The organism is Scytonema sp. NUACC21 (genome assembly GCF_054684315.1).
The window spans coordinates 57,672-115,342 of record NZ_BAAFZH010000082.1; the positions used below are offsets into that span (position 1 = coordinate 57,672).

The 57,671-nt window shown below is 41.8% G+C and carries 44 protein-coding genes and 6 pseudogenes (2 of these 50 cut by a window edge); 29 read left to right on the forward strand and 21 right to left on the reverse strand.

Going from position 1 to position 57,671, the window contains the following annotated elements:
* Positions 1–1,786, forward strand: partial view of an Hsp70 family protein gene (locus ACYRY3_RS19020; protein WP_460203169.1) — the 3' portion only. It extends 176 nt beyond the left edge of the window; only the last 1,786 of its 1,962 coding nucleotides appear in the window; the start codon falls outside the window, past its left edge; the stop codon is at positions 1,784–1,786.
* A gap of 284 nt (positions 1,787–2,070) precedes the next feature.
* Entirely contained in the window at positions 2,071–2,940 is an 870-nt protein-coding gene (locus tag ACYRY3_RS19025; protein WP_460203170.1) for a DUF72 domain-containing protein, read from the forward strand.
* Positions 2,941–3,030: 90 nt separating this feature from the next.
* On the opposite strand, the gene ACYRY3_RS19030 is transcribed toward ACYRY3_RS19025, so the two are convergent.
* Complete coding sequence (locus ACYRY3_RS19030) at positions 3,031–3,534, reverse strand: hypothetical protein (protein WP_460203171.1); 504 nt, start codon at positions 3,532–3,534, stop codon at positions 3,031–3,033.
* A 482-nt stretch (positions 3,535–4,016) separates the two neighbouring features.
* On the opposite strand from ACYRY3_RS19030, the gene ACYRY3_RS19035 reads away from it, so the two are divergent.
* The gene (locus ACYRY3_RS19035; RefSeq protein WP_460203172.1) at positions 4,017–4,415 is read left to right on the forward strand and encodes a hypothetical protein; all 399 of its coding nucleotides are present in this window, start codon (positions 4,017–4,019) and stop codon (positions 4,413–4,415) included.
* A 227-nt stretch (positions 4,416–4,642) separates the two neighbouring features.
* Here ACYRY3_RS19035 and ACYRY3_RS19040 read toward each other — a convergent pair whose 3' ends face one another.
* Positions 4,643–4,873 carry a hypothetical protein gene (locus ACYRY3_RS19040; protein WP_460203173.1) on the reverse strand — a complete coding sequence of 77 codons (231 nt, stop codon included), beginning with the start codon at positions 4,871–4,873 and terminating at the stop codon, positions 4,643–4,645.
* Between the two features lie 37 nt (positions 4,874–4,910).
* Between ACYRY3_RS19040 and ACYRY3_RS19045 the strand changes: the two genes are divergently transcribed.
* Positions 4,911–5,048, forward strand: a complete 138-nt coding sequence (locus ACYRY3_RS19045) for a hypothetical protein (RefSeq protein ID WP_460203174.1) — start codon at positions 4,911–4,913, stop codon at positions 5,046–5,048.
* Positions 5,049–5,266: 218 nt separating this feature from the next.
* Positions 5,267–5,698: an Hsp20/alpha crystallin family protein gene (locus tag ACYRY3_RS19050; RefSeq protein ID WP_460203176.1), complete on the forward strand. Its 432-nt coding sequence runs from the start codon at positions 5,267–5,269 to the stop codon at positions 5,696–5,698.
* Between the two features lie 280 nt (positions 5,699–5,978).
* Here the strand turns inward: ACYRY3_RS19050 and ACYRY3_RS19055 are convergent.
* Positions 5,979–6,194: pseudogene (locus ACYRY3_RS19055) on the reverse strand (helix-turn-helix domain-containing protein); the annotation flags it as partial.
* Here ACYRY3_RS19055 and petH point away from each other — a divergent pair.
* The 7 genes and pseudogenes from petH to ACYRY3_RS19090 form a co-directional block, all read left to right on the forward strand.
* Positions 6,194–7,381, forward strand: a pseudogene (gene petH, locus ACYRY3_RS19060) (ferredoxin--NADP reductase); the annotation flags it as partial. The pseudogenes ACYRY3_RS19055 and petH sit on opposite strands and share 1 nt — an antisense overlap.
* Positions 7,382–7,528: 147 nt before the next feature.
* A complete protein-coding gene (locus tag ACYRY3_RS19065) occupies positions 7,529–8,830 on the forward strand; it encodes a homoserine dehydrogenase (RefSeq protein ID WP_460203177.1) in 1,302 nt (433 codons plus the stop codon).
* A gap of 193 nt (positions 8,831–9,023) precedes the next feature.
* On the forward strand, positions 9,024–9,428 hold the full coding sequence (locus tag ACYRY3_RS19070) for a DUF4112 domain-containing protein (RefSeq protein ID WP_460203179.1): 405 nt from the start codon (positions 9,024–9,026) through the stop codon (positions 9,426–9,428).
* 361 nt (positions 9,429–9,789) lie between these two features.
* Entirely contained in the window at positions 9,790–11,370 is a 1,581-nt protein-coding gene (serA, locus tag ACYRY3_RS19075) for a phosphoglycerate dehydrogenase (protein ID WP_460203180.1), read from the forward strand.
* Between the two features lie 76 nt (positions 11,371–11,446).
* Positions 11,447–12,367 (forward strand): 50S ribosomal protein L11 methyltransferase, encoded by a 921-nt coding sequence (prmA, locus tag ACYRY3_RS19080; RefSeq protein ID WP_460203181.1) that lies wholly within the window; start codon positions 11,447–11,449, stop codon positions 12,365–12,367.
* 49 nt (positions 12,368–12,416) lie between these two features.
* A complete protein-coding gene (locus ACYRY3_RS19085) occupies positions 12,417–12,635 on the forward strand; it encodes a type II toxin-antitoxin system HicB family antitoxin (RefSeq protein ID WP_460203182.1) in 219 nt (72 codons plus the stop codon).
* On the forward strand, positions 12,635–12,862 hold the full coding sequence (locus ACYRY3_RS19090; RefSeq protein WP_460203183.1) for a type II toxin-antitoxin system HicA family toxin: 228 nt from the start codon (positions 12,635–12,637) through the stop codon (positions 12,860–12,862). Before ACYRY3_RS19085 ends, ACYRY3_RS19090 begins: the two co-directional genes overlap by 1 nt.
* A 1,070-nt stretch (positions 12,863–13,932) precedes the next feature.
* Here the strand turns inward: ACYRY3_RS19090 and ACYRY3_RS19095 are convergent.
* Together ACYRY3_RS19095 and trxA are read right to left on the reverse strand one after the other, a co-directional pair.
* On the reverse strand, positions 13,933–14,790 hold the full coding sequence (locus ACYRY3_RS19095; RefSeq protein WP_460203184.1) for a phytanoyl-CoA dioxygenase family protein: 858 nt from the start codon (positions 14,788–14,790) through the stop codon (positions 13,933–13,935).
* Positions 14,791–15,231: 441 nt separating this feature from the next.
* A complete protein-coding gene (gene trxA, locus ACYRY3_RS19100; RefSeq protein WP_460203186.1) occupies positions 15,232–15,549 on the reverse strand; it encodes a thioredoxin in 318 nt (105 codons plus the stop codon).
* A gap of 145 nt (positions 15,550–15,694) precedes the next feature.
* On the opposite strand from trxA, the gene fabG reads away from it, so the two are divergent.
* A complete protein-coding gene (gene fabG / locus ACYRY3_RS19105; protein ID WP_460203187.1) occupies positions 15,695–16,456 on the forward strand; it encodes a 3-oxoacyl-[acyl-carrier-protein] reductase in 762 nt (253 codons plus the stop codon).
* 79 nt (positions 16,457–16,535) lie between these two features.
* Here fabG and ACYRY3_RS19110 read toward each other — a convergent pair whose 3' ends face one another.
* On the reverse strand, positions 16,536–17,615 hold the full coding sequence (locus ACYRY3_RS19110; RefSeq protein ID WP_460203188.1) for an MraY family glycosyltransferase: 1,080 nt from the start codon (positions 17,613–17,615) through the stop codon (positions 16,536–16,538).
* Positions 17,616–17,867: 252 nt separating this feature from the next.
* Here ACYRY3_RS19110 and groL point away from each other — a divergent pair.
* The 4 genes and pseudogenes from groL to ACYRY3_RS19130 all read left to right on the forward strand — a co-directional run.
* Positions 17,868–19,067: pseudogene (gene groL, locus ACYRY3_RS19115) on the forward strand (chaperonin GroEL); the annotation flags it as partial.
* Positions 19,068–19,653: 586 nt separating this feature from the next.
* Positions 19,654–19,863 carry a hypothetical protein gene (locus ACYRY3_RS19120; RefSeq protein ID WP_460203189.1) on the forward strand — a complete coding sequence of 70 codons (210 nt, stop codon included), beginning with the start codon at positions 19,654–19,656 and terminating at the stop codon, positions 19,861–19,863.
* A gap of 411 nt (positions 19,864–20,274) precedes the next feature.
* On the forward strand, positions 20,275–21,129 hold the full coding sequence (locus ACYRY3_RS19125; protein WP_460203190.1) for a cyanophycinase: 855 nt from the start codon (positions 20,275–20,277) through the stop codon (positions 21,127–21,129).
* A 368-nt stretch (positions 21,130–21,497) separates the two neighbouring features.
* Positions 21,498–23,198 carry an alpha-amylase family glycosyl hydrolase gene (locus ACYRY3_RS19130; protein ID WP_460203191.1) on the forward strand — a complete coding sequence of 567 codons (1,701 nt, stop codon included), beginning with the start codon at positions 21,498–21,500 and terminating at the stop codon, positions 23,196–23,198.
* Between the two features lie 50 nt (positions 23,199–23,248).
* Here the strand turns inward: ACYRY3_RS19130 and ACYRY3_RS19135 are convergent, their stop codons facing one another.
* The 5 genes from ACYRY3_RS19135 to ACYRY3_RS19155 form a co-directional block, all read right to left on the reverse strand.
* Entirely contained in the window at positions 23,249–23,536 is a 288-nt protein-coding gene (locus ACYRY3_RS19135) for a Mo-dependent nitrogenase C-terminal domain-containing protein (protein WP_460203192.1), read from the reverse strand.
* Between the two features lie 138 nt (positions 23,537–23,674).
* Entirely contained in the window at positions 23,675–24,124 is a 450-nt protein-coding gene (locus tag ACYRY3_RS19140) for a hypothetical protein (protein WP_460203193.1), read from the reverse strand.
* Positions 24,125–24,316: 192 nt separating this feature from the next.
* Complete coding sequence (locus ACYRY3_RS19145) at positions 24,317–24,694, reverse strand: response regulator (RefSeq protein ID WP_460203194.1); 378 nt, start codon at positions 24,692–24,694, stop codon at positions 24,317–24,319.
* Positions 24,666–27,881 (reverse strand): response regulator, encoded by a 3,216-nt coding sequence (locus ACYRY3_RS19150; RefSeq protein WP_460203195.1) that lies wholly within the window; start codon positions 27,879–27,881, stop codon positions 24,666–24,668. The genes ACYRY3_RS19145 and ACYRY3_RS19150 overlap by 29 nt, the downstream gene beginning before the upstream one ends.
* A 161-nt stretch (positions 27,882–28,042) precedes the next feature.
* On the reverse strand, positions 28,043–30,505 hold the full coding sequence (locus ACYRY3_RS19155) for a response regulator (protein WP_460203196.1): 2,463 nt from the start codon (positions 30,503–30,505) through the stop codon (positions 28,043–28,045).
* A gap of 308 nt (positions 30,506–30,813) precedes the next feature.
* On the opposite strand from ACYRY3_RS19155, the gene rpsO reads away from it, so the two are divergent.
* From rpsO to ACYRY3_RS19175, 4 genes and pseudogenes are all read left to right on the forward strand, one after another.
* Positions 30,814–31,083, forward strand: coding sequence for a 30S ribosomal protein S15 (gene rpsO, locus ACYRY3_RS19160; RefSeq protein WP_460203197.1), 270 nt, complete (start codon positions 30,814–30,816; stop codon positions 31,081–31,083).
* Between the two features lie 12 nt (positions 31,084–31,095).
* Positions 31,096–31,560, forward strand: coding sequence for a photosystem II biosynthesis protein (locus ACYRY3_RS19165; RefSeq protein ID WP_460203198.1), 465 nt, complete (start codon positions 31,096–31,098; stop codon positions 31,558–31,560).
* A 395-nt stretch (positions 31,561–31,955) separates the two neighbouring features.
* Positions 31,956–32,265 (forward strand): annotated as a pseudogene (locus ACYRY3_RS19170) (IS4 family transposase); the annotation flags it as partial.
* A gap of 521 nt (positions 32,266–32,786) precedes the next feature.
* The gene (locus tag ACYRY3_RS19175; RefSeq protein ID WP_460203199.1) at positions 32,787–33,260 is read left to right on the forward strand and encodes a hypothetical protein; all 474 of its coding nucleotides are present in this window, start codon (positions 32,787–32,789) and stop codon (positions 33,258–33,260) included.
* 561 nt (positions 33,261–33,821) lie between these two features.
* Here the strand turns inward: ACYRY3_RS19175 and ACYRY3_RS19180 are convergent.
* Positions 33,822–33,971: a hypothetical protein gene (locus ACYRY3_RS19180; RefSeq protein ID WP_460203200.1), complete on the reverse strand. Its 150-nt coding sequence runs from the start codon at positions 33,969–33,971 to the stop codon at positions 33,822–33,824.
* Positions 33,972–34,178: 207 nt separating this feature from the next.
* Between ACYRY3_RS19180 and ACYRY3_RS19185 the strand changes: the two genes are divergently transcribed.
* Both ACYRY3_RS19185 and ACYRY3_RS19190 read left to right on the forward strand, forming a co-directional pair.
* Positions 34,179–36,431, forward strand: a complete 2,253-nt coding sequence (locus ACYRY3_RS19185; protein ID WP_460203201.1) for a DEAD/DEAH box helicase — start codon at positions 34,179–34,181, stop codon at positions 36,429–36,431.
* On the forward strand, positions 36,418–37,209 hold the full coding sequence (locus ACYRY3_RS19190; protein ID WP_460203202.1) for a DUF2290 domain-containing protein: 792 nt from the start codon (positions 36,418–36,420) through the stop codon (positions 37,207–37,209). The genes ACYRY3_RS19185 and ACYRY3_RS19190 overlap by 14 nt, the downstream gene beginning before the upstream one ends.
* 54 nt (positions 37,210–37,263) lie before the next feature.
* On the opposite strand, the gene ACYRY3_RS19195 is transcribed toward ACYRY3_RS19190, so the two are convergent.
* Positions 37,264–37,446, reverse strand: coding sequence for a hypothetical protein (locus tag ACYRY3_RS19195; RefSeq protein ID WP_460203203.1), 183 nt, complete (start codon positions 37,444–37,446; stop codon positions 37,264–37,266).
* A gap of 524 nt (positions 37,447–37,970) precedes the next feature.
* Between ACYRY3_RS19195 and ACYRY3_RS19200 the strand changes: the two genes are divergently transcribed.
* Positions 37,971–38,663, forward strand: a complete 693-nt coding sequence (locus ACYRY3_RS19200; RefSeq protein WP_460203204.1) for a hypothetical protein — start codon at positions 37,971–37,973, stop codon at positions 38,661–38,663.
* Positions 38,664–39,373: 710 nt separating this feature from the next.
* Here the strand turns inward: ACYRY3_RS19200 and ACYRY3_RS19205 are convergent.
* Positions 39,374–39,793, reverse strand: coding sequence for a restriction endonuclease subunit S (locus ACYRY3_RS19205; RefSeq protein ID WP_460203227.1), 420 nt, complete (start codon positions 39,791–39,793; stop codon positions 39,374–39,376).
* A 15-nt stretch (positions 39,794–39,808) separates the two neighbouring features.
* On the reverse strand, positions 39,809–40,300 hold the full coding sequence (gene ruvC, locus ACYRY3_RS19210) for a crossover junction endodeoxyribonuclease RuvC (protein WP_460203206.1): 492 nt from the start codon (positions 40,298–40,300) through the stop codon (positions 39,809–39,811).
* Positions 40,301–40,477: 177 nt separating this feature from the next.
* Here ruvC and ACYRY3_RS19215 point away from each other — a divergent pair, with 177 nt between their 5' ends.
* Both ACYRY3_RS19215 and tsaE read left to right on the forward strand, forming a co-directional pair.
* On the forward strand, positions 40,478–41,836 hold the full coding sequence (locus ACYRY3_RS19215) for a gluconeogenesis factor YvcK family protein (RefSeq protein WP_460203228.1): 1,359 nt from the start codon (positions 40,478–40,480) through the stop codon (positions 41,834–41,836).
* Between the two features lie 101 nt (positions 41,837–41,937).
* Positions 41,938–42,405, forward strand: a complete 468-nt coding sequence (tsaE, locus tag ACYRY3_RS19220) for a tRNA (adenosine(37)-N6)-threonylcarbamoyltransferase complex ATPase subunit type 1 TsaE (protein WP_460203229.1) — start codon at positions 41,938–41,940, stop codon at positions 42,403–42,405.
* 94 nt (positions 42,406–42,499) lie between these two features.
* On the opposite strand, the gene ACYRY3_RS19225 is transcribed toward tsaE, so the two are convergent.
* Positions 42,500–42,631 carry a hypothetical protein gene (locus tag ACYRY3_RS19225; protein WP_460203207.1) on the reverse strand — a complete coding sequence of 44 codons (132 nt, stop codon included), beginning with the start codon at positions 42,629–42,631 and terminating at the stop codon, positions 42,500–42,502.
* Positions 42,632–43,155: 524 nt separating this feature from the next.
* Positions 43,156–44,478, reverse strand: a complete 1,323-nt coding sequence (locus ACYRY3_RS19230; protein WP_460203208.1) for a dihydroorotase — start codon at positions 44,476–44,478, stop codon at positions 43,156–43,158.
* Positions 44,479–44,861: 383 nt separating this feature from the next.
* On the opposite strand from ACYRY3_RS19230, the pseudogene ACYRY3_RS19235 reads away from it, so the two are divergent.
* The 3 genes and pseudogenes from ACYRY3_RS19235 to ACYRY3_RS19245 all read left to right on the forward strand — a co-directional run.
* Positions 44,862–45,410, forward strand: a pseudogene (locus ACYRY3_RS19235) (Hsp70 family protein); the annotation flags it as partial.
* Between the two features lie 297 nt (positions 45,411–45,707).
* On the forward strand, positions 45,708–46,823 hold the full coding sequence (locus tag ACYRY3_RS19240) for a hypothetical protein (RefSeq protein ID WP_460203209.1): 1,116 nt from the start codon (positions 45,708–45,710) through the stop codon (positions 46,821–46,823).
* Positions 46,824–46,996: 173 nt separating this feature from the next.
* Entirely contained in the window at positions 46,997–47,656 is a 660-nt protein-coding gene (locus ACYRY3_RS19245) for an acetoacetate decarboxylase family protein (protein ID WP_460203210.1), read from the forward strand.
* A 203-nt stretch (positions 47,657–47,859) separates the two neighbouring features.
* On the opposite strand, the gene ACYRY3_RS19250 is transcribed toward ACYRY3_RS19245, so the two are convergent.
* The 4 genes and pseudogenes from ACYRY3_RS19250 to ACYRY3_RS19265 form a co-directional block, all read right to left on the reverse strand.
* On the reverse strand, positions 47,860–48,906 hold the full coding sequence (locus ACYRY3_RS19250) for a glycosyltransferase family 4 protein (RefSeq protein WP_460203211.1): 1,047 nt from the start codon (positions 48,904–48,906) through the stop codon (positions 47,860–47,862).
* A 36-nt stretch (positions 48,907–48,942) separates the two neighbouring features.
* Positions 48,943–52,182, reverse strand: a complete 3,240-nt coding sequence (locus ACYRY3_RS19255; RefSeq protein ID WP_460203212.1) for a N,N-dimethylformamidase beta subunit family domain-containing protein — start codon at positions 52,180–52,182, stop codon at positions 48,943–48,945.
* A 121-nt stretch (positions 52,183–52,303) separates the two neighbouring features.
* Positions 52,304–56,845 carry a DUF4082 domain-containing protein gene (locus ACYRY3_RS19260; RefSeq protein WP_460203213.1) on the reverse strand — a complete coding sequence of 1,514 codons (4,542 nt, stop codon included), beginning with the start codon at positions 56,843–56,845 and terminating at the stop codon, positions 52,304–52,306.
* Positions 56,846–57,463: 618 nt separating this feature from the next.
* Positions 57,464–57,671: pseudogene (locus ACYRY3_RS19265) on the reverse strand (LbetaH domain-containing protein) (its annotated part continues 122 nt past the right edge of the window); the annotation flags it as partial.

Genomic DNA, 57,671 nt, shown 5'->3' on the forward strand with positions numbered 1-57,671 from the left:
TGAAATGGCGTGTCAAATGTCAGATGCAACTATCTTTGAAATTGCTTTTAAAGGTAGAAAATTCCATGTTGAAAAAAATAGAAAGAGCATACAAGAATTTGTTAGTGCTATCTACCAGCATCTGATTGATACAAAACAAATTCAGGTGGGCGATCGCAACAACTTTTTCATAGGTTGCCCATCGGGATGGTGGCAAGAAGAAATTGAAACTTACAAGCAAATTCTGTCTGAAGACAGTTTGCCCAATGTCACTATTGTGAAAGAGTCACGCGCAGCCTTAATGCATGCTAAAGAAAGTGGCATATTCACTATCAAAGAATTACAAAAGTCAGTGTTGGTTATCGATATGGGTTCATCTACAACAGACTACACCCTTGTGAAAGGAATGTCTGACACCCCAATAGATTTCGGACATGACTTGGGAGCATCCCTGATTGAAAAAGAAATTCTCAAGATAACTCTAGAGTGTCACAGACAATATAGGGAGGGAAATGAAAAAATTTTACGGCTGGGAGAAATTCTCAGAGATGAGGAAATTTTGCAACTAGAAGAGATTTCGCAACTCGAACAAATCCTCGAGCAAAATCCACTATACAGAAATCGCTGCGAACTCCGGTGTCGAAAAGCAAAAGAAGAATATTTTACCTACGAAGAGTCTTATAGAGAAAATCTAGTCAATGTAGGTGTTGAGGATATTCAAAGAAAATTCAAGTTTTTGCCGATAGTTAATGGCAAAATTATGAATACCATACTCAACAAACCTCTGCCAGAGCTTGACAACAAAAGTTGGCGCGATGCTTTCCGAGACCAATTGCTAGCAGTCAAACAAAAGTTAGAGCACATAAGCATTCAACCCAGCGCTATTCTCCTCACAGGTAGTGCTTCCAAAATGGGATTTGTTGTGGAAATATGCCAGGAGGTATTTCCCGATTTAGCTTGTAAGCGAGATGGAGAACCAGAACTTTGTATTGCCAGAGGGCTTGCACGTTGGGGACGGGTTTACATTCGCACAGCAGGGTTTTTGGAAGAAATTAATCACTTTCTTGATAGTGAATTGACGGGTATTGTAGGAAATCACATACCTGGCTTCTTGGAAAAATTAGCAGAGGAATTGGCTGAGGGACTGGTAGACAAGGTTATCAAGCCCAGTATTCAATCTTGGCGCGATCGCCGCATTATCAAGCTATCATCTCTGGAATCAGAAATACAACAGCAAGCCAAAACTTGGTTAACGGGAAGTGATGCCAATGACAAAATGGCTGCTTGTTTAGTTCAATGGCTGCTAAAAATTCAAAACGAGGTAAGAGAAAAGACAGATTCAATTTGCATCAAATATGGTTTGCCATTGGGCACATTTGATAGTAAAAAAATTGATTTAGCCGATCACACTGGAAAAGTTCCCACATCCATCTCATTTGAGGATTTTACTGGGCTTTCCGTGTTTGTTGGGCATATTGTTGCTATCATCGTAGGCGTTATCTTAGCTGGCTTATTTCATATCCTGTTTTTTACCGGAATCATTGCACCAATTGCTGGAATACTAGCTTACTTTGCAGGCGAGTCTTTGGTTAAAGATACAGATATACCTAGTTGGATACGTAATTTTGTATCGGATAAAAGAATTGACGACTTATCCCGACAAAAGAAACCAGAGTTGCAGCAAAAAATACAACAAACTTTAGTCCAAGATCCAACAATTGCCGTCAAACTGGGTAAAGCCATCAGCGAATGGCTAAAAGAAAGTGTTCAAGAGCAAGCAGAGAAAGCCAGAATGCTCATTGCCTAAAATCGTGGTACGGGCGTCCCCGCCCGTCTCATACAAGTGGCTCTTCAGAGCATTGGTACAGAAATCATACAAAACCTATTTTTTGTAGAGACGCGCTGTTTGAAGCGTCTCTACATGATGACGCGTCCCTACATTATGGCGCGTCTCTACATGATGACGCGTCTCTACATTCACGAAATATCAAAGGTTACAGCAGAAAGAAAACATGTTTTTTGCTCCCATTTTGACTACAGTACCGACACTCTAGTTACTATGGATGGAAAAAGACCTCAAGAATAAGGATTGTGCTTCTTTCTCATTCCCCCTTTTTTATCGGTTGTGCTGTTTGGGCGTATAAAGGTTGGGTAGGTGAACTCTACCCCCAAAGCACGCGTCCTGCTGACTTTTTGCATCTTTATAGCAGACGTTTCACCACCGTTGAAGGAAATACCACCTTCTACGCCGTACCCAACGCAGAAACTGTCACCCGTTGGGCTGCGGAAACTCCTCCTGGTTTTGAGTTTTGCCTAAAATTGCCACGGGATGTCACCCACAAAGGACGGTTACAACCCCATATTCCCAACGCCTTAAAATTTTTGGAGCAAATGAGTCCTTTAGGTAAACGCCTTGGTCCTATCTTTGCCCAATTACCCCCAAGTTACTCACCTGCATTAATGGATGACCTGACAACCTTTCTTGAAGCTTGGCAACAAACAGGATATCGTTTAGCGTTAGAAGTTAGACATCAAGAATGGTTTACAGAACCAGCAGCTAGTCGTTTAACCGCACTCCTAGAAAAGCTTGGTGTTGGAAGAGTACTGCTGGATTCGCGTCCTATCTACACTGGAGATGATGACCCTCAATTACAATCGGAAAGGCGCAAACCCAAGCTACCCGTGCAATTTAGCGTGACAGCACCTTTTAGCTTGATTCGGTTTATTTCCCATCCCACCCTATCTGTGAATCAGCCGTTTATGGAAGAGTGGGTGATTCAGATTCAACAGTGGTTACAACAAGGAACACAAACTTATTTTTTTGTTCATTGTCCAGTAGAAGAGAAGTCACCAAGCACGGCGCGTCATTTCCAAAAGTTACTGGAACAAAACCATGCAGCAGTTCCTCCTTTACCTTGGAATCTTTTGGACAATCCTCCCAATCAATTAAGTTTGTGGTAATCGTGCTGTTAAGTAGTTCAACCTAAAAAAATATAAAACCTTCGTAGTTGCAATGCACGCGCTTGCATCGCAACTACGAACCTAAATGAATTAGTGCGTTTTTCCATTTCTTACTGGGCTAATGGGAATAATAGCAGTAGCATCCACATTGAAATTGAAAGCAGATATTAACCAACGACCTGCTCGTTTGTAAACTGTAAAATCCCAAAAAACTATACTTCTTTCATGTAAGGATTCAATATAAACTACTTGAGTTTTTTCTGTTAGAAATATAGTATCAATCACCGAATAGCTTATACATTTACCCAGGTATGTTTTAAATATGTTATCATGTTCATTACTAAATTCAATTATGCTATTTTTGAGAAAAAAACTACTGTGGCTTGCCCATATATTATATGGGTCTTTAGTACTATTAGAGCAAAACACTTCAAATCCTTCAATAACACCAGATGAAGCATTTGAATTCACTTGGCTTTGACTCATTTTGTTTGTTTCTACAAGCTTTGTAGGTTTTTGAGCATAACTAACAGTCCCTATACTGGTAAAAATTATTGTAGCTATTAAACTGACAAAAATTGAACTTATTTTCATTTAAAAAATCTCCTTTAGCATTATCAATTTTAAACCCAAACTTACTGAAAGTTTATATACAAAGATCGACTTTAATCGTCAATTGTTTTTTAGTAGACACTTTATATTCCTTAAGTAATATCTCAATATAAGTGGCTATATATATATCAAGCTTCAACTCAAAACTTTATGTAAAATATCTATTCCTGTTTACAAATCTACACGTTATACCAATTCTGTATGACGATGCGCCGAATTATATAACGAACCGCGATAGCGTTCGCGGAGCGTGCGCTTTGCGCTTAGCGTGCGTGCCAGCGCATAGGGCGCAAAGGACACAAAGAAAGAGATGTAAAGAATAATGTGATGGCTCATAAATCTTATGCCTTGCTACTGATAAGTAAATAGAGAGTTGAGCGAGCGTTTTGACTATTTGATGAAACTAGAATCATTAGTCTTGAGTTAAAATGTCAACTTTCCTTGAATTAGTAGGAGACAGAAGAATGTTACGGCAATTATGGCAACGTTTATATCCACGTTTATATGAGGAAAAACCAGATAAGAAACAGATAGTTGAAGTCAGAGGATTCCGTGGACAACTCAAAACCTTAATCTTCTTTTCTATCATTGAGTACTACTACTTTCTAGTATTCAGTACCATGATTACTGTACCTGTTTTATTAAATGCCAACAAGCCCAACGAAGAAAATTCTCTCAAATCAATATCTGTAGAATCAGTACAAACAGGATTATTAATGGATTTTGCTCTTGGTGTTGTTTCCTTTGCAGCGGCTTACTATCATACTCATAGGCATTGTAAAAACTTAGCCTGTCAACGTTGGTTTTTTAAGTACAAAGCTCCAACCGATAAAAGTCAATACGAGATAAATATCCAGCTTTGAACTGCTTGTACTTGTCATTACTATTTTGAGAAACCTTTGTCAGAGTAGAAGTTAATACATGAAAGCAATTGAGTTAAATCCAAGTTTTGCGAGTGCTCACCGCAATCTGGAGGAAATTAAGCAAATGATTCATGACAGCAAATAATTAGATATACTCAGATCTTGCATCATCGCCTTTTACGCCGACTTATACTAGAGTGTAGGTACAATTGTTCTTCCCAACTCACCTATGTCTGACCAACAAAAACGAGGGAAATTTCCACTAACCTAACAGGGCTTGAAATATCACTGCGCGTCGCAATCAATTGAATTGAGTGAATGTTCTGAACCTGAATTCTGATTGGAGTTGGTAGAAGGAAAGTTTTTGGTAGGTTCAGTTTGCCAGAATCAACAGAGCGATCTGCCGAAGGCAACAGCGAAGCTATCGCAAACAATAAACCGCTTTGACATTGTGCCAAAGCGGTCTGCTTAATATAGTTATTCTCGGTATAAAATATGAACCTGAATCATGGGGTTGCTTTCACCAATATGTTCTTAACCATGTCAGACTCAATTACTATAATGCAACATTCCAAACGCGATCGCCGTGTGGTGAACTCTACATTATATGTAGTGGTTTCTCAACCCAATTGATTGTGTTTGTCGAACAACAGGATTTTTATTTGTTGTCACTCTTGTAAAATCTAGAAAAAATATTCGGTTTACCACACTTTTTCTAGAACCCTCAATGACGGTACGGTCATCATGAATTGGATGGTAGTTAAAGCCGAAATTCCAAAAACTTTTCCAGCAATATTATAAGAATTGAAGCTAAGCAAACCACAGATAATTCCAGAAATTAAGAGAAACCTATGGCATTAATTCGTTATAATCCCTGGCAAGAAATTAACGCAATCCAACGCTTATTTGAAGAGACAAGAGTCCCCTTTGAAAGAGAATTCATTAAAGTTCCGGCGGCGGAACTGACCCAAACAGATGATGCGGTGTACCTGAAGTTGGAACTTCCAGGAATGGATGCCAAAGATTTAGATATCCAAGTGACAGAAAACGCTGTTTCCATTAGTGGAGAGCGCAAATCTGAAACTAAAACCTCAGACAAAGGCACGACAAGGACTGAGTTCCACTACGGTAAGTTTCAGCGTGTGATTCCATTGCAAGTAAAAATTCAAAATACTAATGTCAAGGCAGAATACAAAGATGGTATTTTGAATCTGACTCTGCCGAAGAAAGAGGAAGAGAAGAACAAAGTTGTCAAAGTGAACTTAGAACAGCCAGCAGCTTAATTGGTCGCTTGGGTTATGATATCCCATTGCCACCATTAAGTTAGGAGGAGATTACTAATTTACAAGAATGCCCGGTCTAATGACTGGGCTTTTTTCTCTTATACCAATTTTTTATGAAGCCGCAAGCGATTTTTACCCCTCCTAACCTCCCCTGAGTAAGGGGAGGTGCCGTAGGCGGTAGGGTTCTTTCTATGCATCTTTATATAGAAACGGTATTAGGTAAGAGATGATAGTTTGAGAAAATTATAATTGAAGACGCAAGCCGACCACACGGAGAATATCAAATCTCTAGTGAACAGTTTATAGCGAACTCCAATGTTCGGGCGATTCGTTTTCGTTCAATATCCTTCATGGGTGGGGCACCAAATAAGCGGGAATATTCACGACTGAACTGTGAAGGACTCTCATAACCAACCTGATAAGCCGCCTGGGTTGCATCAGCGTTTTCAGCCAGCATCAGACGACGTGCTTCCAATAATCTCAACTGTTTTTGATGATAAAACAAACTACCCAATTCGTAAGAGTGGCAGTGTATTCATCAGAGTGCCTTACAACCGCATGAATCAAGAAATGCGGCGTATCACTCGCCTAGGCGGTAAAATTGTTAGCATCCAGCCCATGAGCGCTTTGCAGCAACTCAATGGACATACTCCCACTAACAACGCCACATCTGGTGAGACTGCTGGCATTGAAGCAAATGGTAAAGCCACACCTGTAGCTGAGAAACAGCCCAAGAGTAAGGACAATGAAGGCAACACCATGACTCAAGCGAAAGCCAAGAAAGACGCCCACGCTGACGTTCCCGTAAACATTTACCGTCCCAACGCTCCTTTTGTCGGTAAGTGCATTTCTAATGAAGCGTTAGTTCAAGAAGGTGGTATTGGTCTTGTTCAGCACCTGAAATTTGATATTTCCGCTGGCGACTTGCGATACATCGAAGGTCAAAGTATCGGTATTATCCCCCCTGGTGTAGACAAGAACGGTAAGCCTGAAAAACTCAGACTGTACTCAATTGCTTCAACCCGTCATGGTGACGACGTTGATGACAAAACAGTATCGCTCTGTGTACGCCAATTGGAGTACAAGCACCCAGAAACTGGCGAAACAGTTTACGGTGTTTGCTCTACATACCTATGTCACCTCAAGCCAGGAGATGACGTAAAAATCACCGGTCCAGTGGGTAAAGAAATGCTTTTACCCTCAGATACCGACGCTAACGTTATTATGATGGCGACAGGAACAGGTATCGCGCCCATGCGTGCTTATCTGTGGCGGATGTTCAAAGATAAGGAAAGAGCAGCTAACCCGGACTACCAATTTAACGGTTTTTCCTGGTTGATTTTTGGTGTTCCCACAACTCCCAACATCCTTTACAAGGAAGAGCTGGAAGAAATTCAGCAAACCTATCCTGATAACTTCCGCTTAACTTACGCTATCAGCCGCGAACAGAAAAACCCCCAAGGCGGAAGGATGTATATCCAAGACCGCGTAGCAGAACACGCTGATGAGCTTTGGCAATTGATTAAAAATGAAAAAACCCATACCTACATCTGCGGCTTGCGGGGTATGGAAGATGGTATCGATGCAGCACTCAGTGCTGCAGCTGCCAAAGAAGGCGTAACTTGGAGTGACTACCAAAAGCAACTCAAGAAAGCCGGTCGCTGGCACGTTGAAACATACTAATTGTACAGACCAGCCATGCTTAGTCTCTACTTTTGACAAAAGGCTGTAGACTAGATAAGAAAAATAATCAGTAGGTAGGGCATATGCTCTACCTACAGTTGTTTGTGTATTTAAAAACAATCTAAAATCTATAATTGGTAACAACTTGTGGGTGTAAAACTCGGAATACTGGGATTGGGTACTGTGGGGACAGGTACGGTGCAGTTGCTTCAGGATGGTGCTGGACGTCACCCACTCTTGCAGGAAATCGAAATATATAAAGTGGGAGTTCGATCGCTTGACAAATCTCGTTCGGTCAAACTATCCGACTCCATATTGACAACAGATTTGGAGGCGATTGTCAGCGATCCAAAGGTAGATATTGTCGTTGAGGTGATAGGGGGATTAGAACCAGCGCGATCGCTTATTCTAAAAGCTATCAAAAATGGCAAACACATTGTGACGGCGAATAAAGCAGTCATATCGCGGTTTGGTGAGGAAATCTTTACGAATGCCAATCAAGCCGGGGTATACGTCATGCTAGAAGCTGCCGTAGGTGGAGGGATTCCCGTGATTCAACCCCTCAAGCAATCACTCAGCGTTAACCGCATTCAAAGCGTCACTGGTATAGTCAACGGCACCACTAACTATATCCTGACTCGAATGCAAACGGAAGGCAGTAATTTTAGTGATGTTTTAGCTGATGCCCAAAGATTGGGTTACGCTGAAGCAGACCCTACAGCGGATGTGGATGGGCTGGATGCTGCTGATAAAATTGCTATCCTTGCCTCCCTCGCCTTTGATGGGAGAATCAGACTAGAAGATGTTTACTGTGAGGGTATTAAACAAGTCAGCAAAACAGATATCACTTATGCTGACAAACTGGGATTTGTCATTAAACTACTCGCGATCGCCAAAACAGTCATCCCCCCCTCTGCCTCTTCTACTCCCCCCATATCGCTCAGAGTCCATCCAACCCTGGTTCCAAAAGCTCATCCCCTAGCCAGCATCAACGGTGTAAATAACGCCATTTTTATTGAAGGCGAACCCATAGGAAAAGTCATGTTGTACGGACCTGGGGCTGGGGCTGGGGCAACAGCTAGCTCTGTAGCATCTGATATCTTGAACCTAGTAGCATCACTGAAAACAAGCACGGTACTATCCAACCCACTGCTAGCTTGTAGACATCAGAACTACTGCGAAATTATGCCAATGACAGAACTCGTCACGCGGTTTTATGCAAGATTTCTCACAAAAGATGAATCAGGAGTGATTGGTAAAATAGGAACGTGCTTTGGCGATCGCGGAGTCAGTTTAGAGTCAGTTGTCCAAACAGGATTTCACGGAGAACTTGCAGAGATTGTTGTTGTTACCCATGATGTTCGGGAAGGAGATTTCCGACAAGCACTGACAGAAATACACAACCTTCCTGCGATAGATAGTATCCCCAGCTTGTTGCGAGTCCTCTAAATAAAGGATAAAGGGAAGGATAAAGGATAAAGGGTAAAGGGTAAAGGATAAAGGATAAAGGATAAAAATTTATACTTCATACTTCATACTTTATACTTCATACTTCATCCTTCATACTTTATACTTCATCCTTCATATTTTATTTCCATTGATATAAGACAAATGCGGAACAGGAGTGCGACCATACAAAATTATGGATACTGTAAAGCGTATAGCAACTCTCAACCGCATTCGTAGACTTAGCCGCCTGATGGATACGTCTTTACGTATCCCCGGTACTGGCTTTCGCATCGGACTCGATCCGATTATTGGTTTAATTCCTGGTGCTGGTGATTTAATCAGTACGGGTTTTTCAGCGTACATCATCTTTTTAGCAACTCGCTTTGGCTTACCACCGAAAACCATAAGCCAAATGATTTTTAATATTGCTTTAGAAGGAGTCGTGGGGACAATACCTTTGGTAGGTGATTTATTTGATGCCTACTACAAGTCCAATATCCGCAATTTGGCAATTTTAGAGAGCCATCTTACAGCAGTTGAACCAGAATTGCAAAAAGTTGCCTCTGAGTTGGAATCGACTCAGGGCACTCAAGTATAAGAAATATACACAGCTTGAATTTGGGGCATACTATTAATTGCCTGACTGTTTAATGCCCCGACAAATTAATATTGAACTGGACTAAGAAATTTTCATAAATATATAGGTTTTAGATATAGGTTTTCCCACGATTGATGGTTTATATTACCGAGTGAGTGGTAAAAAAGCCAGTCATCTTTTAAGGCGGGAGGAAGTACTGCATAGTTCGGATAACTGACCCTCTAGTAATATCATGTGCTTGAGGTCGTCGATCGCATGGGTCCTGCATTTTATAGCAATCATTCCTGCAAAAGTGCAAGCATTTCAGTCTAAACTGGAAAGTCCGTCTTTAGGAATACCTATAGCTTTACAATAAGCAATCATGTCTAAGGTTCTTGTCTCCGATCCAATCGATCAAGTTGGGATTGACATTCTTTCCCAAGTTGCCACAGTAGATGTTAAGACAGGTTTAAAACCAGAGGAACTCATAGAAATCATTGGTGAGTATGATGCACTCATGATTCGCTCTGGAACCCGTGTTACACAAGAAATTATCGAAGCTGGCACACAGCTAAAAATCATTGGTCGTGCTGGTGTTGGTGTCGATAATGTTGATGTCCCAGCAGCCACCCGTAGAGGAATTGTGGTGGTTAATTCTCCAGAGGGGAATACTATTGCTGCTGCAGAACACGCACTAGCGATGATGCTTTCCTTGTCGCGCCACATTCCCGACGCCAACGCTTCAGTGAAACGTGGTGAGTGGGATCGCAAAACCTTTGTTGGTGCTGAAGTTTACAAAAAAACTCTAGGTATTGTAGGATTGGGTAAAATTGGTTCCCATGTTGCTGCTGTTGGCAAAGCACTGGGAATGAAACTGCTAGCTTACGATCCCTTCATTTCCACAGAAAGGGCAGAACAAATTGGCTGCCAATTGGTGGATTTGGATTTGCTATTACAGCAGGCAGACTACATTACGCTGCACATACCCAAAACACCAGAAACGACTCACCTCATCAACACCGCAAGGTTGTCAAAGATGAAACCCACCGCCCGCATTATCAACTGCGCTCGTGGTGGTATTATTGACGAACCAGCCCTAGCTCAAGCTATCAAAGAGGGCAAAATCGCTGGTGCAGCACTTGATGTGTTCGAGAAAGAACCATTGGGTGAATCACCATTAGCATCCTTGGGCAAAGAAATTGTCCTGACTCCCCATTTAGGTGCTTCCACAACAGAAGCACAAGTGAATGTGGCAATTGATGTTGCCGAGCAAATTCGGGATGTGTTGTTGGGACTCCCAGCAAGGTCAGCAGTCAATATCCCCGGACTCAGCCCCGATGTGATTGAAGAACTCAAACCCTATATGCAGTTGGCGGAAACCCTAGGTAACTTGGTAGGACAGTTAGCTGGTGGACGGGTGGAATTGCTCAACGTTAGACTGCAAGGCGAACTAGCAACAAACAGAAGTCAGCCTTTGGTGATTGCATCCTTAAAAGGGTTACTTTACAAAGCACTGCGGGAACGGGTAAATTACGTAAATGCCAGTATTGAGGCAAAAGAGCGGGGAATTCGCGTGATTGAAACGCGAGATGCTGCAATCAAAGATTATGCAGGGTCGCTGCATCTGGAAGCAACCGGTTCTCTGGGTACTCATGCTGTGACAGGGGCTTTGTTAGGTGATGGAGAAATCCGTCTCACCAACGTGGATGGTTTCCCAATTAACGTTCCTCCCAATCAGCATATGCTGTTTACCCTACACCGAGATATGCCAGGAATTATTGGCAAATTGGGTTCCCTACTGGGTAGTTTTAACGTCAATATTGCCAGTATGCAGGTAGGTCGCAAAATCGTTCGCGGTGATGCAGTTATGGTTCTCAGCCTGGATGACCCCCTACCGGATGGCATTTTGTCTGAGATTACTAAAGTACCTGGAATCCGAGACGCGTATACGGTAACACTGTAAAAAGCATGAAGGATAAAGGATGAAGGATGAAGTCAACGTTTTTTATCCTTTATCCTTTACACTTCATACTTGAAATATGGCAAACACCTGGTGGGAACTACAAATTCAATGTGAACCAGAGCTAGAAGAGTCTATCTTTTGGCGTTTGGAAACTTTTGGCTGTCGTGGAACAGCTAGTGAAAACAAAGGCGGTTCTTTTTTAGTACGCAGTTACTTGCCCCAATTCCAAGCAAATCTTTTGGATTTGGCAGCGCTGTCATTGTGGTTGCGTCAAGATGCCCTGTGTATTGAACTGCCCATACCTGTGGTAAGCTGGGGGTTGATTGACGAGCAAGATTGGTCAAGTAGCTGGAAACAGTACTGGCAACCCCAGGAAATAGGCGATCGCATTCTCATTAACCCAGCATGGCTACCAGTACCGGAAAATTCCGAACGTCTGGTTATTCTGTTAGATCCAGGTGTAGCATTTGGCACGGGCAATCATGCTACAACCCAGATGTGCTTGGAATCCTTAGAAATGCGCTTAAGCCCTTTAGCAGAAACATCGCTGACGGAGAATAAAGAAACAGAAGATGTGGTTATTGCGGATGTTGGGTGCGGTTCTGGTATCCTTTCTATAGGATCTCTGTTACTGGGAGCAAAGAAAGCCTACGCGGTAGATATCGACCCCCTAGCAGTTAGATCGACTGTAGAAAATCGCCTAATGAATCGTGTAAGCCCAGAAAGCCTGGTGGTAGGAGAGGGGAGTGTAGACGCATTAATACAATTAGCTCAACAGCCAGTGGATGGTATTGTTTGTAATATTCTGGCAGACGTTATTATTAGTTTGGTTCCCGAATTGAATGCGATCGTCAAACCCAGCACTTGGGGAATTTTTAGTGGGATTTTACTTGAGCAATCTAAAGCTGTTGCTGATGCTTTGGAGAAAAATGGTTGGGTTGTGGCTACTCTTTGGAAGCGCAAAGAATGGTGTTGCTTAAACGTGCGGCGATCTTAAAATCATAATTCATACCTAGAGTACTTTTTTGAAAGTAGGATGTTTGGCAATGGCTGTTAGTAAGCGAGAATTCTACGTCATCATTGAACGAGATGAAGATGGGTACTATGTTGGTGAAGTACCTCAGTTGAAAGCCTGTTATAGCCAAGGTGAAACTATTGATGAGTTAATGACAAATATAAAAGAAGTTATTGAACTTTGCTTAGAAGAAGAAGAAGGGAATGAAAATCTACCAGAATTTGTAGGTATTCAAAAGGTAGTTATCTGATGTCAAAACTACCTGCTTTAACCAGCGATGCAGTTATTAATGCCCTCAAAAAAATAGGTTTTCAGATAGTTCGACAGAAAGGTAGTCATGTACGAATGCAACATGAAGATGGACGTGTAATAACGGTATTTGTTCACGCTGGCAAAACTATTGGTAGAGGTTTACTACGTAAAATACTACGCGATACCGAACTTACACGCGATGAGTTTATCGAATTGCTTGACTGAAACAAAAGATACTACATCCCTTGTAAATCTATACCACTCATAAATCATTTTTGAAAAATCTCTAAATAATGTAGGGTGGGCACTGCCCACCAATTGAACTACATCCCTTGTAAATCTGTACCAATCCTACTCCTTTCCCGCTAGAAAATTACCTATTTAAATGAACCGCAAAGATGCTAAGGACACAAAGAAAGAGGAAAAGAAGATCGATAATCTTACACTGGAAAGGAAGTAAATCATTTTTGGAAAATCTCTAAATAATGTAGGGTGGGCAAAAGGAGAACTTTATGTACTAGAGCTTGGTTCGTTTAGCTGTAGTGGCGAGTATGGATGCGACTTGAGTTTGATTATAGAAGCTGGTGCAAAAGCTGCTTTAGAAGATTACGAATTAGTAAATGCTTAAAACCTATATTTACATATTGGACTATGCACATTAACAAACAGTATTATTTTAAATAATCGTAAGAAATGGAAATGTAATCTTTGTCGAAAAGCACGGTATTTGAAATATTAACGAGGGCTCCAATACATAACTATCTCATAGCGATCGCTGCTGATTCTAAATGACTCTACTGGAGAAAATCATCAACCTGTAGGCTTTTACATAATAAAGTGACAGAAATCGCGCTATATTACAAGTATATCCCGTAATTCTATTTTAGATTTTTTGCTGAAGCTTTATAATATAAAAGACAAAATACCGTAAAGTTACGGTTTTTGAAACAGGGTTATTATTAATATCATTATCTAAAATCAAATTATTCAATAAAACAGGGTTAATAACCTATCACTTATATGCTTTCCTGAACGCAAACTCTTGGGGCAAAACATCATTTATTAGAAATCATAACTTGTAGGCAAAAGAGCTTAAAAATTGACTAACTGTAAAAATTAACTATTGTTTATAAAAAAATAACTCATATATACAAAGATAGCTGTTTGAGGTAGGTGCTAGGATTTGGATATTGCTACCCCAAACATAAACTTTTCGGGAATTCCCGAATTCAAGCAGATGCCACGAGCAACTTACGGTGATAATGTCAAAGCGAGAGTAAGCGTTTATTTGAAGTTTACTTCTGTAGCGAGTGTGTAACTAAATCCTCTGACAAAAGTAACTCGGCTCGGGGATAAGTATCATCCCAAAATTGGGTGCAAAGGTCTGGTCGCTCTGGGGGGTTAGCGGTGTAACAAAAGAAGAGCGTTGAGCGAGTTTGTGTACGTATTGTACCGTGATGTAAAACATTTTTTGTATCTACAAGAACAATTGTACCTGCTGAGCCCAGGCAAGATTTCCAAGCTGATTTGGGAATGGCTTTTTCTACGTCTTTATCATCTATGCCCATATAGCTTGACTTCCAAAGTGCGTAATAAAGCCGGTAATATTGCCAACTCAATAAAGAGGTTAAAGAGCGTGGAATGTATTGAAATGGTCCATGCTGTTCTTCAACGTCATGCAAGTAAACAAAAATTTTGATGAGACGGCGATCTTCTGCATCGCTATGCCATAACAATGTACCAAATTGGCGATCGCTTGGAAAATCTTTCCGTAAATGCACGCCATGAAAAATAATAGGAAGACCTATATAATTTTCGATGATGCTAAGTAATCTTTTTTCTGTTGCCCAACGAGAAAACTCTGGTAAACCTGTAACTGTGTAAATTTGCGGCCACCTTTCATCTAGATGCTCATTATTTGGCTCAGACATCCGAGACAACTGATGCCCAGCAGCTTTGAGCAATTCTGAGCTTGAAGTTAATCCTAAATTTGCAAGTGTTGTTACACAAACGCCATCACGTTTAAGAGTATCAACAATCCAGCGATCTCTTTCTTCTAACGCTGGCAAATTTTTCTTATACCTCCAACGCGCTATTCCACAACCCAAGTCAGAGTAGAGCGCCTGCATTTTACGTTTAATGGTGTTTAACACGATGCACATCCCTTCAAACTTTAATATTTGTAAGTTAGGAATTGAGTAGACTCTGTTTATAATCCATGTCTTCTGGGCATTATCCGGATTCTTACAAAAACAAAAAGTAAGGAGGTAAAATACTAAGATTATTTGCTGAAGAGTCAACTCTTTACCCGAGTTAAATACTAGCCTTAGACAAGACTAGAGTTCATCAAAAAATAATAGCAAATTAAATGAATTCAGTATAAATTATTGATAGCTTAGCCAGATAATAATGATGGATTTAAGCATTTATCTATTACTACCTTTTTCAAGTAAGTTGTTGACGGAGAAACTGCAAATTTTTTAAAAAATACTGGAAAGTGGGAGGTGGTTGAGTACAATTTGTGACAAATTTCGTCACCCCCCATTTCGTTTAAACTCAGTCGGTAGTACGGGTCACCCGCCTGAGTGAAGTCTTTAAATCAAAGTATTTAGACGTTGTATTAATTGTGGGGCTTGCAGTACACCTTCAATTCGATCCACGGGACGACCTTGCTTGAATATCACGAGTGTTGGTAATGCTTCAATACGATACTGAGTTGCTAACCCAGGATATTTCTCTGTATCAATTTTTACTACTCTTATCCGCCCTTGAAGTTGGGCGTTGACTTGCTCCAGAATTGGACTCATCATGTGACACGGACCGCACCATTCGGCGTAAAAATCCACCACAACAGGAACGTCAGAACCAGATAGCATTTCTTCAAAGCTGTTGAATTGCTTTTTGGTAGCCATATGATACACACTAAATTTCTATAGTTTGATTTTTCAATAGTAGTCGTTAGCAGCAATTCTCAGCCCAGTCTCAATGATTGTTTTCAATATTGCACCAATATCGCCCTATTATGTATAGCGCGATAGACATGAAGGAAAATGGTCAATGGATTTATTACCAGAGAATTTGCAAAATTTACGCGGACAAGTCGCAATTGTGACTGGTGCTTCACGAGGAATTGGACGTGCGATCGCTCTCGAATTGGCAAAACTGGGCGCAAATGTCGTGGTAAACTATGCCAGTTCCAGCAATGCGGCTGACGAAGTTGTCAAGACGATTACCGAGGCTGGAGGAAATGCGATCGCATTACAAGCAGACGTAAGTAAGCTAGACCAAGTAGAAGCCTTAGTCAACGCGGTCATGGAGAAACTCAGCCGAGTTGATATTTTAGTCAACAACGCAGGTATAACTCGAGACACTTTGCTTTTACGCATGAAGCCAGAAGATTGGCAAGCCGTCATCGATCTCAACCTCACGGGTGTTTTTCTCTGTACTCGTACCGTTAGTAAAATTATGCTCAAGCAACGTTCTGGGCGAATTATTAATATTGCCTCCGTTGCGGGACAGATGGGCAATCCCGGACAAGCGAATTACAGTGCGGCAAAAGCAGGAGTCATTGGCTTTACCAAAACCATTGCCAAAGAATTTTCTTCTCGGGGTATTACCGTTAATGCTGTTGCTCCTGGCTTTATCTCTACAGATATGACAAGCGATCTCAGATCTGAAGAAATTCTTAAATTTATTCCTCTCGGTCGCTACGGTCAACCAGAAGAAGTTGCTGGAATGGTGCGCTTCCTTGCCGCCGATCCCGCAGCTGCTTATATTACCGGGCAAGTCTTTAACGTCGATGGCGGAATGGTAATGTAAAAAAGTATGAAGGATGAAGGATAAAGTATGAAACAAAAGTTACAAATTTCATACTTTATCCTTCATCCTTTATACTTTATCAAGCTGTTCGTATTTTTTGCAAAACAACGAAGCCCAAGAGAGAGATGATGCCGACGGTAGTTACAAACATCTGTACTAAGCTCATGTTTTGCAATCTCATCGCCAACAAATTGCAAATCAAAGCAATTGACCAAAGGGTCAGGGCAGCGTGGCGTTGAGATAGACCCCATGCAAGCAAGCGGTGATGCAGGTGATCTTTACCAGGAGTACTGAGAGGGTTTTTACCTGCCATCAATCGTCGAATAAACACTTGAGTCGTGTCTAGTACTGGCAAGAGGAGAAACAAAACCGGAGCAACCAAGGAGACAGCCGTGGGGGCTTGGAGGTTTCCCAAAATACCCGTAGCAGCTAGTACGTAACCAAAAAAGTATGCTCCAGCGTCACCCATAATAATGCGTGAGGGGTGAAAATTATGGCGTAAAAAGCCTAGCGCTGCTCCTCCCAATGCTGCCAGAACCAAGGTTGCTGCTGCACGGTTGGGAACTTGGGCTGAAACTGCTAGTAAACTCATGGCAGAGATAAAACTTACGCCTCCTGCCAAGCCATCCATGCCATCCATGAGATTAATGGCATTGGTGATTCCTACCACCCACAGTACTGTTAGTAATATTGATAGCAAATAGTCTAAAGGGGTGCCAAAAGAAACACTCATAGTGATGCGATTGGCAACCAGTAACAGGGCTGTCAGTATTTGAATTAATAAGCGAAAAAGAGGAGGTAAGCCGAACTGGTCGTCGATAAAGCCTACAAGGACTAATATCGAACCACCTAGTAGAATAGTCAGTACCTGAGCCAGTACTCTTTCGAGTTCGATGGGTCGTAAGAGACTAGCTAGTACCACTGCGGCAATTACTCCCGCATAAATAGCCAGACCCCCTGCATTGGGAAGAGGTTCGCGGTTAATCCGCCGTGCATTTGGTTGGTCAGCCCAACCTACACGCAAAGCGAACTTACGAACTGACGGAATCATGCGCCAAGTGACTGCATAAGCTAAAAGAAACGTAAAAACTACTGCCAACCAGCCGGAACCGCTGGGATTAGCAATACCTAGGGAACGAAGCGCACTGTATATATTCATGTTTTGCCATTTGGGTTGCCTGCTTGTCTTTAAGCTTCAGTTTTATCTTGTACACCTTGTCTATTGCTAGTTTCCTATATCAATTTATGATTTAATATTGGCTCTCAATGTAGGCATAACTGCCAATTCCTGCGAGCACCTACATATTAATCAATTTTTTCTCCACAATCTGCAGTCTTAATCAAGAGAAAATTAGCACTCTTGGCATCTGAGTGCTAAATTGTAAAACAGGACGTGCTAGAGAACTAACACATGGCGAAAATTGTTGCATTTAATGAAGACTCTCGTCGGGCGTTAGAACGAGGTATCAACGCTCTTGCTGATGCCGTCAAAATTACCTTGGGGCCAAAAGGTCGTAACGTTCTCCTAGAGAAAAAATTCGGTGCACCTCAAATTGTCAATGATGGTATCACCGTTGCTAAAGAAATTGAACTAGAAGACCCCCTAGAAAACACTGGCGCGAGACTCGTTCAAGAAGCAGCGTCAAAAACCAAAGACGTTGCAGGGGATGGTACAACAACTGCAACTGTATTGGCTCAGTCGATGGTCAAGGAAGGTTTGAAGAATGTTGCCGCCGGTAGCAACCCCATTGCCTTGAAGCGAGGAATCGACAAAACCGTTGAGGCTTTGGTACAAGAAATTGCCCAAGTGGCAAAGCCTGTGGAAGGAGCAGCCATAGCCCAAGTTGCTACTGTCTCAGCCGGTAACGACGACGAAGTCGGTAATATGCTAGCTGAAGCAATGGAAAAAGTCACTAAAGACGGTGTTATTACCGTAGAAGAATCTAAGTCCCTGACAACCGAACTGGATGTGGTCGAGGGGATGCAGATAGACAGGGGTTACATCTCTCCCTACTTCATCACCAATAACGATCGGATGACGGTGGAATTTGAAAATACCCGCATCCTGATTACCGATAAAAAAATCAGCACCGTCCAGGATTTAATTCCTGTTTTAGAAAAAGTGGCTCGTTTGGGTCAACCTTTGTTGATTATTGCTGAAGATGTAGACGGGGAGGCTTTAGCAACTTTGGTGGTAAACAAAGCACGGGGTGTGCTTGCAGTTTGCGCCATCAAGGCTCCTGGATTTGGCGATCGCCGCAAAGCCATGTTACAAGATATCGCCATCCTAACGAACGGACAGTTGATTTCTGAAGAAATTGGTTTAAGCTTGGATGCCGCTTCTTTAGAAATGCTGGGAACTGCTCGTAAAATCACAATTGATAAAGAAAACACAACCATCGTTGCAGGAGCTGACACCACCAAAGCGGATGTACAAAAGCGAATTGCCCAAATTCGCAAACAGCTAGAGGAAACTGATTCAGAATACGATAAAGAAAAACTGCAAGAGCGTATAGCCAAACTCGCAGGCGGAGTTGCGGTGATTAAAGTCGGTGCAGCCACAGAAACCGAACTCAAAGACCGCAAACTGAGAATTGAAGACGCTCTCAATGAAAATATCAAAAGCATCAGTTTTTCTTGCATTAATGCGGATTTGGTCTGCAACTCTGTCTTGAACCATTGATTATAGACCTTTGACTAAACACCCTGAATCTGGAGGTATACTTACGTGTCTCCAGACCTAGTACACAAAGGATGAAGTATAAAGGCTAAAGGATGAAAGTAATCGGCTTCTACGGGAAGCTTGATAACGATTTACAACGGTAGCCTTATTTCTGCCGATGTGTATAATTAACTTGAGCATTGTTTGGGAAGCGATGGCGGCAGCCTGCGCTACACCTGTACATCACACTTGGCTCGAGCGTCAAATGATACTCTTACGCTTGCTTATTGTAACTCTACTAGAATTTTTTTCAGCTATCTAAAGGCATAATCATGTTGACATCAGAAGAAAACTAAAGGATAAATTTTTATATCTTTTATATCCGATAGCCGTTCTTTAGGTTATCCTTCATAATTCACACCAAATCTTTCATTTGACCGATTGGTAATCTACAACTTTTGAAGGTAGTCATAAACCCTTTATATTTTTTATAAGTAAGAAATCATTATCAAGAAATTTGAGGAGACGACAGAGTATGAGTAGCGCAAAAGCTGTTCTCAGAAATGAAGTACAACACCTTGCTGAGGAAGCTTTTCACCGCAAACTAATTTCTGGATATGGAGATGGTCCAGACAATAACGAGTACCAAATCGTTTTTCAAGGAAAACCCAGGCATTTTCCTTTAGAAAAGGCACACTCTTTTTTATGTGAATTACTTTTTGACAGCAATGTTCTCAATTCATAGTTTGTGGGAAACACCTCCATTAACAATCAAAAACGCTTACCAAAAAAAACTCAAAGTGCTCATTTCCAACTTAGATACTAACGATTCATCAAGTTGAATAGTTAGGGAACATTTGTATTCACATTGGGAAAACCCCGATGATAGTTCGCAGATGACAAACGATTAGCAAGATTTTCTTGTGATTTAACAAATCATTCAGGTTAACAAAGCCTCTGGAGAAGGTCTCTAGAGGCTTATAAATTGCTCCATACTCTTGACTTGACTCGCTTAATTATTTACAGAATGTAATTTTGATTTTGAACTCTACTATATTACGTATTTAATTTCTGTGTTGTAATCTACCAAATGGATGTTTTACTGGTACTGATAGCTATGTTTTATTAAAAATACTAACTTTTATGAGGAGGCTCTATGGTAGCTAGTTCAACTAAACGACAACTCGTAATTATTGGGGGTGCGGAAGACAAGGAAGGAGACTGTCAAATTCTTCGAGAGTTTGTTCGACGTGCTGGGGGTACAAAAGCCAGAATTGTTATTATGACGGCAGCAACCGAGCTACCTAGAGAAGTAGGAGAAACTTATATTAGAGTGTTTGAGCGTCTCGGAGCTGAGAATGTTCGTATCATTGATACTGAAACTCGTAGTGATGCATCTTCCTCTACAGCTTTAGAAGCAGTTAATGAAGCTACTGGTGTATTTTTTACTGGTGGAGACCAAGCTCGAATCACCAGTGTCCTCAAAGATACCGAACTAGATGAAGCTATTCACAAGCGTTACGCTGAAGGTATAGTTGTGGGAGGCACGAGTGCGGGCGCTGCTGTGATGCCTGACGTTATGATTGTAGAGGGTGACTCAGAAACAAACCCTCGGATGGAAATCGTGGATATGGGTCCCGGTATGGGTTTCTTACCAGGGGTGGTCATAGATCAACATTTTTCACAGCGCGGACGTTTGGGACGCTTAATAGCAGCTTTAGCACAGCAGCCTGCTGTGTTGGGATTTGGTATTGATGAAAATACCGCTATGATAGTCACCGATAATCAGTTTGAAGTCGTGGGAGAAGGTTGTATTACCATTGTTGATGACTCATCAGTCATGCACAGCAATGTTGATGATATTCTCAAGGATGAACCTCTAGCAATTTGCGGAGCAAGGCTTCACATTCTGCCACATGGATACAAGTTTGATTTAAAAACCCGCAAGCCTATTCTAGATAATTACACTGGAACAAATACCCCTGCACCAGCTGGTGCAACAGCTGCTTAAAAAAATACTTAATTAAGTAGTTAAGTAGGTCGGTATAAATAAAGTTAACTGGTGATGTTTGTCCTTTGTCATTTGTCATTAGTCCTTTGCTATATACAAATGACGAGTAAATCATAACTTTCAAACTCGTTATATTTAATTCTGCCAACCTACTTAGTAGCGCGTCCAATCTTATTTTGTGCATTCTGATTTTCTTATAGTACGGGCTTGTGGAACAGGCTTGTGGAACGGGCGTCTCGCCCGTTTTTGGATTACATACAAGCTTAATCAGGTGGAAGCAAATATGACCGTAGCCAGAAGCTTGAATTAAATGAATTTTTAAAAATAATTATAATTCCTGTAATTGTAGTAAATTTACAATAATTGAAATGACAAGTGTAATTGAATTTAACTTATTTGCTCCCCGCAATAATGGTGCTGCGCTGATTGGCTCTTTCTCGGATTGGAAGGAGATACCAATGGACAAGGGTGAAGATGGTTATTTCCGTACAGGAGTAGAACTAGAAGATGGTGTGTATCAATATAAATTCCGCATACAAACAAAAAGCCCACAATTTGAACCAGATCTGTGGGTAGATGTTATTGACCCCTACGCAACAGATGTTGATGAAGAGCGAACAGTCAGTATAGTAAAGGTCAAAGACGGTAAAAAGATTTTTGATACCTACGTTTGGCAGTATGACAGCACTCCTTTACCTAATAATAACGAATTAGTTATATATGAAATGCACGTTGCCGATTTTACTGGTGGCGAAGTTGACCCATACAAACGCGGAAGATATGTAGATGCTATAGAAAAGTTAGACCATCTGTGCGAATTGGGAATCAATGCGATCGAATTAATGCCAGTCAATGAATATCCTGGGGGCTACAACTGGGGCTACAAAGTTCGTCATTACTTCGCTACAGAATCCAGCTACGGTTCAACTGAAGATTTGAAGCGGTTTATTGACGAGTGTCATGGGAGAGGAATTCGCGTTTTCATGGATGGAATTTACAATCACACGGATGAAGAATGTCCTCTGATATTGATTGACCGCAATTACTGGTATTACGAACATATGCATTATCCGGAAGACCCAAATAATTACTGGGGTCCGGAGTTTAACTACGAAAACTATGACGAAAAATTAGACGTTAAGCCTGCATGGAAATATGTTGGGGATGTGGTAAAGTATTGGGTTGAGGAATATCACATTGATGGCATTCGTTTTGATGCTGTACGCCAATTGGCTAACGACGAGTTTCTAAATTGGTTAGGTCAACAATCGAAAAAGAACACTCCAACCAAACCTTTTTACAATATTGCCGAACACATTCCCGATACCAGTGAAATCACGACTCCAGAAGGACCTTTAGATGCTTGCTGGCATGAAAGTTTTCGCTACTTTGTGCTGCCACATATTAGTGGTGAAATGTTTGAACCTGAAAAGCTGAAGGAGGTTTTAGACCCCAGGCGACAGGGTTATGTGGCTACAACCAACGTCATAAATTATTTAGCAACTCACGATCGCGAACATTTATTAAGAGAATTGGGCGATCGCAGTATTTTTGACGAAGAGGCATTTAGAAGAGCCAAGTTAGCTGCGGTACTACTCATGACAGCTATGGGTGTTCCCATGCTGTGGATGGGTGAAGAGTTTGGGGAACACAAGCGCAAAAGTGAAAATGTTACCCAGCCCAAAAAGATTGCATGGTCTTTACTAGAGAAAGACCAAAATTGGGAATTATTCGAGTACTATAAAAAACTCATCAGCCTACGCAAACAAAATCCTGCCCTGCAAAACGACAACATAAAATTTTTCCATGAAAATGTAGAGGCAAAAGTACTGGCATACGTTCGTTGGAACGAACAAGGTTCTCGTGTTGTCGTTTTAGCCAATTTCTCAGACCAAAATTATCATGAATACCCCGTTCCTCATTTTCCCCAAGCTGGCAAATGGCATGAGTGGATAGGTAGCTGTGATATCGAAGCCGCTGAGGACAGTATTATAATTGACCTTGAGGCATACCAAGCTAAAGTTCTTATTTGGCATGAGAAAAGTCAGTGTTTAATGGTCAATAGTTAATTAACAATCCTCATTTCTTTCAACTGTGGACTACGAACTATTGACTAATATTAACAATATACAGTTACATCCTCTCCGCATTCATCTGCTAAATAAACTAAAGACTTAAAGCGAAGCATAACCAATTGTTCGTAGAAAGGATTTAGCTTGCATAGTGGAGGAATAGATAAAATAGTTCGGTTAAAGATTTGAATCTTCCTTTCAAACGGGCAACGTGCTGGAATAAGCTGACACAAACGCTGAGCAACTTTATAGTCATTAATTTCTATAGCTTCGAGCCAATAGCGCATTGCTTGAATTGGGTTAAGACCGAAATGACGCGAACTTTGTACTAACATGGAATTTTACCTTTTTAAAAATTTGGTTAGTGGTTGGTGGTTAGTGGTGAGTGAATACTAATAGCTAATAACGACTAACCACTAACTCATAACAAACCTTATAATATTTACTCTTATTAGCAGGATACCTTTGCCGAGCTAGTAACTCGGTTCCTGTTGAGTTACATCCAAAATTTCCGTAACAAACACACGTTCTGCATCGGAAATACTTTGCATCAATGCAACGCGTGCATCTCTGTTAACTAACAATTCACCATCGGATGTAATACTAAAATCTTGGCCTAAAACAAAACCTTGACTAATTAATTTTTGTACTGCTAGCATGACAACATACTCTTTCAATCTAATGCAAGCGTCAAGATAAGAGAAATTTTGCCAAGTCCACTGGCAAGTTTCAGGAGCATTTTCTGCTAACTGAAACAAGGCAGCATTCATTATGTTTTGTGTATACTTAGAACCCATGAGATTAATCAAAACCTGTTCGCAGGTTTCCACTAAATCTTTGTCTTTAAACTTTAAGATATTGACGAACAAATTAACAGCGGCGTTAAATTCTTGATATTCCCTCTCGAAGTCTTGCTCGTACATTTCAATATCCCTTTCCAAAATTTAACTAGTTTTTTAAAAAAACTGCAAATGAATAATCAAAAACGCTAATTAAATTGATTAACTTTATTAATTAAATCATTGCAGTCTCCATTTCCAAACCGAGGTCACCTGATATTTAAGTTAGAGTCTAAAAATGAAGAACCTGTGGAGAGGGAAAAAATTTTGCTCTATCTAGCACCAACCCAAAACGCCTGTGAGTTGGTCGTTTAACATCATTGGATTGAAGGGTTTGGCAATGAGCCCTTTAACACCCAGTTCGGCGAATCGTCGTTGGTCAGCCGACTGCACCTTAGCTGTCAGTAGAATTACGGGAATATTCTGAGTAGCGGGGTTCGCCTGTAATTTCTGAAAAGTTGCTATCCCATCCATATCGGGCATCATCACATCTAAAAGGATAGCATCTGGTTTTTCAGCTTCAGCTAACTGCAACCCCTCCATGCCTGACTCAGCAGTGAAAACTTCCCAACCACCTACTGATTCCAAGGTGAGTTGGGCAACTTCCCTAATGTCTTCTTCATCATCAATTATAAGAACGCGTTTGGCTGTCACTACCATCCCCCTTTGTTGCTGGAATAATCCGGTTTAGTAAAGTCATCACACGCTGTTCGAGTTCCTCTGGTGTGACTCGTCCTTTCGTCATAAATACGGTCTGCCCAAGTTTCAATCGTTCCCGGTCAAACTGGTTGAGGTCTCTCGCGCAGTAAACAACCAGGGGCACCAGGCATAAGCGCCTGTGATGCCGCAGCCAGTCTACCACAGCAAAACCATCTACTTCTGGTAATGCTAAGTCTAAGACCAGCAGGTCAGGAAGAAGCCGTTGGCTTAACCGCAGGGCTTCTCTTCCTGTTTTAGCATGGTGGGTTTCAACGCCGTAGCGCTCAAACATGGCAATCAGCACCTGTGCTAAATCCAGATCGTCTTCTACAATCAGAACTCTCATGCTTTGGCTGTGTTCTCCTGCCAGCGCCTGTTCCAAAGCTTGAAACAACAGCTGCTCATCTGGCGGTTTCACAATCCAGTCAGTTATTTCTGGGTGGGGAGCCGTTCTTGCATCTGGCATCAGACCGCTGAGAATTATAACTGGAATATCTTTAGTTTGCGACTGCTGCTTTAACACTCCTAGCGTTTCCCAGCCGTGCATCCCAGGCATCATCAAGTTCAAAAAAATGACATCCGGCTGCTCCTTTATCGCTGCACTCACTGCTTCTTGCCCAGAAGCAGCGCAAATCGCCCGATAGCCTCGTTGTTCTAGCATAGTCTCCATAACAGCCCTGACAGAGGGGTCATCATCGCACACCAATATCAGCGGGCTATTACTGTTGTTTGAGTTAATAGACGGGTTAACTGGCTCTGCTTCACGATAGGAGGGCATTTGTACGTAAAAAGTGCTACCTTCACCTGTATGGCTTTCTGCCCAAATACGCCCCTCGTGATATTGTACAATACTGCGACAAATGGCAAGTCCCAAGCCAGTGCCACCTTTTTTACGTGAGTCAGAAGCATCAACCTGTTGGAAACGTCCAAAAATAGTTTCTATTTTGTCATCTGGGATTCCCCGCCCTCGGTCGCGAACTTTGAAGAGAACGTGGGAAGGTTGCTTGTTGTTCTCTTTGTATCCAGTGACCTCCGCAGTAAACCAAATCGTGCTTCCTGGGGGTGAAAATTTAATGGCGTTACTGAGCAAGTTGGTAAAAGTTTGTACAATCCGGTCAGGATCTGCCCAAAGAGTTGCTGATACAGTCTCGATCGAGATTGTAACACCTGCTTTGTCTGCCATCGCTCGCATTTCTTCAACAGATTGTTGCATCAAGCCTGTCACATCACAGATTTGTTTGGTCATCGTGACCTTACCTGACTCAATGCGTTCAATATCGAGGATATCGTTAATCAGCCGAATTAAACGGTCAGTGTTATTAACAGCAATTTCCAGCATCCGTTGTGCTTTTTCCGGCTGGGTATTCAACACGCCACTGGCTATTAAGCCCAAAGAACCCCGAATCGAAGTCAGGGGAGTTCTGAGTTCATGGCTGACCACAGAGACAAATTCGTCTTTGAGTCGTTCAATTTCGCGACGATGGCTAATATCCTTCACAAAACAGTAATAACCGTTATAGTTTTGCTGTTGATCCCAAGCTTTGACCATAACGACTTGCATATCAAAAATTGAGCCATTTTGACGCACACCTCTGGCTTCAACTTCTGCCTTACCAGTATCTAACATTATTTGATATGTTGCCATGACCTTTTCCAAATCTTCTGGGTCAATGGTTTGCTGCCATTCCATACCCAGTATTTCCTCAGGCTCATAGCCCAACATATTGGCATAAGCCTGGTTAACGTAGACGTAATGTCCTTGGTCATCGAACTGAGAAATACCTTCTACCGCACTTGATAAGGCAGTGCTTAGGTTACGCAGTTCAGCTTCAGCTTGCTTGCGAGCAGTCATGTCAAAAACCGTACTCCGAGTCATGACAAAGTTACCTGCTGCATCCCTAATCGCAGTTGCATTTATCACCACGGGCAGAACTGTGCCATCTTTGCAAATCATTTGAAATTCCAAGTCGCGCACCCAGCCTTGCTGTTTTAAGACTGAGAATGTCTCTTGGAAGGTTGCCAAACTAGAAGTTGTAATGATATCGGAAAATTTCTTTATCCCTATGACTTCCTCTCGTGTATGTCCCAACCAATTGAGTTCCGTATCATTGATACGGACAAAGGTGCCATCTTTGTCTAGGGAGTGATAGCCGCACGGTGCGTTGTTATATAGGTCTTCAACTTCTTTCGTATATTCTTGCAGCACCTTTTCTGCCTGTTGGCGTTCGGCAATTTCATTGGCTAAATTGTGATTTATTGCTTTGACCTGCTGTGTCTGGCTGCGAGAACGTTGGGTGAGATAGACGCCCCACGCTAGGAGTAAAGACACTACTGAGCCTCCGCAAAAGACTACATTGGGCAGGGGGGAGCTTTCTGCTTTGGCAGTAGCTGGCGTGGGAGAAACTCTGATACTCCAAGTCACGCCATTGATATTGACTTCTGTATTGTGTTGTCGCTTGGGGTGACTTTGACTCCCTATCTTTTCTTGATTGGTATATATTGTGTCATTCCCATCAAGAATCGTAATAGTGTATTTCCGCTTCAAATTCCGGTTTAAGATGGTATCAAACAAGGATTGGCTGCGAAAACTAGCTATAATGAACCCACCAAACTGATTCTTTGGCAACAGGGGTACGTAAATCAAAAATCCCTTACCTCCCTGGGCGAGGTTGATTGTACGTGTCATTGTGGCGCGTCGGGTTTTCCTAGCTTTTTCCAAAGCAGTTCGTCGGCGTTCCTCAAATGTTAACTTCAGGTTCTGTGCTGCTTCATTTCCTGCCAAAGGCACAACCCAACGCACGTAATACGAGCGATCTGCCCATGCGATCGCTTGAAACCCAGGATAATCTTTGTATAAGTTGAAAGCATCGGCTTCCCACTGAGGCTTGGCAGTTCCACTTTCCATTTCCCAGCGCTTTGCCATGCGAACTAATCCTAGAGTGCGGGATTGAATCTGCGCTGTGATTTCGTGACTAACAGTTGCTGCTGCTAATTCAACGTTTCTCTTGATGTGTGCATCTTGTTGAGCAATGAGTTGCTGAAAAAATAACAGATTGAGAACAAAAACGCCGATACCCACAGTCACTGGCAGCCATAGGTTTTGCCAAAACTTTGTTTGAGTTCTTCTGGCGTATAAATTCATACACATTTATCCCCATTTTTACAGCAGCTGCCTGAACTGTGGGAACTCAAGCAATCCACGGCTTTCCCTACTTGCCATCAGCATGACACGACACACAATTTGTGGCTATCTTAATAGGAAATTGCAAGGGACGGTAAGTCGGTACAAATTCTGGGCGTGCTTCAAGCCCGGACGCCTTCGGTGTCTTCTCGAAGCCCTGCTTCAAGGAAGCGATTTTTTGCTCGCTTGGACCCATAGAGGCGATCGCATCTTGCTGATGCTGCTTGATAAAGGGCTTGTAAATCAGTCCCCTGCTGTGGATACTGTGACAACCCTGCATGAAATATTACCTGAAAATTGCTTTCCTTAGGAACCACAAACTTTTCTTGATTAATATTTTCTGCTACCTCCTCCAATCGCTGCCATCCATCTTTTTGTGTCATACCATACATTCCTACAACAAATTCAGCACCCCCCCAACGACAGACAACATCGTTTTGAAAAATCCGTCGCAAAACTCTTCCGAATCGGGATAAAACTTCATCTCCGATCGCGTGACCGTACTTTTGATTTATCTGCTGAAGGTGGTCTACTTTCAGAACAGCGAAGCAGAATGGCTGATTGTGGCGATTTGATAAGTTGATTAACTCATTCAGTTCTTGAGTTGATTGACGGCGATTGGCAACTCCAGTCAATGTGTCGGTTTCAGCCATATTTCGCAGGAGGCGCGATCGCTCCAACCGATTGAGGATGCGAGTCACCAATTCAGGACCAACAATTGGTTTACACACGTAATCATCTGCACCAACGGCAAACACGCGGCGCATTGTTTCCGCATCTGTCAGTGCCGTCAGAAATAGCACTGGTAAGCCACAATAGCGGGGATCGTTGCGTACTACCTGGCACAGTTCAATGCCATTCATCTGAGGCATTTCTACATCCAAGATTAACAAGTCTGGTGCTGTGGCTTCTAGGGTGTCCCAGAATTCCAAAGGATTTTCTAGAGTCGAAACTTTTAATCCCCAAGGTTGTAGCAAAGAATACATCGCCGTCAGTATGAGGGGATCGTCATCCACAACCAAAACTTTAGCTGTAGCCTGACGGTTCCGCTGGATCAAATTCGCGATCGTCTCCAATACCAAAGCCGAAGCTACAGGCTTTTGTAAAAAACCCTGTCCGCCCAAACGAGCTATTTTCACGCGGTCAAGCAAACTATCCTGATTTGTAAGAACCACTACTGGTACTGGAGGTCCAGAACAGTTTAATTCTGCCAGCAATTTCAACCCGTCCTCAGTAATGCTACCGGATAAATTCAGTACTACTGCATCAGGACGGCGATTTGCAAGCTGCTTCTTCACTTGTCCTGGGTTTGAGACTGCTAGTGTTTGTATATTCCAACTATCAGCCGACCCCACCAAATCCTCAGCTAATGGCTTGTCCAATCCCACCATCAGCATTAAGGGACGCCCATCCGTTGATGGTTCTTCTTGCTGGGGGTTGGTTGTTGTCAGTTGTAACTCCCGACGCAGGGATACAACCAGTTCTGACAAGTGCAATTTTTGTTCTCTAACCAGTGGTTCCTCAGCTTCAAACAGTTCTTCTATTTGTCTGGATATGCGCGAGCCAAATTCAAAGCCAAACATACCCAATGAACCTGCTAGCTTGTGAGCCTCAGAACGCGCTTGTAAGCGCAGCTCGTTGTCTAACCCATCGTGAAGTAATGCTGTAGTGGCTTGCTCGATGACAGAAATGCGATCGCCTATCCTCTCTTTAGCACGTTCCCAAGCATTAGCAATAATTTTTTGAGTTTGCTGCTTCAAGTCTTGAGGGGTAGGACTAGCAGTAGACGTGGATGAGGAGGGTGGGGTAGTATTTTCCGTTTTGCTCTGTTTCTCCCCTGCTTCCCCCGATCCTGTCTTCTCCTTCTTTTCTTTCTTCTTTTTCCCTTTCTCTGTCTCTGCTTTTAACTCCTCTAACGCTCTCAGGCGGTAGCCGATTCCATATACTGTCTCGACGGGATCGGTTGCTAAACCTGCCTTCTTGAGTTTCATTCGCAATCCCTTCAAATGGGTTCTCACCGTGTCTTCTCCTGGTGGTTCTTCAAAAGACCACAGGTGGTCTATGATTGCACCACAGTTAAATATTCGATGGGGATTGCGGAGAAAAAGCTCCAGTAAGCTGTACTCCTTTGGTGTTAGATGTAGAGTTTTATTGCTGTATTTAACTTCACATATACTCGGATCGAGTCGTAGATTTTCCCACTCCAGTTGCGGAGGTAAAACCGCACTTCCCCGCCGTAATGAGGCGCGGATACGAGCCAATAATTCTTGCAAATCAAAAGGCTTCGTGATATAGTCATCAGCCCCTGCATCCAAACCTACGACCTTATTTGTGCTGCTATCTTGAGCAGTCAACAAAATAATAGGTGAGTGTATACCATGCGATCGCACTCGCCGACAGAGGCTAATTCCATCCAGCTTTGGCAACATCACATCCAATACAATCAAGTCGTAAGCATAGGCTTCTACAAAATCCCAACCAGCCTCACCGTCGTAAGCAATATCGACGGCATAATGTTGCTCTTGGAGAGCTTGGGCAAGGGGATTGGCAATTAGCTCATCATCTTCTACTACAAGAATTCTCATAGCTGTGTGCGGATCTCGCACTCTACAAAGAATTAACAGTTAATTATGAGTCGTGGTACCCTCAATAAAACAGCAATTTGCCAGGTGTGATACCATAAGCCTATCTTAAGCTGTGTCAAACTTTTCTAAGTGCTTCGTAAAACTCAACAGTTCAATTTACACCCACTTTAAGGGCGGGAGAATTTGCTAAAAAATTTTTTAGATCCGTAGGGCTGGAAACGGATAAATGCCGTTTATCCCTACTCCACACAATAGACAGCTATGATATTATGGGAAACTGCTGCAGAAATCTAGAACAAAGTTGAATCATGGCCTTAACGCAACAGCGCAAACAGGAAATTATCTCAGAATACCAAGTTCACGAAACCGATACCGGCTCCGCTGATGTTCAAATCGCAATGTTAACGGAGCGGATAAATCGTCTGAGCCAACATCTCCAATCGAACAAGAAAGACCATTCTTCCCGCCGGGGATTGTTGAAATTGATCGGTCAACGCAAGCGCCTTCTCGCTTATATTCAAGAAGACAGCCGAGAGCATTATCAAGCTTTGATCGGGCGTCTCGGCATTCGTGGATAGAGATGACCGCTTATGTCTGCTGAATCTGAACAAAGTCGCCTGCCTTTTGAACCAAATAAAAAGCGTCGAAAGCCTGCAAAAGCGCAAAGCGAACAACCCATCAAGCAAGAAGTAAAGCCAAAGGAAGCGAAAAAGCCTCCTTTTACCAAAGAAGAAATGGCGATTCCCCAAGTCGTCAGCCAACGGATGTTTCGCAGAGTGGCTGGCTTCTGCGGTATTCCAACTGCTTTAGGCATTAGCACTCTAGTTATCAGCTACGTGCTGTTGACTTATGGTGGAATCAAACTGCCTCCCATTGCCGTATTGCTGGTAAATATGGGTTTTTTTGGATTGGGAGTGTTAGGAATTACCTATGGTGTACTCTCTGCCTCTTGGGATGAAGATAGAACAGGAGGACTGCTGGGTTGGAATGAGTTCACCACCAATTGGGGACGGATGGTAGCAGTTTGGCGCGAAACTCGGCAGAAAAACACATGACGAAAAGCGCTGCGGAAGCAAAGAACCACGGAATTGGGTAAATTTATAAAAAAATGTTGAAGTTCAAATTTTGTAACTTCAACATTAATAACTCAAAACTTATGCTTCTTTTTTATGCCCAATGTTCAGTAACAAAATCACTTAGCGCGATAATAGATAGTAAGTAGTCATCAGTGCTTCAGGACTTCAGCAATTCATAAGGATCTGATAACTGTTCGCTGATGCTTTTAACTGATTTGCTGACAAAATTAAGCAGCAAATAGAGACTGGCAATATATCTTTTTCAAAAAGGCATCTCATCTAAGCAGGAACTCTAGCATGATTGTAGTCATGAAAATTGGTTCCCCTGAGGCGGAAGTAGACCGTCTGAGCAAGGAACTCAGTACATGGGTGCTCAAGAAAAATACTACAAGCAGTTAGGACTCCGAGATAGAATTATCAATTTATCTTTCATGCTCGGTGCAGTCTTAACTTTATTATGGCGGCAAATTCCAGGAGTACAAGAATTAACGAGGCTTTTAGCGAGAGAAGATGTCCTATGGTGTCGTGCAACCAAGGTGGCTCAACAATCTCTTTCCCAAAGATTTTTAGTATTTCCAGCCGAATTATTTGAGCGGGTCTTTAAAGACTTATTGCCTCAATTACAATTCTAATTGGCAGCAAAGGGTTAAAAGACCACTACCAGATAGTGTTAAATATGCGCTGCCTACGACAAAGGTAAGGCTGATGACCCGATTAAGTACTTTGCTGCAAAAGAGAATCAAGATTTAGGAGTGGTTAAAGCGCTGCGAAAGCCAGTTTCCAAGCTGGATTTGTCTCCTTTTCCTGCACCCTCTTGACAAATGTGCCATTACCTTAACCTCTCACGGATGCACTGTGACTTTCATATACACACCAATCAGTCTGGAAGCTTTGGTTTTTTGTCAATCATCAATTAATAGAATAATTTATCATTAAGCCTTAAAATACTATTTCCAGTTATAGTTCATAAATACTATTCACCGACAATTGCTTAAGTACTAATGAACTTGTGACAGTCAGGGTGCGGAATGTGGGTTCTATTTACGCCGATTTGAGAGCCAGTACTGCTCAGGCGTATTGCGCGGTATTGGCTTTTTGCAAAATGCTTGACTTCTTTCACTGCTCACGATACAATAGGTTATTAATTTTAGTATTTATGTACTACTTAGCTGAAAAACAAAATTTTTGATAATTATGGAGGAAAAATGGATATTTTGACATTATCAGCTTTGGCAGAAATCAGGAAACATACAGTTATTCAAGCTAAGGATCTGTATCCTGATTCCTATCTTTACGCTATAGGTAATATGGTACATCCTATCTTTGAAGAAGATATTTTAGATAATCAGTTCGATGAAGATCAAAAATCAGTTTACTATCCGTTTTTTAAGATATATAAAATAACTTACGAACAAGTAACTGATGTACATCATTTTTTAATCAAAGAATGGGGGCAGAAAAAAGATATTAAATTTAGAGATTTAGAAAAGCATTATAAAACTATTTTTAATATTAGCGATATTGAAGATTGTCTAATAAAAATATGTCGTTATTTATTTTTACATGGGGAATTTGAAAAACAGTTTTGGGATAGTCTAGTTTTAAATCATAATCTTAGAGTTTCAGAAATTAATAAAGAATTTAGAATCTCTGAAATTTTTTCATTTTTAAAGCCTTAAACAGAACATAACTGCATACCAAAAAGCCCACAGCTTAAGGCATGGGTGATACAGCTAGATGTGAAGTAAAAAAAGACGTAGTATTTCTACGTCAATTACGAACACTTTTAATTGCCCCTGGTGTCAGCTACGTTAGATATAGGCCAAGGAAGTGGCACCTGAATGTCTTTAGTGTGATATTAAAGTAAGTATTCATTTCAGCCAGGATTAGCTGCAACTGGAAGTAGAGAGCGCCTTACAGACAAAATAGGTAGAGAGAAGTGATATTCTCGCATATACACAAGTATAAAATTATACAATGATAGCCGTGAATGTAGAGGGATAAAAAAGTTTAACAATAAATAATTTAGTCCAACAATCAATAAAAAGTTCTACAATTTCATTCGTAGTGCTTTAAGCGAGCCAATGTCTGTACGATGCTCCCACGTGCTTGTTACTATAAAGAGCGCTTGTCCACGTTCGGGTATCATCGCTCTCCTAATTGTTCAACTTTATTTTCTGGCTGGGCGCGAACCTCAACGAGAAATCAAGGCTTTCTGGCTGTGAAATTGTACAACTTTATTATTGCTCTACAACTAACACCCCTACTTCATCAGTTTCGGCACGAAAAGCTGCTGTCAGTTCAGGGTTAACAATTGCTATAGCGCTTTCGTGCCATTCATGAATGAGCGCGTCAATCATATCCCATGCTGTACTTGAGGAATCTATCAACCGAAAAACCTCACTCAGTTCTTGATAAAGTCTTACAGATCATCAGAGTCAAATATACTCAGCCATCCACAAAGATGACATGATTGACCTTGACCCCATCTTTTTGGGGGTTCAAAAGGCTAGAATATTCAAAGACTATTACGTTCCTCTAAAAAAGTTGAATTTTACTAAGTTGATTACATTGTAAACCTAAAAATTATAGACATTATGCAATTTTTACCTGGTACTTTAGCAATAGAGAATAATCCGCAAGAACTTGAAATTTGGAGTAAGTTAAAAAAGATACTAGCTGAAGATGAAGGAATAGTAGGATATAGAATTCCTTCTCTTGGTATGCCTAGTAAAGATGAAATTCCCTCTTTTATTATACGTTCAAAAAGATATGGGATTGTTATTTTAGATGTTGTTAACTCTAAGATTGAAAAAATTGATGAAACTGGTGATTTTTGGATAACCTCCGATAATGAGGAAATCTTTTCTAAAGACATTATAACTAGCCAATTTCATGAACAAATAATCAATAAATTAAAAGAGGATAGAAATTTATACGACCTCAAAAAGAGAGAACTAAGAATACCTGAGGTGAGAAATTATATAATTTTTCCTTATAATAATAAAGAGGAAATTGATTCTATTTGGGATTCATCTAATTCTTCAGAAAAAATAAATAACTTCATCTATAAAGAGGATATTGATGAGAAGTTGCAAGAAGAAATTTTTCAACTGAATGAAGACTTTTCTTTAGAAACTCATATACTTGATATCATTGACTCTTTATTGGAGAATACTAATAAGACTAATAGAAAACAAAAGTCTGTTGACACTCCTAAAACTGACAATGATTTTATTCAAAAGTCACTTGATTATACGTTTAAATTAGACGAAATACAAAGACAGGTAGCTATGCAAATACCTGATGGACCTCAAAGAATTAGGGGGTTAGCTGGAACCGGGAAAACAGTAATTTTAAGCATGAAAGCAGCTTTAGTGCATAAAGATTTTCCAGACTATAAGATACTCTTTGTATTCAATACTCAGAGTATGTATAATCAAATACGAAGGTATATAACAGAGTACTACATTAAGGAAACGAAACAGAATCCCAACTGGAGTAATCTTGAAGTTTTACACGCATGGGGAGGACGTGACCAAGAAGGTTTGCATTACAACATTTCTATGAAATATGGCATTAGACCAAGAATTTACTCTGAACCTGAGCTTAGAGGATTGAGTGACCCCCTAGAAAAAATTTATCTTGACGTATTGAAAGAAGCTAAACACAAACTAGAACCCATATATGATGTTGTTTTGATAGATGAAGCTCAAGACTTCTCACCAGCTTTATTTGAAACTATCTACTATTTGGCTAAAAATCCAAAACGAATAATTTGGGCATACGATGAATTTCAAAGCCTAAAAGAATTGAAGATTAAAGAATCAGATGCACTTTTTGGTAAAGATGGGTACGGAAATCCCAATCTTCAGGAATCCAGATTAGAAGGACAGTATCCAGGTGGAATAGATAAGGATTTTGTGTTACCAAATTCCTATAGGAATCCAAGGGTAAATTTGATGATTGCTCATGGAGTTGGGATGGGACTTTACAATTCAGATGAAATCATACCAATAGAGGATAAGACATCTTGGGAAGCTAGAGGATATCAAATAATAAAACCAGAAGGAAAAATCAAATTTGAATATAAAGATGAAGTGATTGCAGAAAGATTAGATGAAAATAGCAAAAATATCTTGGAAAAATTACTAGTTGAAAATGGTAGAAATGAAAAAGATCTGGTAAGTTTTAACACCTTTGAAAATAGTCAATTTGAATTAAACCAGATTGTACAGAAAATAAGTGATTTGATTAACTTGCAAAAGGTTTACCCTGAAGAAATAGTTGTAATTAATCTAGATACAGGAAAGAATTCTAAAGCCCAGTTTGAATATTTGCGAAGGGAACTAGATAAGCGAGAAATTAAGGCGATTACTCCTGGATACATAGAAAAACCCAATCTGTTTAAGGAGCCGGGTTTTGTAACTCTTGCAACACCATTTAGAGCCAAAGGGAACGAAGCAAATGTTGTTTTTATTTTTAATTCACAAATTGTTGTTGATAATGCTACATACAGAATGAGAAATTCATTTTTTGTAGCAGTAACTCGCTCTAGAGGATGGTGTTATATATCTGGAAATGGTGATAAATCCTTATCACTCAAGCGAGAAATAGATAGTATACTAATGGATTATCCCAAATTTAAGTTTTTATTCCCCAAATCTGATGATATTCGACGAAGAATTGAGCTGATATCAGCTGATAAGAATTTAGAAACAGTAGATACTAATATTGATAAACTTCTCAAAAATCCTACATATAAAGCTCTTCTTATAGAGAAGCTTACAAGGGATGAAAATATCAGCAAAGAATTAAGAAGGGTTCTTGATAGCAATGAAGATAAATGACGTTTTGCAAGAATTGGAAAAAATAAAAAGTGCTTATAGAGAATTAATTGTAACTTCCAACTATAAGCAGATGAATACTTTCGAGATTGGTTGGGATAGATATACACCTGGTATAGAAAAAAATCTTTATGCTAGAGAGTACGAGATGCTATTACAGAATAGGCAATATAGCTTTTTATTAAATGAGGATATGGGCTTTATACAATTCTATTTTAAGTATCAGGATGAAACTAATTTTGATAGAATCAAAATGGCTTACTATCCCTATCCAATAAAATTAAGAGAAGAGAATTATGAGATAGAGAGATATTTATACGATAGCGAAGATTTAATACTGCAAGAATACTATTTTGATTTGTGGAATATTTTAAATCGAGAATTTGGTGTGCCAATTGAAGACAAGCAGTTACAGAAAATTATTTCTATTCTTGTCGAGGAATCAAACATTGAGCCAAATCTCGATGATCTAATGGTAGAAAAATTTAACTATAAATATGAAATAACTAACAGTTCTCATATTCGTATAGATTACAGCCCAGTTACTTCTCATCATCTATGTGAGATACAAATAGGCGCAATTAATAATATAAGATTTCCTTTGGATAGAATTATTTCCCCTTTTTTATTTTTTGACTTTATTATAAAAAATCTATATAGAAAATCATACTCAAGTATGTTCAATGAGCGAAAATTCAAACAGAGTTTGAATTTTGCACGCAAAAAAAGTTACCAGATTACAAATTTTAATGAAGACAATATATTTATTACTCATTTATAGGGGCAGATATATGTGCTCGCATTCTCTAAGATGCCATCCGGTAGCGCGAGCGTGCTAATCAAGAGCTAGTTCCTGCTTAATACATTCCTCTGGTGTGATGTCGTTATAGATATTGGGTGTCTGCCGAGAGGTAGAGTCGAGGGGAGTGTTGCCACTCCACCCCTCTCGTCCAGCACCCTTTAAGTCACACAATCGGAAATTTTCTACAAACCCGTGAATTCTGCTGGAATTTTTCACTTAGGGACTTGGCTAGGTCGAGAAATAATACTTGGTAAAAGACCTGTAAAAATAGTTGAATTAGTACAAGCATTTGACGGAGGATGAAATTTAAATCACCTCAGATCTTGCCCGTGAACAGAAACGCGATCACCAATTCCAATTTCAACCTAGAATCGCTGGTTTTAACAGAGCCGTTGCCACTGACGTTATTCGAGGTAAAGCACCAGGTCCACTGCTGTACCCATTAACCAAAGCAAAGCAGATTATTACTAGGCGGATGAGCGAGCAGGGGGTACTCAAAGCGTTGCGAAGAAGAGGTGAAACTGCTGGAGTTGAACCATTTGGGGTCTAGCCGGGATACCTGCAAAATCGGACACGCTGCAAAGAATTATTACAATGATTGTTCTCTTGGTTTTATAAGTTGCTCATAAATGATGTAGGAACAATCAAATTTTTACACGGTAAAATCAACTCTTCACCGGATTTCATATTTTTTACCACAATCAAATGGAACTCTAGCAAGTGGAGCAGTTTTAGGAGCATTGGCTGGACTAATTCTTGGACCAGCGATGGGATATTTTAAGAGAGTACATGAGAATGATATAAAAGCACATAAGCAAGTTGAATTTTCTCTTGAAGAAGCAATTAAATTTCTGTTTCCAAGTTTACTTGTTGGAATAAAATTAGGTTTAAGTATATTAGGTTACTGTTTGATATTTATGCCAGTTATTTATAACAGTAATGTTAAAACAGCCCTGATTTTTGGACTGATTGCTGGACTCTTTTTTGGAACGGTTGTTGCAATCAGTCTGGCAATAGGTAATGGTTTAATAGATAGAGCAATAGAGAACATTGGAAAGCCAAATCAAGGTATTTGGAATTCACGAGATCAAGCTCTTATCATTGCAGTAGTTAGCGCAATGCTATTTGGAATAATTTATGTGCTAATTCTCCTAATGAGTCAGAAGACGAATATCATGTTTTTGATTACTGGATCGTGTTTTGCGGTAATCACAGGGATAGTTACTGCAATTGCACATACTAGTGGTACATCCTGTTATCAGCATTTTGTCTTGCGATTCATTCTTGAAAGAGACAATGATATACCCAAGAATTATGCAGATTTTCTTGATTACACTACTGTTCTTGCCTTTTTACAAAAAATAGGTGGTGGTTATATCTTTAATGAATCATTACGCGATCATTTTGCAAAGCTAGAACTAAATCAAGAGTAGAATCGGTAGCCTGCCGAGTTCCTGTGCTACTAACTCCTAGTTTTGATGTTCTACTAAAGGCACAAAGCGCTTAGTGTCATCATCTCTACAAGCACTGATGACAATCCCGATTACCGAGGCAAACCGTTAGTCGTGGGTGGGTCACTCAAGAAGGGTTAAATTAAGCACAATTAATCTCAATTGAGAATAAAGATTTTTTCAACAACAAATTATTTGCAACCATTAGCGGACAATAGAACCCACATTCCGCACCCTGACTGTCACTAGTTCATTAGTACTTAAGCAATTGTTGGTAAATAGTATTTATGAACTATAACTGGAAATAGTATTTTAAGGCTTAACGTCATCTAAATCTACAATGAAAAACCAGCTTGGTAAATCTATAAACAATCCAACGATGCGATGGGCATTTCAATGTTTTCAATCTATACATTTAGTAAAATTAAATGGTGTAAGAGCAATTTGAAATATGAATTCACATAGAGAATATATTTTGAGCTTTCTGCCTTCTAATTGTCGCTACTATTATCAATGTTGAGCTAAATAATCAGCAAGAACTTATTTATAAATGCATTTATAAACGCTATTAATTAAGTTTAATAGTCAAAGTTTTTTTAACTTTTCATCAAAATTCCATAAGTTAAATGCAGAAATTAGCGTAGTCACAATAAGTTTTTATCTATCAATCTCTAGTGGATATTTATTGCACCTTATTGAGAATCGCCCATTTCATGGATAGTCAGTAAAAAATCTGACATCATACGCAATGGAAGTCTGATTTTACTCTTTTTGTAAAGAACAATACTCCGTAAAAACCCCTCTGTGACAGTTAGGGTGCGGAATGTGGGTTTAAAAGCTTTATCTAAGATAGAAGGTAGTAACGCATCAAGTTTTTTCATTGCTTCTTCTCTCAGTCTTTTCATTGTATCTACTTCGGTTTTGAGTTTATTGAGGTGGGTGACGATGCGGAGTTGCTCGGGGAGAGGCGGAATTGGAATCTTAAAATTTAAAAGCTTTGGTGTTTCTAACTTTCGTGTATCGTGTGTAGATTTTTCTACTAACTCTAAAAGAGAATCATTGACAGCCCAAAGAACACAGCATAAAAACTCTGGTGTAATCTTTTCATTTATTGTTTGCGATCGAACCTAAAGCTGAAACCAAGCCGTTAGCGCCACAGCCAAAGCATCGGCTGCGTCATCGGGACGGGGGATGTAGTCTAAATTCAACTCATGGGCCACTGCTGCTTGAACCTCTTGTTTCTCTGCATTACCGTACCCCGTCAGCGCTTGTTTGATTTGGGCGGGTGTATACTCCACAATCGGTAGGCGATGCTGTGCTAAAACTAACATTACTACACCCCGTGCTTGCGCCACAAGTATCGTATTTGCCATACGATAGAAAAAGAATTTCTCAATAGCTACCAATTCAGGTTTATATTCTTCTATCAGGGTGTGCAGATCGTCGTGTATAGTACACAGCCTTTGTCCTAACTCCTTACCGGCTGGAGTACTGATGACACCAAAATCCAGTAAATTTACTGTCTCAAGTTTTCCCTGAGTTTGATTTTTTTGGCATATAATCGCGCCAAATCCCAAATTCGCCAGCCCTGGATCTAGCCCTAAAATTCGCTGTTCCATTCACTTGTTGTTTCTCTATACCCAGAGGAATAATAAGTCGGCACACTGGCAACTTTGACTACTCTGTTTTGGTCTAATGGGATGGCAAAATGTCATAATTCCACATTCGGGGAAAAACCAGGTGGTGTACATTTTCTGTTATTCATTGTTGTTAGTAGCACTGCTCCTTTTAGTGGTATGTCAATTGGTTTTCTCAGACAAGCCCTCAACGCCCTGCAACAGCAATCGCGCCGTCGCACTTCCCATCGGGTTAATCAGTGGTTTAAGTGGTTGTCCCCTGGGCTATCGGTAAAACGATGGTTGCTCATCAGCGTGGGGGGTGTATTGCTAGCAAGCTTGGGGCTTGCAATTTGGATTAGGCTGACACCAATTTTTTGGGCAATTGAATTAATCAGGAGCTTTCTGGGAACAATTACCAACATTGTACCTTACTACATCAGCGGTCCTATGGTGATGTTGGCTGGTTTACTGTTGCTTCTCTGGGGGCACACCAGAACGGTCGGTTCAATTACTGAGGTTCTTAGACCAGAAGGCGATGAAGAACTTGTTGATGTCTTGCTAGCTCATCGTCGATTATACCGAGGACCAAAAATTGTCACAATTGGTGGGGGTACAGGTCTTTCTACATTGCTTCGGGGGCTCAAGGTTTACAGCGCTAACATTACCGCTATTGTCACTGTTGCCGATGATGGCGGTTCTTCCGGACGGTTACGTCGGGAAATTGGTGTTCTTCCACCAGGGGACATTCGCAACTGTTTGGCTGCACTGGCTGATGAAGAAAAATTATTAACAGAACTCTTTCAATACCGTTTTAAAGCGGGGGACGGGTTAACGGGTCACAGTTTTGGTAATTTGTTTTTAACCGCACTTAGTGATATTACTGGCGATCTCGAACGCGCTATAGCCGCTAGTTCCAAAGTTCTAGCTATTCGCGGACAAGTTTTGCCTGCAACTCTCAGTGATGTTCGCCTTTGGGCAGAATTGTCTGATGGTCGTCGTATTGAAGGAGAATCTAACATTACCGCAGCCGGAGGTAATATTATCAAAATTGGCTGTACTCCCGATCGCCCTCCTGCGTTGCCGGCTGTTATTAAGGCAATTAAAGAAGCTGACTATATTATTATGGGACCCGGTAGTCTTTTCACCAGTGTCATTCCCAATCTGCTAGTACCGGAAATTGCTGACGCGATCGCGGCTTCTGAAGCACCCCGTATTTATGTCTGTAACATTATGACTCAGCCTGGGGAAACCCAAGGTTACACTGTTGCCGATCATATTAGAGCGATCGATGCTGCTTGTGGAAAGCCTTTATTTAATGCAGTACTGGTACATAAAAAGTCTCCCTCTCCTCGCGCACTCGTCCGTTATGCCCAACAAAACTCTCATCCCGTTTTTCTCGATCGCGAAGAGGTGACAAAGTTAGGGCGGCGCATTGTTCCGGCAAATGTGATGCATGAAGATGACACAGGTTGCGTGCGCCACAATCCCCAGCGGCTAGCAAAAGTTTTATGGCGCTGGTACAGTGGAGTACATTAAAAATAGGTCAGTCATTGGTCTTTTGTGCTTTGTCCTTCGCCCTTTGTACTTGACAAATGACCAATGATTCATGACACATGACCAATGACTCATGACAAATGATTAAAATTTTTTTGGCAGATGCAACGGCAACACGAAAGCTAGGTCTCGCGTTCGGTCAATCGCTCCACGCTGGTAGTGTCATTTTACTTCAGGGTGATTTAGGTGCTGGCAAAACAACCTTGGTGCAAGGTCTTGGTGAAGGGTTGGGCATCACCGAATCTATTGTCAGCCCGACTTTTACCCTGATTAATGAGTATGCAGAAGGGCGATTGCCTCTTTACCACCTTGATTTATATCGTTTAGAACCAAAAGAAGTCGCTGCCTTAAACCTGGAAACCTATTGGGAAGGTATTGAGGTCAACCCAGGAATTATGGCGATCGAGTGGGCTGAACGGATGCCCTACAAGCCAGATAGCTATTTGATGGTGTATCTGACTCATGGACATGAGGGCACTCGTCAAGTCGAAATCACACCGTACAATTTCATAATAAGCGAAGCAGTATTAAGGGAAGTCGCTAATTTGTAATTCGTAATTCGTAATTGAGTTGTTTGTTTCAAATTCCGCGAATTACCAATTAGCTTTGTTTTGCAATTCCATACTCTTACGTGTGGAAAAGCAATCAAACAGCTTCTGAGATCGTGACAACCCAAGCAACGCCATTGTGCTCCCAAGTTCCACTACTCACACTTCTACGCTGGTGGATTCTGCCACTTCCACGCTCATTGTTATAATTTAATAGCATTGTCATCATTGTTACTAAGTATATTTTGCAATTTTTCTCCACAAGTAGATATTTCAGCAGTACTAATACTGGCTGATTCCTTTACCTATGTAAACAAATACTCAGTACATTGTCATCAAGATTTGATGAAGTGTAGATAAATTAGCAGTATTTATCAGCAAAAGTGAACAGTGAACAGTTTTTTAAGAGGATTCTCTGATAAGTAATTTTTCTCGCCCCGATCCGAGCATGATAGTGATTCTTGAAGAAATGTAAAGACGATCTGGCGCGTCTCTACAAGCGGTTGTACGTGATGCATAATTAATTTCCGGCAATGTCTCATACAAATATAGGGACGCAATACCTTGCATCCCTACAATTTGGTGTGTTTGATACAACTTAGAAAATATGGATGGTGGGCAGTGCCCACCCTACGAAACTTAGAAAATATGGATGGTGGGCAGTGCCCACCCTACAAACTACAAACTACAAACTTTGCAAAGGACAAAGGACAAAGGACAAATGACAAAGGACAAATGACAAAGGACCAATAACTAACGACCAAATGTCAAAGCCCGACCCCGTACCTCTGTGTTTAACTTGCCTTTTTCATAAACAATCTGACCGCCTACAATAGTCATCACGGGCCAACCTGTGAGATTCCAACCCTCAAAAGGACTCCAACCACACTTGCTTAATAGTTCTTCGCGGCGTACTGGGCGGTAAGTGTTTAAATCGACAAGGACTAAATCAGCATCATAACCGGGTGCGATCGCTCCTTTGTTAGGAATAGAATATCCTTGAGCCACGGCGTGGGACATCCAGTTTGCCACTTGACCAAGGGTACATTTTCCTTCCATTGCTGCTGTCAGGATTAAAGGAAGGGAAGTTTCTACTCCAGGCATTCCAGAGGGAGTGTTGGGGTATTCTCGCGATTTTTCCTCTAAGGTATGTGGTGCGTGGTCTGTGGCAATAAAATCAATGACACCGTCTCTTAAGGCTTGCCAAAGAACTTCATTATCGTGGTGCGATCGCAAAGGCGGATTCATTTGTGCTAAGGTACCTATCTTGGCGTAGGCATCTGTATTTAATAATAAATGCTGGGGTGTTACCTCTGCTGTCACCCAACTGGGTTTATCCTGACGCAGCAAGTCTGCTTCTTCTGCTGTTGACATATGCAGAATATGCAAGCGCCGTTGATATTTTTTAGAAAGTTTTAATGCTTGCTGAGTTGCCAGTAGGGCTGCCTGATTATCCTGAATTTGGGAATGCACTGCGGGGTCGTGAATTCCAGCAAATTCTGCGCGTCGCTGCTGGATTCTTGCTTGGTCTTCTGCGTGAACGGCTATTAAACGGTCTCCTTTGGCAAATATCGCTTCTAATGCAGCATCTTGGTCAACCAGTAATGAACCGTGCATCGATCCCATGAAAATCTTGATTCCTGGTGTCGGCTTTGCCAACAGCAAATCTGGCAAGTTGTCTGCCGTTGCCCCAATAAAAAAGCCATAATTAACCAAACACTTTTGAGATGCCCGTTGTAACTTGTCATCAAGGGCGTACTGGCTAATAGTTGGAGGACGCGTGTTTGGCATTTCTAAAAAGGAAGTTACTCCCCCTTTAGCACAAGCACAACTGGCGGTGAATAAGTCTTCCTTATGTTCGAGTCCCGGTTCACGAAAATGCACTTGGGGATCGATAACTCCTGGCAACAAAGTTAACCCTTGTGCGTCAATTTCTTTCGTCGGAGTTGCGTTAGTAATGTCCGGTGCAATTTCAACTATTGTGCGAGCGCTCGTCAGCACATCCGCAACAACCAATTCACCAGTGGGGAGGACGATGCGGGCATGACGAATCAGCAAACTTGTAGGAAATGACATGGGTTAACTGTGTTATAACAAGAGCTAAACATGACATATTACCATTTATATAGGTTAAACTTGTTTGGGTCGCGAGCGGGAGTCTTGTGTTGTTTGCTACAAAAAAGTTCATTTTTCTTAAACTAACAGTCAACTATTTATGAAGGCACAGAGCAACAGAGCTAGTTCAAACTTCTTTTAATTAGAGATTACTAAATTAAAGATTTGGTGCGGGGGGGGGTATTGACCTGCGTTTAGGCAAGGAAGGCAAGCTAACCCGTCTGGACTCTGCCTCCTGCATTGTGCCTTTTTGTAAAGTTAAGATAAACATATACAACATCCCTGCTCCGACAACTCACTCACCAGCTTTTTAAGCTATCACTCTAGTAATTTCATGCAAAAGTATTCCCCCAGCACCACGTGGTGTACCCCAAATTGAAGTGATCTTTGATATTGACGCTAACGGTATCTTGAACGTTACTGCCAAAGACAAAGGTACTGGTAAGGAGCAGTCCATCAGTATTACTGGTGCTTCTACCTTGGATAAAGCCGAAGTTGAGCGCATGGTCAATGAAGCTGAGAGAAACGCTTCGACTGACAAAGAACGTCGTGAAAAAATTGACCGTAAAAACCAAGCTGATTCCTTGTCATACCAAGCAGAGAAGCAGTTACAAGAATTGGGTGACAAAGTTCCGGCTGCTGACAAGACCAAAGTTGAAGGTTTAATCAAAGACCTGCGAGATGCAGTCTCTAAGGAAGACGATGAGCAAATCAAGAAGGTCATGCCCGAACTGCAACAAGCACTCTTCGCAATTGGTAGCAACATCTATCAACAAGCTGGTGGCGGTGCTAACCCTGGTGCCGGTCCTTCTGACCCCTCTGATGGCGGCAGCGCTTCCTCAGCTGGTGGCGGTGATGATGTAATTGATGCTGATTTCACTGAATCTAAGTAGTTTTTCTTGTGTAGGGCTGCTGCCCTACTTACAATAAAAATGCTCATCCAAGAATCACTCTGGATGGGCATTTATTTTTTTTCACCAATTTATTTTATCGGTAAATACGCAATCCTACTGACCTTGGCTTTGAGTACGATTGTCCCAATAAATATATTGCTCTATTTTGTCTGCTCGGCAATTGCATATTTTATGTATTTATAAAGAAATTCATACAAAAATTCACAAGGTTTTAATAGCAAAATCTATTAAAAAATGGGAACACTATATATTAACAGCTAAGAGTTTGCGCTCTAGATGAACATACAAATAAATATGCGGCAGTGGTTTCCAGTTATAAGATGGTGGTTTTGGATTGCCATAACACTATCTTTTCCAATTGGGGCAGCGGGATGGGGACTCGTTCAATTACTACAGTTGCCAGAACTTCCTAACTGTTTATCTGAATCGAGTCAGGCTTCTTCCGCCTCGGTTTTCTATTGTGCTCAAGCGATCGCAGATGAACAAGATGCAGATAAATTGTATAAAGCAATAGAATTAGCCAACAGCCTACCTGAAGATCATCCACAACACGAAATGGCTGAACAACTTGTAGACAAATGGTCGCAGACAATACTGCGATTGGGTGAAAATGCCTTTCAACAGGGTGACATCGATAAGGCAGTTGACCTTGTCAAAGGAATTCCAACGAACGTTCCCAGCTATAAGTTAGTAGATAACAGAATTATACAATGGAAATCTGTATGGTCAAAAGCCTCGGAAATTTACGTAAATGCTGTAGCTAAACTGGAACAAGATGACCGAGATAATTCCTTTGCAGCATTGGCTACAGCCCGAGGTTTACTGAAAGTAGGTAACGATTACTGGGCAACAACAAAGTATCAAGAATTGGTAGCTCAAATTCAGGACGTGAAAGAGCAAAATGAAGAACGAGAGGCTAAGGAGGAAAAATACCGCCAAACGATAGCCAAAAAAGAGCCGGAGACGATAGAAAATTGGGACAAAGAGCAAGAAGCGCAAGATATCGCTTATCTGGAAAAAGCGCGTACCCTAGCAAATTCTGCCAAAGTTGAAGATATGATAGATGCCATTAGTGAAGCTAGTATGGTAAGTTATGGTCGGCACTATCAGGATGCACAAAAACTTATTGCCGTTATCAGACAAAATATAGACATTGCTGATGACCGTTCCTCTCTCGAACAAGCTAAAAAACTAGCAAGTCATAATGACTTACCATCTTTACAAATGGCAATTAATGAAGCAAGTTTAATTACAGAGGGACGTCCTCTTTATAAGGAAGCCAACGAGCACATTGCCAAGTGGAATGAGAAAGTCTTAAAGCTTCAATCTCAAACTCAGCCTAACCATATAACAGCAGGCAGCGAACAATTATCAGTGAACAGCGAACAGTGAATAGTTCTCAGCTGCCAGTCATAATTAATGTAGGGTGGGCAGTGCCCACTTTCCTGTATCGTTGGTGAGTCATGCCCACCCTACTAATGTTTTTACACCTTTTGACACATAACTTATGACTTTCTTACTGGCTATCGTAGTACTTGATAATTGGTAACTGAAAACTAAGTCAAATGGCATACCCACAAGCACCCTGGATACTTCAAGGCTACGCTATTGTAACAGGGCATTTAATAGATATTGACCGAGTGCGTCACCTCATACCAAAGGAGTTAGAAATTATTTCCGTGTTGCCCGGTAAAACCCTTGGTGGTCTGTACGTATCCTATTACGGTCAAGGGTCAGTGTTGGAGTATGGTGAGTTAATTGTTATTCCTGCCCTTGTGGGTTATCGAGGAACAATTGGTGGCTGGGTTTCCCATATATACGTAGACAACCCCGATTCAGTTGCTGGGGGTCGGGAAATTTGGGGATTACCTAAGGAAATAGCTGAGTTTACTTGGGAAAAAGGAGAACGGATTACCGTCCGCCAAGGAAGCCGGACATTATGCAGTCTGAATTACAAAAAACCATTTTTTGCTTGGCAACAGTGGTTAGGGGCATCAAGTTTCAGCGCCAAAAATTCTGATTTGCTTTGCTTCTCTGCTGACGTGGAATCGCGTATGGGGTTTATTGGTTCTAAGTTAGAAATCCCCGCTGAAAGCACTTTTTCTGAGATAAATTTAGGACAACCTTTCTCAACTGTTTGTGCCGAAAAAATGAGTTTGAGAGTTCGTGGACCTGAAGTTATTGGTCAACGAGAAATGGAGTACAGCTATCAGGAAGTTGGTTGATGGTGTTGTAGAGGTGGCATTGAGCCGAGATGGCGAGCGCTTATGTATCAAGCGATCGATACAATGGACTGGATTGACCTTCTCCCCACAACTAAAGTTGGGGGAAACACTTGGAAGGTAAAGATGAGCGGACAAGAATCTCATTAACAAATATGCTAAAGTTGGCATATTTTTAGAGCTTAAAGTCAAATGAACCGTTGTTCCTAGGATTGGCGAGAGTGCTTCCAGACTTTCCAGCTGTTGTATGTAAGTAAAGAAGTAGCACCACAAGCAAAAGGAATGCCACTTGGTATACCCGCAATAACCAATGCCAAACTCCCAACCCACAAGGTTAAAGAGTAAATAAATAAAACTGTTCTTCTGTGGGATAGCCCTGCCCGTAGCAGTCTGTGGTGTAAATGGCTTTTATCTGCAATAAAAGGTGATTTGCCCCGGAGAATTCGCAGCAGAATCACTGCGGACATATCTATAATTGGAACTGCCAGAATGAGAAAAGGTGATAGCACTGCAGTTACAGCAGCCGTTTTAACCAGACCAACTACACTCACTGCTGCTAGGGTAAATCCCATAAAATAAGCACCCCCATCTCCCATAAAGATTTGTGCGGGGTTGAAATTATAACGGAGGAAACCTAATGCTGCACCAGCAAGGGATGCAGCTATTAGGGCTGCTTCGGGTTGCTTCATAAATAACGCCACAACCAACAAAACGACAGCCGCAATTCCCGATACTCCAGCCGCTAAACCATCTAAACCGTCAATCCAGTTAATTGCATTGACCATTCCCACAAGCCACAGAATTGTAATGGGCAAACTCAACCAACCCAGGTGAACTAGCCCACCTGTAGGAATGCTCAAAAAATCTATACTTACACCTGCTTTCCATGCACCTGTCGCTACAAGTATTTGTATCAACAGGCGTGTCATGGGAGATAGATTTAACAAATCGTCTGCTAAGCCAATCAGAAAAAAGCCCACACCACCGAGGGTAACTCCCAAGATTTGCCATTCTTTTTCAGCTGACAAATTTCCAAATCCACTTAATCCCCAAACAATGAACAGGGAGGCAATAGTACCTGCGAAGATAGAAACTCCTCCTAAGCGCACCATCGGACGTTGATGGACTTTACGTTCATTCGGTTTATCTACTTGTCCGCTTTTGATGCCAAGGTTTTTAACATCAGGAGTTGTCCAGAGAACAACTACAGCAGCAACAAGAAAAGCAGTCAAATGATAAATTTGAGCAGACATTTGTAGATTCTCCTTTTAGAAAATTGGTTACACATTTTAATTAGCGGTAAATACAACATCAACCCAGTAATTAGAAGACAGGTAGCTGGAAGTGGGGAAGGTAGGAGTGGCGCTATAGTTGTAGATACCGTTAGATCCACTGTCACCGTTACGCAGTGCATATAAAGGCGGGCTATTTACTCCAGAATTTGTAAAGAAGTTCTCATCTTTAGAGTAGAAGCCGACATTAGTGTGGTAAGACGCTATGTAAACGGTATTGGCAGTAATTGCTACAGGAGTTGCAAAGTTGACTTGCTGCCAGCCGGAGGCAGTTTCGTTAGTAAAAGTTGCCCTCGCTAACTGCTGACCATTGCTGGTCCATAGGGTGCCAACGTGAGTTCCTGTATTTTGCGGTCCTTTGTAAAAGCGAAGCCCTGTAATGTATCCACTGACACTTGAGCGGAACTTCACACCCAATTCTACTGCCTGGGGATCGTTTGTGGTTACTAAACTAGGAACCGCCGTATTATTCCAAATACTTGTTGATGATGTGTTGCTTGTGGTAAATGACCAAGTCTTATTCTGTACCAAGGCATTGCCTGCCTGGTCTTTTACTCTTGGAGCGGTACTGCCCCCTTTAACAGTAGCAGTATAGGTTGTGGAAGTTGTCAGGGCACTATTTGGTGTAAGTGTAGCAGTGAGGTTTGCTGCATCATAGGTGATGGTGGCAGATACGAGTGTGTTGTTGGCATTGCTTAACTCAAAGGTGTTGCTGTTAATTGTGGCTGTATCCATCACTTCGCTAAAAGTAGCGGTGATGGTTGTACTGGGGCTGACACCAGTTGTGCTGTTATCAGGAGTGGTTGTTGTTACTGTTGGTGGGGTCGTGTCGGGATCGAGATTGGTCGTAAAGACTACGTCTACCCAATAGTTACTGGATTGGTAGGTGTTGGTGGGGAAGGCAGGGTTATTGCGATAGACGTACACACCGTTGGCACCACTCTCACCATTACGGAGTGCGTACAAGGGTGAACTATTCACACCCAAATTGGTAAAGAAATTTTCGTTCTTAGAGTATTTACCAACATTAGTGTGGTATGAGGCTACATAAACGGTGTTAGCAGTAATCTGTACTGGAGTCGCAAAGTTGACCTGTTGCCAACCTGAAGATGTTTCGTTGCTGAATGTCGCCCTCGCTAACTGTTGTCCAGAACTGCTCCATAAAGTACCAATGTGAGTTCCTGTATTTTGCGGTCCTTTGTAGAACCGAATGCCAGTGATGTAGCCATTCCGATCTGCACGGAATTTTACACCCAGTTCTGCTGCGTTTGAGTCCTGAGTTGTTATTAAACCGGGAGTTACGGAATTGTTCCAGATACTACACGGACAAGTACGTTCGCTGACAACGATCGCCATTTCTGTTGCAGGTGTTTGGATATTGCCGCTATCATCAATAGCACGGCTTTTAATGGTGACTGTGCCTACCGTTGTGGGTGTCCACGTGTAGCTCCAGTCAGCGCGACCATTTGCTGGATGCCATGTTGTTCCACCATCAACCGACACTTCAACACCACCAACAACACCACCTGTGTCGCTTGCGATACCAGTTATAACTACGGAATTATTAACCTGCACCGTCGTGCTTGCAGTTGGTGAGGTAATCGTTGAGGTAGGAGCCGTATTGTCAAAGCCAGCAGTTGCTAATTGCAAATTGGACTGGAGAGATGCGGGTTGTACACCCATATCAGCAAAGAGGTTAACGGTTGCTTGCTGCATACGCACATCTGGTGTTGCACCTGATGGTACGCGATCGTGATTGACATCCAAACCCCAAGACCATTGCACTGTTCCAGAACCAAACACTAAGGCACCACTGCTGTGTTTGTAAAGTGTCAAGTGGTGTGTAGCTGTACCGGGCGCAAAAGTGGCTCCGTAATCTTGAAGGACAGGGGCATTGTTTACAGTCCTTGTAGACATCCGAATCAAGCCTGAGGGTCGAAAGCCATTGTCTATATCTTCATCCCATTCGTAACCCAATGTGCTATCTGCTAGTGTGGCAGTAGTTCCTGGCGCAAGGTTTGCAACACTAGTATTGCGCCAGAAACGCATTTTGCCGTCTTCTGCTGGTACTTGAATCGCTGTGGTTGCTCCATCGTTGACTGTGAAGAGGGTACCTGTTACGGCGTTTTCCGGGCGACCGCCATCTTTTGGTGGGCTAAAGCGGGGGTCACGCCAAGTTCCAGTCCAAGTTGTTGGTTCTGGATCGATCTCAGCATTGGCTTTGGTCTCTTTGTAACAAACTAATGTGTGATAAGGTGTGTTAGACCCATCAATGCTGTTTTCCCAACGAGTTTTCCAATAAATCTCGTTACCACTGAAGAAGGCTAGATGAACACCTGTATTTCGGGCAGCTTCCACTTTACTACGCTGCTCACCAGACCAATACTCGTCGTGACCAACCGATAGGAAAACTTTATGATTGCGGATGAGGTCGCCAAAGCGATCGCTATCCACACCTGTAAAATAGCTAACATCATATCCGTTAGCCTCCAACCAACGCACCATTGGGTATTCAGCGTTGAATAACCAATCTTGACCGTTATCAACTATACGTGTATTGAAGGGACGATTGTAACTGACTTTGTATGCTCGACCTGCTGGCGAGCCTACATAGAGACTATTGTCACCGTAGTTGTTATATGCTTGCCAGGTTGTATCGGAAGTTTGAAAAAGTAAATCAGAAGTGCTGGAATCATCTCGGACAATGAAGACTATGTGGCTGGCTCCACTAGTATCAGTACGCACTGCCTTGGCAAAGTAAATTCCCGACGTGGCATCTGCTGGAACATTCCATGATGCAGATACCCCCCAATTGCCACAATCAATCAGCCCAGTGGTTGTGTCATTGATGCAGTTTGGCTGGCTGGGAGTCTGGTTTTGCGGTACGTTAACTGTTGCTACTTTACGAGCACCTCGACCGCCGTAGTACCCCATACGATAGATATCAAGGCGATAACTTGGAGCAGTGGTTTTGATTTTGAAGGAAACAGTTTGCCCTCGGTTAACACTAATGTCAGTGGCAAATCCTTGAATGGTTGAGTCCCCAATGCCGCTAATATCCCACTCAGATGCAGGATTACCAGCTTGACAGTTTTCAGCAACAATTGAGTTAGCAGGGGAAGTGCAGGGATCTGCAGCCAGCACTTTTTGCATTGGCAGGCGATCGCTCACATTCAGTTGTAATACAACTAGAATTGCAAGCACCATCAGCAGTATGTTATTACCCAGCTTCTTCATTAAGAGTTAGCCTCCTTTGCGGAGAAGTTGCAAGTATTAAAAGCATTTGTATATCTGACTGTTTATAGATAAATGGCTGAATGTAGAGACGTTGTGTATAACGCCTCCACATTGTTAACGACTAGTTGGGAGTGAACACAACATCCACCCAATAGTTACTTGACTCATAAGCGGAATTAGGGAAAATAGGGCTTGCACTGTATCTATAAATACCATTGCTACCACTTTCACCATTACTAAGCGCATACAAGGGTGGGTTATTGACACCGGAACTGGTAAAGTAATTCTCATCTTTAGAGTAGTAACCCACAGTCGTATGGTAGGACGCCACGTAAACTGTATTTGCCGTAATTGCTACAGGAGTTGCAAAACTGACTTGTTGCCACCCAGAGGTAGTTTCATTGGTAAAGGTTGCCCTAGCTAATTGCTGACCGCTGCTGCTCCACAGGGTGGCAACGTGAGTTCCCGTATTTTGCGGTCCTTTGTAGAAGCGGATACCAGTGATAGAGCCATTCACGTTTGCACGGAACTTCACACCCAGTTCCACTGCATTTGAGTCATTTGTCGTCACAATAGCAGGAGTTGCCGTGCTATTCCAGATACTAGATGATGATGCCGTACCTGTCGTAAATGACCATGTATAGTTTTGCGCTAAAGCGTTGCCTGCTTGGTCTTTCACCCGTGGGTCTGTGCTACCACCTTTGATTCTCGCAGTATAGGTGGTGGAAGTTGCTAATTGACTGCTGGGTGTGAGAGTGGCAGTGCGGGTTGTAGCATCATAAGTAACAGTGGCAGATACCAGTGTATTATTCGCATCATACAACTCAAATGTACTGGTGTTGATTGTGCCTGCATCCATCCCTTCGCTGAAAGTGGCGGTGACGGCTGTACTCGTGCTGACACCAGTTGCACTGTTGTTAGGAGTTGTTGCACTGACTGATGGTGGCGTAGTGTCAGGCGCAAGACTGGTGGTAAATACTACGTCTACCCAGTAGTTACTAGATTTGTAGGAGCTGGTAGGGAACGTAGGGTTAGCATTGTAGATGTATACCCCATTGCCGCCATTCACCCCGTTTGCTAAAGCACGCAGGGGAAGGTTATTAACTCCAGAATTCGCAAAGAAATTTTGATCGGCTGCATATCGACCAACGTTGGTGTGGTAAGACGCTACGTAGACGGTATTGGCTGTAATCTCAACTGGAGTAGCAAAGTTGACTTGCTGCCAACCTGACGATGTTTCGTTGCTGAATGTTGCCCTCGCTAGTTGCTGCCCGGTACTGCTCCAGAGAGTGCCAACGTGAGTCCCCGTGTTGCCACTACTCTTGTAGAAGCGGATACCAGTTATATAACCATTCAAATCCGAGCGGAACTTGACGCCCACTTCGACAGCACTGGAATCTGCTTCTGATGGATTTGTTGGTGTTGCCGAATTATTCCATATGGTACACGGTTGGTCGGGAGCACAGGGTAAATTTCCTGTAGTGAATGACCATGTGTAATTAGTAGCTAACGCATTGCCTGCCAAATCCGTGATACGCGGATCTGTTGTCCCGCCTTTGAGAGTGGCAGTATAGGTTGTATTTCCAGCTAATAAGTTTGTTGGTGTCAGTGTTGCGGTGCGGTTTGTCTCGTTATAGGTGACTGTTGCACTCACCACTGCGTTTGCTGGGTTGCGTAATTCAAAAGTGTTGGTGTTGATTGTTGCTGTGTCGATCGCTTCGCTGAAAGTGGCAGTCACACTCGTCCCAATTGCCACGTTTGTCGCGCTATTGTTGGGCGATGTTGAAGTGACCGTTGGAGACACAGTATCTGCTGAGTATGTGGCAACGTATGAACCTGTGTCGCCTGGAAACTTTGCATAGACAATGCCTTTGATTGTTTCTGTTGTATAGCTTACTGGAGTGCCATTACGTGTAATCGAGTTGAGGGGCGCACCGCCAACTTGATTTGGTAACATTGCCTGCAAACCATTTGCACCCGTTCCCTTGGTAATGGTAAAGCTCAAAGTGCTGTTGTTCCAGACTAATGAACCAAAGGAGGAACTATTTCGACCATCAAGCCAAGTTAGTATCTGACGAGCGGAGACAATAGATACGCCACGAGTTTTGGCAGAGTCAACAACTGCATCAGACACTGATGAGTTGACGGTATCGGTATGGGCGTTAACATTGAACACACCGTAATATCCCTCTGTCCCAAGCGCTCGATCTAACAGAGTATTGACAGTATATGGGTATGACTGTCCCGACTCATCGGTCATCTGAGTGTTTGCCTGATAGACGTCGAAAATTGTTCCATCAGTCTCGGCTAAACGCATAGGCATACCGCTACCGGTGAAAAATCCCGGACGGTCAACAACCCACGAAGGCGGCCAATAATAATAGGTGGTGTTAAGCCGTATCCCTTTGTTCTGTTCTACTTGTGCCAAGCTATCCCAGTCACTCCATACTAAGCAATGCAGCCTTCCAGTTGATGGCGCGGGTACACTTGGGAACTTTGTGCTAAAGTCACTGAGTTCGTTGGTGTAAAAAGTGTTTATTGAAGTAGATGTGAAATCCGAACAGTTGGTATTTGTGTGTAAGGAAATTTCAAAGCCTTCTGCTTCGTAGGCAGCTGCTTCAGCATTAGTCAAGGGCATACTGGGAGTGGGATAGACATATGAAGTTCCTCGAATGCACTCCCAATTCTCTACAGAACAACCAGGGGGACTATTTGCTTTAAACTGCTCAAAACGTCCTCCTGTTCCACCATTTGCATGATCGTCCCCAGTCATCAGTACAACCGCTTTTTTGCCGTTGGGCAAATACCAGAAGCGTGGTAGCGGTTTTTTAGAAAGATTCATCGTGATGATGAGGTTTGCCAGTAAACGCTGTTGCTCATCTGCTTGAGGTATGGCAACTCTGTTGAGGTCAATCCAGTCTGTCTGGGAACCTCCAAAGAACATATCATCGGAGCGAATCGGGGAAAATCCATCACGCTCTTGTCCTGCCCAAGCAGGGTTTCCTTGACGGGTGTAGACGATTGAACGTGCTAAGTCGTAGGTGAATGCAGCTGCCTTTCCACCATTGCTACCAACATTACGTAGTGTGACAGCTGGGTTAGAAGTTGATGTTGTCGCATTTGTGTAAAGTGTAGCAACGCTGGTAGCACCGTTTAAAGTATAGCGATCGGCAGATCCGTGGAATTGAATAGTCTGGTTAACAATTCCATTGCCGGGGGCTTTTGAGGTGTCTACAAGCAAATATCCTTCTGAGAGAGTGTTTCCTGTATCTGTTAACCCAAACAGGCTAGCAAGTTGCTTGTCAGGATGCATGGCGATCAGATTGCCACCACTGTTTACCCAGTCACTGAACATTGTCACCTGCCCGGAGGTGAGACCCATATCGGCAAGGATAACAACATCATAGGCGGCAAGGGTTGCTGGCGAAACTGATGAAATGTTGCTAATATTGAAGTAGTTTAAACCTTCATTTCGTAGAATTTCAGCGTAGTAATCACCAAAGGGGTTGGAAGAACTAGTTACGATGAGGATAGGTCCACCTGGTGGTGATGGCAGCGACGCCATCAATGTCTTGCCCGAAAATCTTGTACTCGCTTTATTGATTAAAGGTTGGGATTTTTGAATTTTTTGGATTTTTTCTTTGTTTTGCTGTCTTTGACTTTGAGCAGGTACTTGAATGGTTTGTTTCTGTTGACCTTTGAGTATGTCCCACAGAACGATCGCACCTCCATCATCTCCACTGGCTAAGATATCACCATTTGTGGGGTTAAAGGCAAGTCCGCGAATTGACTTGTTACCTTGAAGCGTACCAAGTGGTGTACCGCTTGGTATATTCCATAAGAAAATTTTGCCGTCGTTATCCCCTCCAGCTAAAACGACTCCACTTGCGTTGAAAGCTACTGCCCTGATTCGTTTGGTGGGTCCTTTAAGAATCTGATTCAAAGTACCACTTTCCACATCCCACAGTCGGATAGTGCCATCATTACTAGCACTAGCCAACAGTGTTCCATTTGGGCTGAAAGCAACGGAAGTTACACCATCTGTGTGACCGAGCAGCACTTTGCGTTTTTTACCCGTTTCTAAGTCCCATAAGATAATTGTTGTGTCTTCACTTCCACTCGCTACAGTCTTTCCATCGGGACTTACGGTAACACTGTTGACAAAGCCATCATGCCCTTCGAGAACCTCCAGCAGTTTGCCAGATTGTGTGTCCCATACATCAACTCGGGTATCCTCGGCTCCAGTTACTAAAATCCTTCCATCCTGGCTCACGGCAATGGTTCTAGGTGGGTTTTCGTGTGCTTGCAGAATGTTAGTTTCTTCTCCCGTGTCTGGCTTCCATAACCGAGCTACGCTATCTCTGCCCACACTGCCTAAGATATTACTTTGTGGATTGAAGGCAACTCCGGTGACGGGAGTATTTAGGTGTCCTGGTAGGGTTCTTTTTTCTTTTCCAGTCTGTGGGTCAAATATTAAGATTCGACCATCCTGAATTCCACTCGCTAAGTTGGCTCCATCCTGACTAAACGCGATCGCTGTTACGCTAATAGCATTCTCCGACGATGTTTTCTGCGCCAGGGTATAGCCATTTATCTGACCAAAGAAGAGTACTAGCAGTAAACTACAGCAGAAAAGGGATAAGTACTTTAAATGTCTCCTCATGGTTCCATGTCCTTATCAATCCTTACTTTTTGTTATATGAAATGTTGAAAATCAAGACTAATGGGTTATCAATATCAGTAAAAATTGCTAGCTTCACGAGCTAAATATGTAGCAGGAAAGCAGCGATCGCTACTCATCGCTTAACCCTAGCAGGCAGTTTTCCCTTCGTTGCAAAAAGACAATATGTAAAACTGTTTATTAGAAACACACCAATTGTTTTATGGCAGGACAACCCATCCTATTAGCTACAACGGGAACTCCAAGGGACAGTGTTTTTTGCAATGTGTTGGCTTTACAAGACAATCTAATGACCACCTAAGAATGATTTTAAAATACAATTATTTAAATTTAATTAAAGTCTTGACTTAATATATTTAAAATTCTAGTAAAACGAGCGCATATCTTCCGAAGGTTTCCATTTCTTATGATTATTTTAATGATAATAATTACATTTTTGCTGTTTCTATAGAAATGCGATCGTCATTATTTGTTTGATATAAATTAATAAGTTTTGATAAATAATGTGCGATCGCCCAATGCCAAGCTACCCCCTTTCTTAATTGACAGAATCTAAAATCAGGAAGGGGGTATTTTATTTTTAACTTGAACCGTGTAGAGTTAATATCGAGTTGGATTCCAACTTTCTAAGGTTGGGCTTTCTAGCTTTCTTTGCTTAATCAGTTGAGCGGGGTTACCTGCATAAACTGACATTGGTTCTAAGGAACGCCCAGTCACCCCGCCAAGAGCTAATACGGCTCCCCGTCCAACGGTGACTCCCGGTCCAATTGTTGACTTGGCTGCAATCCAGCTACCTTCTTGAATATAG

Coding starts and splice junctions, on each gene's coding strand:
- rpsO (WP_460203197.1), top strand. CDS start 30,814: ATGGCCTTAACGCAACAGCGCAAACAGGAAATTATCTCAGAATACCAA.
- fabG (WP_460203187.1), top strand. CDS start 15,695: ATGGATTTATTACCAGAGAATTTGCAAAATTTACGCGGACAAGTCGCA.
- ACYRY3_RS19130 (WP_460203191.1), top strand. CDS start 21,498: ATGACAAGTGTAATTGAATTTAACTTATTTGCTCCCCGCAATAATGGT.
- ACYRY3_RS19035 (WP_460203172.1), top strand. CDS start 4,017: ATGTTACGGCAATTATGGCAACGTTTATATCCACGTTTATATGAGGAA.
- ACYRY3_RS19215 (WP_460203228.1), top strand. CDS start 40,478: ATGTCAATTGGTTTTCTCAGACAAGCCCTCAACGCCCTGCAACAGCAA.
- ACYRY3_RS19120 (WP_460203189.1), top strand. CDS start 19,654: ATGAGTAGCGCAAAAGCTGTTCTCAGAAATGAAGTACAACACCTTGCT.
- ACYRY3_RS19085 (WP_460203182.1), top strand. CDS start 12,417: ATGGCTGTTAGTAAGCGAGAATTCTACGTCATCATTGAACGAGATGAA.
- ACYRY3_RS19260 (WP_460203213.1), bottom strand. CDS start 56,845: ATGAGGAGACATTTAAAGTACTTATCCCTTTTCTGCTGTAGTTTACTG.
- ACYRY3_RS19185 (WP_460203201.1), top strand. CDS start 34,179: ATGCAATTTTTACCTGGTACTTTAGCAATAGAGAATAATCCGCAAGAA.
- ACYRY3_RS19245 (WP_460203210.1), top strand. CDS start 46,997: ATGGCATACCCACAAGCACCCTGGATACTTCAAGGCTACGCTATTGTA.
- ACYRY3_RS19175 (WP_460203199.1), top strand. CDS start 32,787: ATGGATATTTTGACATTATCAGCTTTGGCAGAAATCAGGAAACATACA.
- ACYRY3_RS19030 (WP_460203171.1), bottom strand. CDS start 3,534: ATGAAAATAAGTTCAATTTTTGTCAGTTTAATAGCTACAATAATTTTT.
- ACYRY3_RS19045 (WP_460203174.1), top strand. CDS start 4,911: ATGAACCTGAATCATGGGGTTGCTTTCACCAATATGTTCTTAACCATG.
- ACYRY3_RS19140 (WP_460203193.1), bottom strand. CDS start 24,124: ATGTACGAGCAAGACTTCGAGAGGGAATATCAAGAATTTAACGCCGCT.
- ACYRY3_RS19090 (WP_460203183.1), top strand. CDS start 12,635: ATGTCAAAACTACCTGCTTTAACCAGCGATGCAGTTATTAATGCCCTC.
- ACYRY3_RS19050 (WP_460203176.1), top strand. CDS start 5,267: ATGGCATTAATTCGTTATAATCCCTGGCAAGAAATTAACGCAATCCAA.
- ACYRY3_RS19110 (WP_460203188.1), bottom strand. CDS start 17,615: ATGAATATATACAGTGCGCTTCGTTCCCTAGGTATTGCTAATCCCAGC.
- ACYRY3_RS19150 (WP_460203195.1), bottom strand. CDS start 27,881: ATGAATTTATACGCCAGAAGAACTCAAACAAAGTTTTGGCAAAACCTA.
- ACYRY3_RS19165 (WP_460203198.1), top strand. CDS start 31,096: ATGTCTGCTGAATCTGAACAAAGTCGCCTGCCTTTTGAACCAAATAAA.
- prmA (WP_460203181.1), top strand. CDS start 11,447: ATGGCAAACACCTGGTGGGAACTACAAATTCAATGTGAACCAGAGCTA.
- ACYRY3_RS19225 (WP_460203207.1), bottom strand. CDS start 42,631: ATGATGACAATGCTATTAAATTATAACAATGAGCGTGGAAGTGGCAGA.
- ACYRY3_RS19125 (WP_460203190.1), top strand. CDS start 20,275: ATGGTAGCTAGTTCAACTAAACGACAACTCGTAATTATTGGGGGTGCG.
- trxA (WP_460203186.1), bottom strand. CDS start 15,549: ATGGCTACCAAAAAGCAATTCAACAGCTTTGAAGAAATGCTATCTGGT.
- ACYRY3_RS19155 (WP_460203196.1), bottom strand. CDS start 30,505: ATGAGAATTCTTGTAGTAGAAGATGATGAGCTAATTGCCAATCCCCTT.
- ACYRY3_RS19255 (WP_460203212.1), bottom strand. CDS start 52,182: ATGAAGAAGCTGGGTAATAACATACTGCTGATGGTGCTTGCAATTCTA.
- serA (WP_460203180.1), top strand. CDS start 9,790: ATGTCTAAGGTTCTTGTCTCCGATCCAATCGATCAAGTTGGGATTGAC.
- ACYRY3_RS19230 (WP_460203208.1), bottom strand. CDS start 44,478: ATGTCATTTCCTACAAGTTTGCTGATTCGTCATGCCCGCATCGTCCTC.
- ACYRY3_RS19240 (WP_460203209.1), top strand. CDS start 45,708: ATGAACATACAAATAAATATGCGGCAGTGGTTTCCAGTTATAAGATGG.
- ACYRY3_RS19250 (WP_460203211.1), bottom strand. CDS start 48,906: ATGTCTGCTCAAATTTATCATTTGACTGCTTTTCTTGTTGCTGCTGTA.
- ACYRY3_RS19135 (WP_460203192.1), bottom strand. CDS start 23,536: ATGTTAGTACAAAGTTCGCGTCATTTCGGTCTTAACCCAATTCAAGCA.
- ACYRY3_RS19190 (WP_460203202.1), top strand. CDS start 36,418: ATGAAGATAAATGACGTTTTGCAAGAATTGGAAAAAATAAAAAGTGCT.
- ACYRY3_RS19070 (WP_460203179.1), top strand. CDS start 9,024: ATGGATACTGTAAAGCGTATAGCAACTCTCAACCGCATTCGTAGACTT.
- ruvC (WP_460203206.1), bottom strand. CDS start 40,300: ATGGAACAGCGAATTTTAGGGCTAGATCCAGGGCTGGCGAATTTGGGA.